50 protein-coding genes and 1 tRNA gene (2 of these 51 running past the window's edge) are annotated in these 57005 nt (G+C 70.6%); 26 read left to right on the top strand and 25 right to left on the bottom strand.

The window, feature by feature from the left end; translation table 11 throughout:
• The 3 genes from AB0G15_RS17695 to AB0G15_RS17685 form a co-directional block, all read left to right on the top strand.
• A protein-coding gene (locus AB0G15_RS17695; RefSeq protein ID WP_362840551.1) for a helix-turn-helix domain-containing protein crosses the window boundary here: on the top strand, nt 1-91 show its 3' end. Its footprint begins 305 nt before the window's first position; 91 of the gene's 396 nt are visible here — the last part of the coding sequence; its start codon lies beyond the left edge, outside the window; it ends in the stop codon at nt 89-91.
• A gap of 111 nt (nt 92-202) precedes the next feature.
• Nucleotides 203-616, top strand: a complete 414-nt coding sequence (locus AB0G15_RS17690) for a Fur family transcriptional regulator (RefSeq protein ID WP_350969247.1) — start codon at nt 203-205, stop codon at nt 614-616.
• 217 nt (nt 617-833) lie between these two features.
• Nucleotides 834-1817 (top strand): glycine cleavage T C-terminal barrel domain-containing protein, encoded by a 984-nt coding sequence (locus AB0G15_RS17685; RefSeq protein WP_362840549.1) that lies wholly within the window; start codon nt 834-836, stop codon nt 1815-1817.
• A gap of 240 nt (nt 1818-2057) precedes the next feature.
• Here the strand turns inward: AB0G15_RS17685 and dtd are convergent, their stop codons facing one another.
• Nucleotides 2058-2483 carry a D-aminoacyl-tRNA deacylase gene (dtd, locus tag AB0G15_RS17680; RefSeq protein ID WP_362840547.1) on the bottom strand — a complete coding sequence of 142 codons (426 nt, stop codon included), beginning with the start codon at nt 2481-2483 and terminating at the stop codon, nt 2058-2060.
• A 57-nt stretch (nt 2484-2540) separates the two neighbouring features.
• Here dtd and AB0G15_RS17675 point away from each other — a divergent pair, with 57 nt between their 5' ends.
• Nucleotides 2541-3482, top strand: a complete 942-nt coding sequence (locus AB0G15_RS17675) for an asparaginase (protein WP_362840544.1) — start codon at nt 2541-2543, stop codon at nt 3480-3482.
• Between the two features lie 27 nt (nt 3483-3509).
• Here the strand turns inward: AB0G15_RS17675 and AB0G15_RS17670 are convergent, their stop codons facing one another.
• Nucleotides 3510-5270 carry a DUF2207 domain-containing protein gene (locus AB0G15_RS17670; RefSeq protein WP_362840541.1) on the bottom strand — a complete coding sequence of 587 codons (1761 nt, stop codon included), beginning with the start codon at nt 5268-5270 and terminating at the stop codon, nt 3510-3512.
• A 185-nt stretch (nt 5271-5455) separates the two neighbouring features.
• Here AB0G15_RS17670 and AB0G15_RS17665 point away from each other — a divergent pair, with 185 nt between their 5' ends.
• The 4 genes from AB0G15_RS17665 (at nt 5456) to AB0G15_RS17650 (ending at nt 8647) form a co-directional block, all read left to right on the top strand.
• Nucleotides 5456-6484 (top strand): neutral zinc metallopeptidase, encoded by a 1029-nt coding sequence (locus AB0G15_RS17665; RefSeq protein WP_362840538.1) that lies wholly within the window; start codon nt 5456-5458, stop codon nt 6482-6484.
• Between the two features lie 468 nt (nt 6485-6952).
• The gene (locus AB0G15_RS17660) at nt 6953-7525 is read left to right on the top strand and encodes an SGNH/GDSL hydrolase family protein (protein WP_362840535.1); all 573 of its coding nucleotides are present in this window, start codon (nt 6953-6955) and stop codon (nt 7523-7525) included.
• A 271-nt stretch (nt 7526-7796) separates the two neighbouring features.
• Entirely contained in the window at nt 7797-8105 is a 309-nt protein-coding gene (locus AB0G15_RS17655) for a hypothetical protein (protein WP_362840532.1), read from the top strand.
• Between the two features lie 311 nt (nt 8106-8416).
• The gene (locus tag AB0G15_RS17650) at nt 8417-8647 is read left to right on the top strand and encodes a hypothetical protein (protein WP_362840529.1); all 231 of its coding nucleotides are present in this window, start codon (nt 8417-8419) and stop codon (nt 8645-8647) included.
• Between the two features lie 189 nt (nt 8648-8836).
• Here AB0G15_RS17650 and AB0G15_RS17645 read toward each other — a convergent pair whose 3' ends face one another.
• From AB0G15_RS17645 to AB0G15_RS17635, 3 genes are all read right to left on the bottom strand, one after another.
• Complete coding sequence (locus AB0G15_RS17645) at nt 8837-10402, bottom strand: cellulase family glycosylhydrolase (RefSeq protein ID WP_362840526.1); 1566 nt, start codon at nt 10400-10402, stop codon at nt 8837-8839.
• Between the two features lie 209 nt (nt 10403-10611).
• Nucleotides 10612-13413: a glycoside hydrolase family 9 protein gene (locus AB0G15_RS17640; RefSeq protein WP_362840523.1), complete on the bottom strand. Its 2802-nt coding sequence runs from the start codon at nt 13411-13413 to the stop codon at nt 10612-10614.
• A 161-nt stretch (nt 13414-13574) separates the two neighbouring features.
• The gene (locus AB0G15_RS17635; RefSeq protein ID WP_362840521.1) at nt 13575-16511 is read right to left on the bottom strand and encodes a glycoside hydrolase family 48 protein; all 2937 of its coding nucleotides are present in this window, start codon (nt 16509-16511) and stop codon (nt 13575-13577) included.
• 502 nt (nt 16512-17013) lie between these two features.
• Between AB0G15_RS17635 and AB0G15_RS17630 the strand changes: the two genes are divergently transcribed.
• The gene (locus AB0G15_RS17630; RefSeq protein ID WP_362840518.1) at nt 17014-17913 is read left to right on the top strand and encodes a manganese catalase family protein; all 900 of its coding nucleotides are present in this window, start codon (nt 17014-17016) and stop codon (nt 17911-17913) included.
• Nucleotides 17914-17994: 81 nt separating this feature from the next.
• Here AB0G15_RS17630 and AB0G15_RS17625 read toward each other — a convergent pair whose 3' ends face one another.
• From AB0G15_RS17625 to AB0G15_RS17560, 14 genes are all read right to left on the bottom strand, one after another.
• On the bottom strand, nt 17995-19257 hold the full coding sequence (locus AB0G15_RS17625) for an ice-binding family protein (protein ID WP_362840515.1): 1263 nt from the start codon (nt 19255-19257) through the stop codon (nt 17995-17997).
• Nucleotides 19258-19624: 367 nt separating this feature from the next.
• The gene (locus AB0G15_RS17620; RefSeq protein ID WP_362840512.1) at nt 19625-20845 is read right to left on the bottom strand and encodes an ice-binding family protein; all 1221 of its coding nucleotides are present in this window, start codon (nt 20843-20845) and stop codon (nt 19625-19627) included.
• A gap of 351 nt (nt 20846-21196) precedes the next feature.
• Nucleotides 21197-22771, bottom strand: coding sequence for a cellulase family glycosylhydrolase (locus tag AB0G15_RS17615; RefSeq protein WP_362840509.1), 1575 nt, complete (start codon nt 22769-22771; stop codon nt 21197-21199).
• Nucleotides 22772-23193: 422 nt separating this feature from the next.
• Nucleotides 23194-24609 carry a serine/threonine-protein kinase gene (locus tag AB0G15_RS17610; protein ID WP_362840506.1) on the bottom strand — a complete coding sequence of 472 codons (1416 nt, stop codon included), beginning with the start codon at nt 24607-24609 and terminating at the stop codon, nt 23194-23196.
• Nucleotides 24596-25600 carry a LacI family DNA-binding transcriptional regulator gene (locus AB0G15_RS17605; protein WP_362840503.1) on the bottom strand — a complete coding sequence of 335 codons (1005 nt, stop codon included), beginning with the start codon at nt 25598-25600 and terminating at the stop codon, nt 24596-24598. Before AB0G15_RS17605 ends, AB0G15_RS17610 begins: the two co-directional genes overlap by 14 nt.
• A 105-nt stretch (nt 25601-25705) precedes the next feature.
• Nucleotides 25706-26260 (bottom strand): GNAT family protein, encoded by a 555-nt coding sequence (locus AB0G15_RS17600; protein ID WP_362678241.1) that lies wholly within the window; start codon nt 26258-26260, stop codon nt 25706-25708.
• A 90-nt stretch (nt 26261-26350) separates the two neighbouring features.
• Nucleotides 26351-26680, bottom strand: a complete 330-nt coding sequence (locus AB0G15_RS17595) for a DUF2516 family protein (RefSeq protein WP_362678243.1) — start codon at nt 26678-26680, stop codon at nt 26351-26353.
• Nucleotides 26681-26907: 227 nt separating this feature from the next.
• Nucleotides 26908-27378, bottom strand: coding sequence for a hypothetical protein (locus AB0G15_RS17590; protein ID WP_362840500.1), 471 nt, complete (start codon nt 27376-27378; stop codon nt 26908-26910).
• A gap of 3 nt (nt 27379-27381) precedes the next feature.
• Nucleotides 27382-27912: a helix-turn-helix domain-containing protein gene (locus tag AB0G15_RS17585; protein ID WP_362840497.1), complete on the bottom strand. Its 531-nt coding sequence runs from the start codon at nt 27910-27912 to the stop codon at nt 27382-27384.
• Between the two features lie 261 nt (nt 27913-28173).
• Nucleotides 28174-29097, bottom strand: a complete 924-nt coding sequence (locus AB0G15_RS17580) for a M56 family metallopeptidase (protein ID WP_362840494.1) — start codon at nt 29095-29097, stop codon at nt 28174-28176.
• The gene (locus AB0G15_RS17575; protein ID WP_362678251.1) at nt 29098-29463 is read right to left on the bottom strand and encodes a BlaI/MecI/CopY family transcriptional regulator; all 366 of its coding nucleotides are present in this window, start codon (nt 29461-29463) and stop codon (nt 29098-29100) included.
• Nucleotides 29464-29524: 61 nt separating this feature from the next.
• A complete protein-coding gene (locus AB0G15_RS17570) occupies nt 29525-30055 on the bottom strand; it encodes a GNAT family N-acetyltransferase (protein WP_362840492.1) in 531 nt (176 codons plus the stop codon).
• A 59-nt stretch (nt 30056-30114) separates the two neighbouring features.
• The gene (locus tag AB0G15_RS17565) at nt 30115-30918 is read right to left on the bottom strand and encodes a class I SAM-dependent methyltransferase (protein WP_362840490.1); all 804 of its coding nucleotides are present in this window, start codon (nt 30916-30918) and stop codon (nt 30115-30117) included.
• 2 nt (nt 30919-30920) lie between these two features.
• Nucleotides 30921-31658 (bottom strand): SDR family NAD(P)-dependent oxidoreductase, encoded by a 738-nt coding sequence (locus tag AB0G15_RS17560; RefSeq protein WP_362678257.1) that lies wholly within the window; start codon nt 31656-31658, stop codon nt 30921-30923.
• 107 nt (nt 31659-31765) lie between these two features.
• Between AB0G15_RS17560 and mshA the strand changes: the two genes are divergently transcribed.
• The 3 genes from mshA to AB0G15_RS17545 all read left to right on the top strand — a co-directional run bounded on the left by mshA (nt 31766) and on the right by AB0G15_RS17545 (nt 34603).
• On the top strand, nt 31766-33049 hold the full coding sequence (mshA, locus tag AB0G15_RS17555) for a D-inositol-3-phosphate glycosyltransferase (RefSeq protein ID WP_362840487.1): 1284 nt from the start codon (nt 31766-31768) through the stop codon (nt 33047-33049).
• Between the two features lie 70 nt (nt 33050-33119).
• Entirely contained in the window at nt 33120-33599 is a 480-nt protein-coding gene (locus AB0G15_RS17550) for a YbjN domain-containing protein (protein WP_362678261.1), read from the top strand.
• Nucleotides 33600-33859: 260 nt separating this feature from the next.
• On the top strand, nt 33860-34603 hold the full coding sequence (locus AB0G15_RS17545; protein ID WP_362678263.1) for a phosphoglyceromutase: 744 nt from the start codon (nt 33860-33862) through the stop codon (nt 34601-34603).
• Nucleotides 34604-34775: 172 nt separating this feature from the next.
• Here AB0G15_RS17545 and phoU read toward each other — a convergent pair whose 3' ends face one another.
• Complete coding sequence (gene phoU / locus AB0G15_RS17540) at nt 34776-35435, bottom strand: phosphate signaling complex protein PhoU (protein ID WP_362840485.1); 660 nt, start codon at nt 35433-35435, stop codon at nt 34776-34778.
• 158 nt (nt 35436-35593) lie between these two features.
• On the opposite strand from phoU, the gene AB0G15_RS17535 reads away from it, so the two are divergent.
• Nucleotides 35594-36775, top strand: coding sequence for an ATP-binding protein (locus AB0G15_RS17535; RefSeq protein WP_362840636.1), 1182 nt, complete (start codon nt 35594-35596; stop codon nt 36773-36775).
• Nucleotides 36772-37461, top strand: a complete 690-nt coding sequence (locus AB0G15_RS17530; protein ID WP_362678267.1) for a response regulator transcription factor — start codon at nt 36772-36774, stop codon at nt 37459-37461. Before AB0G15_RS17535 ends, AB0G15_RS17530 begins: the two co-directional genes overlap by 4 nt.
• Nucleotides 37462-37672: 211 nt before the next feature.
• On the opposite strand, the gene AB0G15_RS17525 is transcribed toward AB0G15_RS17530, so the two are convergent.
• The gene (locus AB0G15_RS17525) at nt 37673-38251 is read right to left on the bottom strand and encodes a copper chaperone PCu(A)C (RefSeq protein WP_362840483.1); all 579 of its coding nucleotides are present in this window, start codon (nt 38249-38251) and stop codon (nt 37673-37675) included.
• A 261-nt stretch (nt 38252-38512) separates the two neighbouring features.
• Here AB0G15_RS17525 and AB0G15_RS17520 point away from each other — a divergent pair, with 261 nt between their 5' ends.
• The 4 genes from AB0G15_RS17520 (at nt 38513) to AB0G15_RS17505 (ending at nt 40287) form a co-directional block, all read left to right on the top strand.
• Complete coding sequence (locus tag AB0G15_RS17520) at nt 38513-38995, top strand: CarD family transcriptional regulator (RefSeq protein WP_030924410.1); 483 nt, start codon at nt 38513-38515, stop codon at nt 38993-38995.
• Between the two features lie 17 nt (nt 38996-39012).
• Nucleotides 39013-39471: a 2-C-methyl-D-erythritol 2,4-cyclodiphosphate synthase gene (gene ispF / locus AB0G15_RS17515; RefSeq protein WP_362678271.1), complete on the top strand. Its 459-nt coding sequence runs from the start codon at nt 39013-39015 to the stop codon at nt 39469-39471.
• A 189-nt stretch (nt 39472-39660) separates the two neighbouring features.
• A complete protein-coding gene (locus AB0G15_RS17510; protein ID WP_362678273.1) occupies nt 39661-39927 on the top strand; it encodes a GlsB/YeaQ/YmgE family stress response membrane protein in 267 nt (88 codons plus the stop codon).
• Between the two features lie 93 nt (nt 39928-40020).
• The gene (locus AB0G15_RS17505; RefSeq protein ID WP_362678275.1) at nt 40021-40287 is read left to right on the top strand and encodes a GlsB/YeaQ/YmgE family stress response membrane protein; all 267 of its coding nucleotides are present in this window, start codon (nt 40021-40023) and stop codon (nt 40285-40287) included.
• 1102 nt (nt 40288-41389) lie between these two features.
• On the opposite strand, the gene AB0G15_RS17500 is transcribed toward AB0G15_RS17505, so the two are convergent.
• Nucleotides 41390-42832: a DUF2637 domain-containing protein gene (locus AB0G15_RS17500; protein ID WP_362840481.1), complete on the bottom strand. Its 1443-nt coding sequence runs from the start codon at nt 42830-42832 to the stop codon at nt 41390-41392.
• A gap of 441 nt (nt 42833-43273) precedes the next feature.
• On the opposite strand from AB0G15_RS17500, the gene cysS reads away from it, so the two are divergent.
• The 3 genes from cysS (at nt 43274) to AB0G15_RS17485 (ending at nt 45808) form a co-directional block, all read left to right on the top strand.
• A complete protein-coding gene (gene cysS / locus AB0G15_RS17495) occupies nt 43274-44671 on the top strand; it encodes a cysteine--tRNA ligase (protein WP_362840478.1) in 1398 nt (465 codons plus the stop codon).
• Between the two features lie 23 nt (nt 44672-44694).
• Nucleotides 44695-45663 (top strand): 23S rRNA (guanosine(2251)-2'-O)-methyltransferase RlmB, encoded by a 969-nt coding sequence (rlmB, locus tag AB0G15_RS17490; RefSeq protein WP_362840475.1) that lies wholly within the window; start codon nt 44695-44697, stop codon nt 45661-45663.
• Nucleotides 45664-45735: 72 nt separating this feature from the next.
• A tRNA-Thr gene (locus AB0G15_RS17485) sits at nt 45736-45808 on the top strand.
• A gap of 444 nt (nt 45809-46252) precedes the next feature.
• On the opposite strand, the gene AB0G15_RS17480 is transcribed toward AB0G15_RS17485, so the two are convergent.
• The 3 genes from AB0G15_RS17480 to AB0G15_RS17470 form a co-directional block, all read right to left on the bottom strand.
• Nucleotides 46253-48337, bottom strand: coding sequence for a multicopper oxidase family protein (locus AB0G15_RS17480; protein WP_362840472.1), 2085 nt, complete (start codon nt 48335-48337; stop codon nt 46253-46255).
• 214 nt (nt 48338-48551) lie between these two features.
• Complete coding sequence (locus tag AB0G15_RS17475) at nt 48552-49214, bottom strand: response regulator transcription factor (protein WP_362840470.1); 663 nt, start codon at nt 49212-49214, stop codon at nt 48552-48554.
• Nucleotides 49211-50398, bottom strand: coding sequence for a histidine kinase (locus AB0G15_RS17470; protein ID WP_362840467.1), 1188 nt, complete (start codon nt 50396-50398; stop codon nt 49211-49213). The genes AB0G15_RS17475 and AB0G15_RS17470 overlap by 4 nt, the downstream gene beginning before the upstream one ends.
• 400 nt (nt 50399-50798) lie before the next feature.
• Here AB0G15_RS17470 and AB0G15_RS17465 point away from each other — a divergent pair, with 400 nt between their 5' ends.
• The 5 genes from AB0G15_RS17465 to AB0G15_RS17445 all read left to right on the top strand — a co-directional run.
• On the top strand, nt 50799-51260 hold the full coding sequence (locus AB0G15_RS17465) for a hypothetical protein (RefSeq protein ID WP_362840465.1): 462 nt from the start codon (nt 50799-50801) through the stop codon (nt 51258-51260).
• Between the two features lie 716 nt (nt 51261-51976).
• Nucleotides 51977-52564: a hypothetical protein gene (locus AB0G15_RS17460; protein WP_362840462.1), complete on the top strand. Its 588-nt coding sequence runs from the start codon at nt 51977-51979 to the stop codon at nt 52562-52564.
• A gap of 511 nt (nt 52565-53075) precedes the next feature.
• Complete coding sequence (locus tag AB0G15_RS17455; RefSeq protein WP_362840460.1) at nt 53076-53999, top strand: hypothetical protein; 924 nt, start codon at nt 53076-53078, stop codon at nt 53997-53999.
• A gap of 189 nt (nt 54000-54188) precedes the next feature.
• Nucleotides 54189-56123: a glycosyltransferase family 2 protein gene (locus AB0G15_RS17450; RefSeq protein ID WP_362840458.1), complete on the top strand. Its 1935-nt coding sequence runs from the start codon at nt 54189-54191 to the stop codon at nt 56121-56123.
• 69 nt (nt 56124-56192) lie between these two features.
• On the top strand, nt 56193-57005 hold the 5' portion of the coding sequence (locus AB0G15_RS17445) for an energy-coupling factor ABC transporter permease (protein WP_362840456.1). The gene runs 261 nt beyond the window's last position; 813 of the gene's 1074 nt are visible here — the first part of the coding sequence; it begins with the start codon at nt 56193-56195; the stop codon falls past the right edge of the window.

Below are 57005 nucleotides of genomic sequence, written 5' to 3'. Positions count from 1 at the left end.
GGGCCTCTGGGCCGTCGACCACCAGCCCAGCCTCGAAGCCGCCCGTACCCGCGCCCGCCATGATCGCGCCATGCGGGTCACGGCCCGCTGAGGGCGTGTTCCGCAGGCCATCGAAGCGGGCCGCGGAGCCGGCCGGCGCCGCCTCCGGTTATCTCGGACCGTAGGACGACGGGGAGAGCCCCGGTGCTCATAGACTCTCGGTATGACCGAGACGTCGTGGCATGAGGAACTGCGGGCGCGCGGTTACCGGGTCACTCCGCAACGCCAGCTGGTGCTTGAGGCGGTCAAGGCCTGCGAGCACGCCACCCCCGAGGAGATCTGCACCCGGGTGCGGGAGACCGCGCGCGGGGTGAACATATCGACCGTCTACCGTACCCTTGAGCTCCTTGAGGAGCTCGGCATGGTCACCCACTCCCATCTCGGGCACGGCGCCCCCACCTACCACCTGACGGCCGAGGCCGATCATGTGCATCTGGTCTGCCGTGGCTGCGGGGAGATCAGCGAGGTCAGCCCCGACCTGGTGGAGAACTTCGTCGCCAACCTCGACCAGAAGCTCGGGTTCCTCACCGACGTGCACCACCTGACGGTCTTCGGCCGCTGCCGCAACTGCCGCTGAGCCGCAGGGGAGGCCGTCGCCGGAGTACGTTCGCCGGGTTGCCGGGGAAGCGGGCCGCAGGGCCGTCGGGGAACCGGTGCCGGGGTACGTCACCGAGCCGCCGGGGGACAGCCTCGGCCTCTGTCCCGCCGAGCCGCCAAGGTGCGTCGTACGGCCCGGACCCGCCGGGGGAAGAGCCGCCGCCGCTCTCTTCGGCGAGGCCTCGTAGGCTGTGTGCATGCGAAGCCCTCTGCTGGACACTCCCGGCGCGGTCGCGGCTGAGACCCCCGACGCCGACGTCGCCGGACACTACGGCGATCCGTTCGCCGAGCAGCGCGCGCTGCTCGCCGGGGAGGCGATGGTCGACCGGAGCAACCGCGAGGTCGTCCGGATCTCCGGTCCCGACCGTCTGAGCTGGCTCAACAGCCTCAGCTCGCAGAAACTCGACGACCTGCAACCCGGCCGGCCCACCGAGACGCTGCTGCTGGACGCCCAGGGCAGGGTGGAGCACCACCTCGTCCTCGTCGACGACGGCGAGGCGGTGTGGGCCCACGTCGAGCCGGGCACCGGCGCGGAGGTGGCCGCGTTCCTCGACAAGATGCGGTTCATGCTGAGGGTCGAGGTCGCCGACGTGACGGATCGCTACGCCGTGGTCTCCGTGGCGGGGGAGGCGCGCCCCGACCTGCCCGAGGGCGCCGTCGCCGTCGGGCGGGACATCCTGCTCCCGCGTGACCTGCTGGCCGGGCATCTCGGGCTGAGGCTCGCCGGGCTCTGGGCGTACGAGGCGCTGCGGATCGAGGAGCACCGCCCCCGCCTGGGCTTCGAGACCGACCACAAGACGATTCCGCACGAGGTGGGCTGGATCGGCACGGCCCTCCACCTCAGCAAGGGCTGCTACAAGGGCCAGGAGACCGTGGCCCGCGTGCACAACCTGGGCCACCCGCCCCGCCGGCTGGTCTTCCTGCACCTGGACGGCAGCGTCGACACCCTGCCCAAGCACGGCGCCCCGGTGACCCTCGACGGTGCGGAGATCGGTTTCGTGGGAAGCTCGGCGCGCCATCACGAGCTTGGTCCGGTCGCGCTGGCCGTGGTCAAGCGGACCGTGCCGGTGGACACCACGCTGGAGGCCGCGGGAGTGGCCGCGTCCCAGGAGGTCATCGTGCCGCCGGACGCCGGGCGCAACGTCCAGATCGACCCGAGCCTGCGCCGCCGCATCCGCTGACGTCTGACGGCTCACGCCTGACGCCTGACGCCTGACGGCGTCGCGTCCCGGGCGTGCCGCTTCCGGCCTGCCCGGATGCCGCCGTCATCGTTCCCGGCTGTCCGGTCCGCCCGGATGCCGCCGTCACGGTCCCGGGCCGCTCAGCCCTCTCAGGGCGCGCGTGCGGTCCCGGGCGGTCAGACGTCCCAGGGCGTGCGGTCCCGGGCGTTCAGACGTCCCAGGGCGCGCGGTCCCGGGCGTTCAGATGTCCACGACCAGGGTGATCGGGCCGTCGTTGGTCAGCCCGACCTTCATGTCGGCACCGAACACCCCTGTCTCCACGCGGGCGCCCAGCCCGCGCAGCTCGGCGCAGACCGCCTCCACCAGCGGTTCGGCGACCGGACCCGGGGCGGCGGCCTGCCAGGTGGGACGGCGTCCCTTGCGGGTGTCGCCGTACAGGGTGAACTGGCTGACCACCAGCAGGGGCGCGCCGACGTCGGAGCAGGACTTCTCGCCGGAGAGGATCCGCAGGCCCCAGAGCTTGGCGGCGAGCCTGGCCGCCTCGGCGCGCGTGTCGGTGTGGGTCACGCCGACCAGGACCAGCAGTCCCGGCTCGTCGATCGCCCCGACCGTCACGCCGTCCACCACCACCGACGCGGAACTCACCCGCTGTACGACCGCACGCATGCCCCCATCATCCCGTGCTCCCGGGCATCTCTAGACTTCGGGCGAAAGGAGACAAAGGTGTCTGCTGAGTCATTGTTGGTCGAAGTCGTCCGCTCGGGGTTCGTGGAGTCCACTCATCGGGCGCGGATGCTCGCGGTGGCCGCCGACGGGTCGCTGGTGCGGGTCCACGGGGAGGTGGACGCGCTGGTCTCACCGCGCTCGTCCATGAAGCCCCTGCAGGCGCTCGCCATGGTCCGCGCCGGCCTCCCCCTGGAGGGGGAGCTGCTCGCGCTGGCGTGCGCGAGTCACGCGGGGGAGCCGTTCCACGTGGACGGGGTACGGAGGATCCTGGCCGGGGCCGGGCTGGACGAGAGCGCGCTCGGCTGCCCGGAGGACCTGCCGGAGGACGTCGCCTCCCGCGACGAGGTGCTGCGCTCCGGAGGGAGCCGGGCCAGGGTCTACATGAACTGCTCGGGCAAGCACGCGGCGATGCTCGCCACCTGCGCGGTCAACGGCTGGCCGCTGGAGACCTACCTCGATCCGGCGCATCCGCTGCAGCGGGCCGTGCGCGCCACGGTCGAGGAGCTGACCGGCGAGCGCGTCGCCGCCAGTGGGGTGGACGGTTGCGGCGCCCCGCTGTTCTTCGTCTCGATGCTGGGCGTGACGCGGGGGTTCCGCGCCCTCGTCCGGGCCGACCCGGACACCCCGGAGCGCCGCGTCGCCGACGCCTTCCGCGCCCACCCCGAGTGGACGTCGGGAACCGCCCGCCCCGAGGCCCGGCTGATGCGGGCGGTCCCCGGGTTGCTGGTCAAGGCCGGAGCCGAGGCGTTCGACGCCTTCGTCTTCACCGACGGCCGCTCGGGAACCGTCAAGATCGAGGACGGCGGCCAGCGCGCCCGGGTCCCGGTCACCGTCGCGGCCCTGACCGCTCTCGGTTTCGAGGCCCCCGGGCTCGACGAACTCGCCGCCGGGGTCCTGCTCGGCGGGGGGCGTCCGGTGGGCGAGATCCGCGTTCGGTAGCCGCCGCGGATTCGCGTACGGCGGTCCTCACAGGGAGCGGAACTGGCGGGTGGTGGAGATCGCCCCCGAGGTGGTCATGGTGAAGGTCCGCATCGAGTCGGCGAACCTGGACAGGTCCCACTCGGCCGGGCCGTGATACCAGTACAGGTGGTCGGCCTGCTGGCCGTTGCCGGTGACCGAGGAGACCACGCGGGCCCAGCGGTCGACGCTGTCGAAGATCACGGCGTAGGGCAGGTAGCGGGAGAACAACTCCACCCGCTGGGCCACCGGGACGTCCCCGCCGATGTCGGCGCCGGCCAGATACTCCCTGAAGCCCAGGGTGTGGGCGAGGGCACCCGCGCCCTTCGCGGTCTTGGCGGGCATGTACTGGCCGCCCACGGCCAGGGCGGCACCGGCGATGATCAGAGCCAGGCCGAGCACCCCGTACGTGGTGAACCAGGCCAGCGCGACGGTGGCGAGGACGCCGAGCCCGGTGAGGACCACGCCGATGGTCGTCCAGCGGGTGCGGACGGTGTCGGGGCGGCGGGCGAACCAGCCCTGCGTGACCACGTCGCGGTAGAGCGCCTCGCGGACCTTGCCCAGCTTGGTCCCGAACGATCCCTTGAGCTCCGACAGCAGCACCGCGTCGTGGCCGTCGAAGATGGCGTCGTAGAGCTCCCGCTCGTAGGGCATCAGCGAGGCGACCTGGGCGGCGGGCATCCGTACCAGCCTCCAGTCGGGGGTCTCGTACGTCTGCCGGGGCTGCTCGTCGATCCTGAGGTAGCCTCGGACGGCCAGGTCGACGATCGTGGCGGTCACGTCGATCACGTCGGCCTGCTCGTCCATGAGGGTGCCGATCTGGCCGGGGCGGACGCCGTCCGGCGGGGCGAAGTGACCGTTCTCGACGCCGCTGAGCGAGCCCGACTCGTGGCCGACCACGCGGGCGTCGCGGCCCCGGGTCCAGTAGAGGAGGCCGAGGCCGCCGAGCAGCAGGAGCAGCAGACCGGCCAGCGCGCCGCCGGTGACGGCGTTCAGGGTGAAGGCGTTGGACAGCTCGAAGCGGCGCTCCAGGATCGGCGCGCCCTTGGTCGCACCGGTGGGGTAGCCGACGACCACGGTGAGGACCTCGCCGGCGCCGAGGTCCTGCTGCCCGAACTCGGCGGTGACGCCCGTGTGGTCCATGGAGGCCTCGGTACAGGCGATCGCCGAGCTCAGGGGGCCGGCGAAGCACGACAGGTTCTGCATCGTGGCCGGCCCGCTCACGCTGACCTTGGCCTGCTCGACGGGGACGGACCAGGCGCCCACCGCGTACCACCGCAGCTCCTGGGCGTCGGCCAGTGGCGTGACGGCGCCCTGGACGTCGTACTCCAGGGTTGCGCTTCCGGTGCCCTTCAGGGTGATGGTCTCACCGGTCAGCGTGGCGTCGCCCTTGAGACCGGTGACCCGGTAGAGCCGGTCGCTGCCGTCGTCGTAGCGGGTCCGGTCGACGAGGTCGCGTGACGGCGCGTCACCCTCGAAGGCGACCTCCTCCTTGACGTGGAGTACGCCGTCCTGCCGGAGCTGCAGTTGGACCGTCGTGCTCGTCACCTTGCCGGCCTGCGCGTGCCGCGCGGCCTGCGCGAGCCGGGAGGACTCCGCGCCCGGGCCGCTCGCCGGTGCCGAGGACGCGAGGGCCGAGGACGCGAGGGCAGGGGACGCGCTGAGGGTCAGCGCGAGGATGGCCGTCGCGGCCAGGCTCCCGGCTGCTCGGCGGAAGAAAGCCGTCCTGCGCGGGAAAGCCGTCCTGCGCGAGGAAGCCGTCCTGCGCAAGGCAGTCGCTCGGCGCGAGGAAGCCGCTCGGTGCGAGAAAGATGCCGCCATGTGTCGGGAGCTTAGCGAGATCCACCGGTCCGTGATGACCCACCGCGTATTCATTTTTTCTCGCCCATAAACCCATATGTGTATATATCCGCTAGATTGCCGCCCGGAGATCCACTCTTTGGAGAGGCGGTCGCATGCGCCCACGGGGGTCGAACCCGCTGGCCTTCGGCGTACTCGGTGTTCTCGCGCTGGCGTTCGCCACGGTCGTGGTGATCGCCGGTCTGGCCGGTGAGGAGAAGGCGGAGGTTCCCGCCGGTCCCGGGACCGCACCGGTGGCGACGGGAAACGCACCCCCTCGGCAGACGGGGGACACCGAGATCACCACGCCGGACTTCACCCCGCCGGAGAAGCTGGACCTCGGCTCGCTGGGCGGCGCCGAGATCGCGCCGGTCGCAGCGGCGCGGAACATGGCCGTCGACCTCCGCTACATGCGGCGCTCGGACACCACGGCCCGGCTCAAGCGCAACCCGCTGTACGGCACGGGCCTGATGCGCCCGACCACCTGCCGCGCCCCGCGGCCCTCGACCCAGCCCCGCGACATGCTGTCCTACCTCAACGCCGTCACCGGCTGCCTGGAACGGGCGTGGTCGGCGAAGTTCTCCCAGGCCGGCGCGGTCTTCCTTCCGGCGCGCAAGGTCTACTGGTCCCGTCCGGGCCGGGGCCCCTGCGGGACCTACCCCGACGACTCCGCCTCCGCCTACTACTGCCCGTCCAACCGGGGCATGTACATCGGCCTGAGCCATGTGATCGAGCAGAGCGGTGACCGCGACCCCGCCAGGAACCACGTGCCCTACATGGCCGTGCTCGCCCACGAGTACGCGCACCACGTGCAGAACATGGCCGGTATCGGCGGAGCCTGGTGGTGGGAGGTCTCCAACAAGTCCCGCGCCGCCCAGGACTCCCACTCCCGCCGTCACGAGCTCCAGGCGCAGTGCCTCTCCGGGGCTTTCATCCGCACCGTACGGGAGCCGATGGGCGTCACCGCCGCCCGCTGGCAGGAGGTCCTGCAGACGGAGTTCGGGCGCGGCGACGACCAGAGCGGCAACCCCCGGCGCGACCACGGCAGCGGCGAGCACTACGCCGCCTGGCTCCACCAGGGATGGAAGTACGCCAGGATCGCCTACTGCAACACCTGGGCCGTCGGCCCCTCCGAGGTGAGCTGACCCACCCTCGTCCCCGCGCCCCGCCCTCGTCCCCGCCCCGCCCCGCCCCGCGCCCCGCCCTCGTCCCCGCCCCGCGCCTCGCCTCGGCCCGGTGGGACGGAGCCCGGACCGTCACGGCCCGGCGGTGCCGCCCCGACGCCGCCGGGCCGTGACGGTCCGGGCGATGCCGTCGCGGCCGATGAGCCGCCCTGATCCGGGGCGGCCGGGCCGGAACCGTGGGTCCGATCGTTTTCATGAGGCCGAGTCGCCGCGACCGGCGGCGGACATCTGCAATCATGTCGGGAGTCCGACGTTTCCCGAGGTGGCATGCGCGCGCCCGTACGTAGACGACCGTGGACACCCGCGGTCGCGTTTCTTGTGGCGATTTCCTGCCTTATTTCGGGATGCAGCCTTGGTGGTGGCGCGACCACGCCGCCGGCCGCCGGCACGGGCCTTCCACCCACCTCATCGCTCCCGGCCCCGCTCGTCATGATCGTCGGAGACAGTTTCACGGTCGGATCGGGTCCCGTACGGGCATGGGACGGCTACGCGGCCAGGGTCGCGCGGGAGCTGGGCTGGCAGCTGATCACCGCGGGCGCCGCGGGAACGGGCTTCGTCAATCCCGGCCGGGTGGGCCGGACCTTTCAGGACTCCTTCGTCAAGGAGCTCTCCTGGCGCCCCGAGCCCAACATGCTGATCATCTCCGGCGGGCGCAACGACCGCCGGATCGGAGCCGCGAGGATCGAGAACGCGGCCGTCCACCTGCTGGAGCTGGTCAGGCGGCGATGGCCGCACACCAGGATCGTGCTGGTCGGCCCGATCTGGATGACCAAGGCTCCCCGGTGGGCCTACGACGTGCGGGAGGCCGTCCTGCTCGCCGCCGACCGGCAGGAGGTGCCCTTCCTCGACCCGTTCGAACCCCTCGGCCCGCACGGCCGGGGCTGGGGCCGCGGAGCGGTCCTGCCCGACGGCGTCCACCCGACCCTCACCGGCCACGTACGCCTCTCGCGCTGGATGGTCTCAACGTTGCAGAAGCACGGCATCGAGGCGCGCCCTTCCTGAGGGCGCGGGCCCGTTCGTCTGCGTGATCTTCGCGGACCACACTCCTCGATAGCACATAAGGGACATTTCGCCATAAAGCTACCCTTAAGTGTTCTGCGATCCTCATAAGCCGACAATCGTAGTGCAAAAGGATCGAATTATCGTTTATGGGGACAGACGGCAGGAAAGTATGACAAGCGGGGATGGGTCATATCTATCCATCGCTAATGATTTCCGACTGATCCAGAAATGTCGGCAATCGGGGTAATTGAACCTTTCGAGGGGAAAAGCAATGCCCAAGTTCAAGAGTGTTATCGCAGGGCTCGCGTTCAGTGTGGCGCTGACCGGCGGGGTTGTCGGAGTGGGCGCGGCGACCACCGTCGCGAGCGCCGCCGCGACGACCACCGCCGTCACCGCCGCGGCCTTCCCGACCTGGGGCGGGGGCGGCTGCCGCCGCGGCTGCGGCGGCGGCTGGGGCGGCTGGGGACGGCACGGCGGGGGCGGCCGCCACCGCGTCAAGGTACGGATCAACAACCACAACAACAACCACAACTATCTGTCGAACAGAAACAGCAGCGGCGGCTTCGGGTTCGACGACTGACCGGATCTCCCTGTCGCCGGAGCACGCTCGCGACCTGATCCGGGCGCGGCGCGGGGAACCCCGTGGCCGGTGTGAACCGGCCACGGGGCCGCGGCGAGACCACCGGTGACGGCGGCCTCGCCGTCGGCGTGCGCCCTGGGAGCGACCGGCGTGCGCCCGGGGAGCGACCGGCGTGCGCCCGGGGAGCGACCGGTGTGCGCCCGGGGAGCGACGGGGGAGCGGCCGGAGGGACGGCTCGGCCGAGCACCCTGGCGGTCACGTCCCGGGGCCGGCAGTGGCGCGCCCTCGAACGCCCGCGACTCTCCCCCGCGATGGTCGAGGCGCATGTGGACAAGGCCCAGGAGCTCGCGACGAGTCACGATGCCGGGCTCGAGGTGGCCACGGACGTGATGATGCTGACCCTCGCGCTGGCGCAGGCCTGGAACGCGACTCCGGTGCCCGTCCGCACGCCGAAGGGGCCGGAGAGCGCCGCGCCGCTGAAGCGCCACCGGGCGTCGGTGGTTCGGGCCGCGACCGTGATCGCCCGTGAACTGCTCGGTTGAACTTCCCCGGCCCCTGCCGGGACGGGCATCCGCGGGCGCGGTGTCCGTACGGTCGTTCAGGGCGGACCGGCAGAGCGGCCGGCCGCGTGAGGGGAGGTCACGCGGCCGGCCGCCCGTCCGCCACGACGGTGTTCCGAACCCCGGGGTTCTGGGGGTTCGAACGTCGGGCGAGCCCGGGGAGCAGCTGGGTCACGTCCAGGAGACGGTGGGAGCGGGCGGGGCGCCGGTGCCCGACCAGGTGCCGATGAAGCCGAAGGTGGTGGATCCTCCGGCGGGGACGGATCCGTTCCAGGCGGCGTTGGCGAAGGTGAAGACCGGAGGGGTCGCGGAGAGGATGGAGCTCCACGCCTGGCTGATGTTCACGCCCGAGGGATAGGTGAGGACCGTTCTCCAGTTGGTGACGGCCGCGGTGCAGCTGACGGTGACCTCGCCCTGGAAGCCGCCCTGCCAGTGGTTGGTCGTGCGGTACGTCGAGGTGCAGCCGTCCGGCGGGGTCGAGGTGGTCGTGAAGGTCGTCGCCGCCGAGGCGGCCGAGGTGTTCCCCGCGGCGTCGCGGGCGACGACGGTGACGGTGTAGGCGGTCTGCGCGGTGAGGCCGGTCAGGGCGATCGAGTTGGTCGCGGACGAACCGAGCTTGGCGGTCCCCCGGAAGACGTCGTAGCCGGTGACCGCGCGGTCGTCGGTGGAGGCGGTCCAGGACAGCCGGGCGCCGGTCGAGGTGATGTCCGAGGCGGCGGGGGTGCCGGGGCGGGTCGGCGCCTCGGTGTCGGGGGTGCCGGTGCCGCCGTAGATCGTGGCCTCGACGGAGGTCTGCGCGATGCCGTTCGCCCCGTTGAACAGGCGCTGCCCCCAGGTGGTGAGGTTCGCGACGTTGAAGTTGGTCACCTGGTCGAGATACTCGACGCCGCCGCCGTTGCCGCTCCACGACCAGCCGAGGTAGCCGACCCCCCTGGCCTGCGCCTGGGCCATGATCGTGTCCTCGTCGGGGTTGCCGTCGGAGTGGTTGAAACCGAACTCGCCAATCACCAGCGGCAGCCCCGCCGTCTGGAACGCCTGCAGGTAGGAGGTGATCTCGGCGGCCGTGTCGAACACCCCGTACATGTGGACGGAGAAGACCGTGTTGCGCTGCGGGTCGGCGGCGGCGACCGTGGCCGCGTTGTCGCGCATGGTGAAGTTCCAGTCCTGGCCCCAGTTGGGCGCGTCCACCATGATCAGATGCTGGAACCCGTTGCTCCGCAGCCGGGTGATCGCGGCCGAGGTGGCCTGAGTCCAGCCGGGGGTGGTCGCGTTGTTGCCGAAGGGCTCGTTGCCGATGTTGAGGACGACGTAGTCCTCCTGGCCGACGATCGCGCTCTTGACGCCGATCCAGTAGTCCACGGCCTGGTCGAGGGTGTACGCGCCGCTCTGCTCGCCGTACCCGGTGGTGTCATGATTTTCCAGGACACAGATGAGCTTGTTCTGCTTGCAGAGCGAGACGACGTTCGCCACGTCGGCCGCGCCGTTGGCGGTCCACCGGCCGCCGCTGAGCACCACCCTGACGGTGTTCGCGCCCAGCGACTTGATGTCCGCGAACGAGCCGGTCTGGGTCGCGTACCAGGTGTGCGCGTGGCTGGTGCCCCGCATGACGAACGCGTTGCCGTTCGCCTCGAGGATCCGCGTACCGCTCACGTGGAGGCCGGTGGCGGCGTGGGCGGGCGGCATGGAGAGGAGGAACGGGAAAAGGAGCGCCGCGAGCAGCGCAAGTCTGACGCGCATGACCTACCTCGGTGGGGGAGTGCCCGGCCGGGCGGAGGGGTCGTCGCGCCCGGCCGGGGCGAGGAGGCGTCCGGGGATCCAGAGGATCCGGGGGAGGAGCGGACGCCTGGACAACGTGGAACGAGGTGCCGGTTCGCGGTGCGGACCGGCGGGGTGAGGGGGTCGGAGCGCCCCGCCGGCCCGCGGCGCGGGCCGGCGGGACCGGGAGGTCAGCCGGTGGTGCAGGCCACCGGGGTGGGGACGCCGTTGGTGCCGTTCTGGGTCCCGGTGAAGCCGAAGGACGTCGAGGCGTTCGGGGCGAGTGTGCCGTTCCAGTTCAGGTTCTTGACCGACACGTCCGCTCCCGTCTGGGTGTGCGCGCCGCTCCAGAGCTGGCTGATCGTCTGGCCGTTGGGGAACCTCCAGGTCACCGTCCAGCCGGTGATCGTCGAGGTGCCCTCGTTCTTGACGGTGACCTCGCTCTGGAAGGCGCCCTGCCAGTCTCTGACGACCGTGTACGTGGCCGTGCAGCCGCCCGCCGGGGCCGTCGTCGTGGTGAACGCGGTGCTCTCGGAGGCGGTGGAGGAGTTGCCGGCCGCGTCCCTGGCCACCACGGAGACGGTGTACGCCGTCGAGGGGGTCAGCCCGGTGAGGGTGTGGGAGGTGCCGGTGGCGGTGGCGACCTTCGTCGTTCCCCGGTAGACGTCGTAGCCGCTGACGCCCACGTTGTCGGTCGAGGCCGTCCAGGTCAGGGTGGCGCCGGTGGCGGTGATCGCCGAGACGGCGGGCTTGCCCGGCCGCGACGGGGCCTCGGTGTCGTCCTCCGGGGGCGCCGTCGTGGTGAACGCGGTGCTCTCGGAGGCGGTGGAGGAGTTGCCGGCCGCGTCCCTGGCCACCACGGAGACGGTGTACGCCGTCGAGGGGGTCAGCCCGGTGAGGGTGTGGGAGGTGCCGGTGGCGGTGGCGACCTTCGTCGTCCCCTGGTAGACGTCGTAGCCGCTGACGCCCACGTTGTCGGTCGAGGCCGTCCAGGTCAGGGTGGCGCCGGTGGCGGTGATCGCCGAGACGGCGGGCTTGCCCGGCCGCGACGGCGCCGCGGTGTCCACCGGCTCGTCGCCGGGCGGGTTGCCCCACACCTTCGTCGTGCCCGCGTAGACCGTCATGTTCTGCGCCCGCACCGGGGTCGCGCCCGGCGTGGTGGCGATGCCGGTGTACGACCAGTCGTTGGACGGGTCCCACGTCCCGGTGCTGGCGATGCGGAACTGCACCTCGCGCCGGTGCTGCGACTGCCCCGCCGGGGCGATCGAGGTGTTCGAGCAGTCGACGGTGACGTAGTAGGTCTTCCCGGACAGCAGGGTCGGCCCGGTCGGGGCCTTGCACTGGTTGTAGGCGGACGACACGGAGACCTGGCTCGCGGTCGTGGTGCCGTCGAGGGTGAAGTAGTAGCGGAACGAGCCGTTGGTCAGCGGGCGGGCCGGCCAGGCCGACTGGTTCCGCACGATGGCCTTGATCTCGGTGAACGCCGAGCCGGAGGCGTTCACCCCGGCCTCCACGAAGATCTCGGGGCCGTCGGGGGTCTCCGCCACGGGGAAGTTCGCGGCGGGGGCACCGCCGTACTCGCGGTAGAGGCGGGCCAGGGCGCTGGTGAAGCCCGCGTTGTAGTCGGTGGCGACCTCGTTCATCACGTAGTCTTCGCGCTTGTCGGTGTACTTGTCGTCCGGGTCGGGCGGGCCGCCGACGAGGGCGCCGTACAGGGTGTGGCGGGTCTCGACCGGGTTGGTCATCTGGTCGGTCCACGAGCCGTGCGCGGTGCGGTGGTGCGGGTTCTTCGGCGGGTTCGTGCCGAACCCGATCATGTACGAGGAGTTGCGCGGGTTGTCGCCGAGCGCGTAGTTGATCTGCCTGACCGCGAAGTCGTGGTATCTCGCCTTACGCGTCGCGTCGGTGATCGTGTCCGAGTGGACCAGCGCCGCGAACGAGGTGTTGGCCGCGTAGCGCAGCGACCCCCACCGGTCGAGAACGGCCTGGCCGCCGGGCGAGTACCTGATCCGCTGCCCGTTGACCCCGACCGTCCAGAAGTCCAGCCATCGGTTGGCGTCGTCGAGATACTTCTGCTTGCCGGTCAGCTTGTTCAGCAGCACGTAGGCACCGTAGGACTTGTCGTCCCAGGCGATCGTCCACTTGTAGGACTTCGTGGTGGACTGCGGCTCGGTGCCGAGGTTGTCGTAGTACGACTCCGCCTTGGCGAGGTAGGAGGCGTCCTGGGTGGCCCGGTGCAGCCAGATCGCGCCCCAGACGAGCTCGTCGTTGTAGCCGCTCCACGACTGGTAGTACCCGGACGCGTCGGTGATGCAGTCGCTGTACTTCTTCCGCACGGTGTCGGCGAAGGTGTAGAGCTGCTTGGCGTGCGTCACCAGCGTGTCAGCATAAGTCGGATTTGTCGGGCGGAAGACGATCGACGAGGCCGCCATCGCCGCCGCCGTCTCCCCGGCCAGGTCCGACCCCCCGCACGAAGCGTCGATCTTGTACGCGGGCCGCTCCATCTGCATCGCCTCGGCCGGCCCCCACCAGGCGTGGTCCTTGCCGCCGTTGCCGACCTGCCCGTACAGCACGTTCGCCGACGGGTGGGCCTTGATGAAGTAGTCGTTGACGAACTTGAGGTTGTTCAGCAGGTGGGTGAGCTGCCCGGAGGAGGCGTACGCGTCGCGGTACTCCACCGCGCCCCAGGCCAGCATCGTCGCGCTCGCCGCCATCGGCAGGCCGAACTTGACGTGGTCGCCCGCGTCGTACCAGCCGCCGGTCAGGTCGAGCCCGACGTCCTGGCCGTCGCCGAGCCCGGAGGGGCCGCGCCAGCTGACACGGTTCCAGCTCGGCAGCGTCCCCGACTGCTGGGCCTCGTAGAACCAGATGGACTTCTGCAGCGCCTCGCCGTACGCGAAGGCGGGCGCCGCGGCCTGGGCGCCGGTGGCGGGCACCGTCACCGGCACGGCCGCCAGCGCCAGCAGCGCGAGCGCCGCCAGACTTCTCTTCATGGGGGGTGTGCCTCTCGGAGGTGGTGCTCGGGGCGTGGCAGCAGGTCAGGGGTGCCACCACGCCCCGAGGTCTCAGGGGGTGGAGCCCGGGTCAGGTTCGGCCCGGGCTCGGGTCGGGCCCGGGTCCGGCCCGGGGGAGAGCCGGACCCGGGGGCGGGGGGTCAGGGGAAGAGGCGGCCGTACTCGGCGAGGGCGACGGCCACGTCCACCTGCGCCCAGAACCGGTGGTAGTTGAAGGACGGCGCGGGGCCGGTGCCCTTCAGGTAGGCGTCCACCTTCGGCCAGTCCGGGTCGTTCTTGTAGAAGGACCGGATCGACATGAAGGTCGAGCTGGAGTTGATCGTGTCGCCGTTGGGCATCTTGCCGGTCCAGCCCGGGGGCACGTAGACCGGGTCGTTGAGGCGGCTGTAGTCGGCCTTGGTCTCGGTGACCGACACGCCCTTGGCGTCCTGGTTGTTCTTCCACAGACCGTCGAGCAGGCCCTTGGCGACGGCCTTGGCGGTGGCGTTGCCGGACTTGGCCGCGTAGTACATCAGCACCTTGGCGTACGAGCCGGCCACGCCCACGTCGGTCGTGTAGTCCCTGATGCTCACGTGCAGCCCGGAGTTGGTGCCGGGGTTGCTCGGGTTCCAGGTGTCGGGCTGACCGGTCCACACCAGCGTCGAGGGGATCTGGTAGGTCCCGTCGGCGTTGATCGTGGTGTTGTCGGTGGCCCACTTGACCCACTTGTCCAGCACGATCTTGGCGTCGGCGTTGCCGGTCGCGTAGTACAGCTCCGCGACCCGCTCCATCGACCACGCCTGGAAGCCGAACCACTGGTTGGACGGCGGGTCGTGGTAGACCGGCTGCCAGTCGTAGGCCATCCCGTAGAAGGTGGGCAGCGTCGACGGCGGGGCCGCGTAGTGGCCCTGCCAGCTGTTGGTGGCGCCACCGGCGATCGCGCCCTCGGACGACTGCAGCCAGCGGTAGAACTCCATCTGCCGCTTGGTGCTGGTGGTCCAGTCCTGGACGGCGGTCGCGCCCTTGGGCTTGAGCGCGTCCACGCTGGACAGCACCCACGCGGCCATCGGGTTCTGGTAGCCGGAGTGGTTGTGGCTGGAGCCGATCCGCCAGGCCCAGCCGGCGGAGGTGTCGTAGGCGCCGCCCCAGGCGTAGTACCAGCTCAGCAGGTAGGCCGAGCTGTCCTTGCCGGTTCCGGCCGGGCACGAGGTGCTGGTGCAGCCCTGCTTCTTGAAGTACTTGTCGTACATCGCGTAGCGCAGGTAGTCGCCCATCTTCGCGGCCTTGGAGATCGTGGACGAGACCTGGGCCTCCTTGCCCTGCTCCTTGGCCCAGGTGTGCGCCCAGTAGGCGACCTGGACGGCGCGGGCGTCGGCGTCGGGGGCGTTGGTGTACTTCCACTGCTTGGCGTAGGAGCTGTCACCGGTGAACAGGTCCAGGAACCCGTTCGGGCCGCCGTGCTTGAAGGTGTCGCAGGACGGCTGCGGGATGGTCTCGAAGACCGACTCCTCCGGGCCGCGCTGGTAGGTGTTGATGTACGCGGGCTTGGTGGTCCCGTCGCCGCAGCGGCCGAAGCCGTAGGTGTTGTCCACGTCCAGCAGCCAGTGCATGCCGTAGACGTCGCTGGTGCCGTAGGCGGTCTTCAGCTCGTTCGCGATCGGGTCGACGCCGACGCTCACGCCGCCGTCCAGCTTGGACGGGTACTGCTTGATGTCGTCCCACTCACCGGCGTACGTGGCGGGCTTGGACGGGTTGTAGTTGGCGTTGGTCGGCTGGTCGGCGGTGGCCGGGATGATGTACTTCTCCATCGAGGCCCAGGCCTCGTTGAACTTGGTCCAGTCGCCGGTCACCTTGCCGTACGCCGCCTCCAGCCACAGGTAGTAGCTGTAGGCCTCGGAGGTGGTCTCGTGCCCGTGGTCCGGCGCCTCGACCAGGAAGGTCTCGACGGAGTGGTAGGGCACGCCCTGCGGCGAGAAGTAGCCGTTCGCCGGGTCCTTGATCTTGTTGTACATCGCGGTGAAGCGCTCGATGTACTCGTTGTCGCCGCCGGTCGAGTCGTTGTCGACCTCGGTGGCGGTCGCCTTGGCCGCGGTGTGGCCGGTGGCGGTCGAGGTGAACTCGGCACTGCCGGAGGCCTCGTCGGCGTCCTCCGCCGCCTCGACCCGTACCGTCTGGGCCGTGTTCCAGTTGGCGGTGGTGAAGGTCAGCGACGCGCCGGAGGCGACGGTCAGGTCGGTGTCGCCGCTCGTCCTCGCGGTCGCCACGGTGACGCTCGCGGACGGGGCCTTGGAGAGCTTGACCGAGAGGTTGGCCGAACCGCCCTCGGGGACGGCGACCGTGGCCGGGGTGACGACCACGGCGGGGGGCAGGTCAGCGGTGGAGGTGATCCCCACGGGGGCGGAGGTGGTGGCCTCACCCTTGTCGTCGGTGGCCCTCGCCGTGATGGAGTAGCTCCCGGCGGCGACGCCCGTCCAGTTGTAGGCGTACGGCGCGGTGGTGTCGGTGCCCAGCAGCGTGGTGCCGTTGAAGAATTCGACCTTGGCGACGGTGCCGTCACTGTCGGCCGCGGTGGCGGTGATCGGCACCGTCGCGGGCGCGGCGAAGGTGGCCCCGGCCGCCGGACTGGTGATGCTCACCGTGGGCGGCAGGTTGACGGGGGTGCCGCCGCAGGTGGTGCCGTTGATCGTGAAGGCGGTCGGCTTGGGGTTGGAGCCGGACCAGGTGCCGTTGAAGCCGATGCTGGTCGAGGCGCCGGTGGCCAGGTTGCCGTTCCAGGCGAGGTTCCGGGCGGTGACGGCCTGGCCGCTCTGCGCCCAGGTGGCGCTCCAGCCCTGGGAGACCCGCTGGGTGGTCGTCGGGAAGTTGAACCCGAGGGTCCAGCCGGTGAGCGGGTCGCCCAGGTTCTTGATGGACACGTTGGCGGTGAAGCCGCCCTGCCAGTCGGTGGTGTTGTACGTCACGTCGCAGGAGACGGCGGCGAGGGCTGGGGAGGCTGCCAGGGCGGTGGTCGTCCCGGCCGCCAGGCTGATCAGCGCCAGCGCGGCGACCCGTCTCCGGAAGCGTGGGAGCGCTCCCGCTTTGCTGGGGAACAAATGCATGAAATGGGCCTCCGTGAGTGGGGATCGATGCGAAGTCGCTGGTGGTGGCGCCGCATCGGATCAAGCAAGGGAGAGAGGGGGTGGGAGCGCTCCCATAAGGGATTCTGGAGACGGTGAACGGGATGTCAATGGCATGCGCCCCCGGTTACGCCGATGTTTCGTGGCCCATGCCGTCAGGCTGCTGCGATCCGGAGGGCCTTTTTCGCGGACCGTGAAAGTTTCATGACTTTCGATCTTGCTGCCCGAGTGCTTGCTTGTGGACACGCGTTCGGGCCCTCACGGCCCCGCGGCCCGTACCCGGCGCGGCCGATAACGATCTGACGGAAATTTTGGATCGCGACTGATGTGCACGGGTGTGTCGCTCCTGTGGGTCCATCGGTGCGTCTGGTGGGATCTGTAAGTGACCCCCGTCTGTGTCCACCAGCGGGGTCGCGCCCTTTCGCCGGCAGGCGGCGTGCGGTCCCGGACGGCTCCACCCGGGGCCCGAGCCGAGGAGCGGTTGATGTTCCTGCACACCAAGCATTTGCAGTTCGAGGCCAAGCCGGAGAAGCCCGACCCGGTCTATGCCCACAAGCTCCAGGAATTGCTCGGCGGCGCCTACGGCGAGATGACCGTGACCATGCAGTACCTGATGCAGGGCTGGAACTGCCGGATGCCCGGCAAGTACAAGGATCTGATCATGGACATCGCGACCGAGGAGATCGGTCACGTCGAGATGATCGCCACCATGATCGCCCGCCTCCTGGAGGGCGCGCCCGCCACCGCGACCACGAAGATGGCCGCCGCCGACCCCGTGGTCGGTGCCGTGATGGGCGGCATGGACCTCCAGCAGGTCATCGTCTCCGGCGGCGGCCCGCTGCTGGCCGACAGCAACGGCTATCCGTGGAACGGCCGCTACATCGTGGCGAGCGGCAACCTGCTTGCCGACTTCCGCGCCAACGTCGCCGCCGAGGCGCAGGGCCGCCTGCAGACCGCGCGGCTCTACCACATGACCGACGACCCGGGCGTGCGCGACATGCTCAAGTTCAACCTGGCCCGCGACACCCTGCACCAGAACATGTGGCTGAAGGCCATCGAGGAGCTCCAGACCGACGGCCTGGAGGACGTCGTCGTCCCGGACGACCTGTTCGACGAGGAGTACGCCGAGCACGCCTCGGCGATCTGGGACCTGTCGGAGGGAACCGAGGGAACGCAGGGGGGCTGGGCGTCCGGCCCGCAACCGGACGGCCGCCACGAGTTCTCCTACCTCCTCGACCCCCGGCCGCTCGGCGGCCTCGCCACCGCGCCACCGCCCGACCCCAAGCTGTACGCCACCTACGACGGCAGCATGGGCGATCCGGCGGGCCCGGCCCTCGGCACCGAGGCCGGCCCCCTGGGCAAGCTCAAGGACAAGCTCACCTGACCCGCACGCGACGCCCGCCGGCGGCCCGCCCCACCGGCCGTCGGCCGGTGGGGCGGATTCACAGTTCTCCGTCCCGTCCTGTCAGCGTGCGTGGCGATGCTGCCGGAATCGTGGGTGGTGGTGACGCTTGCGTTCGCGGTTCTTCGGCCCGAACAGGGTGTAGCTGCGCGGACGCTTCACGGCGCCCCGGCCCTTCGCGCCGTCGCCGGCGGTGGCGGCGGGAGCGGGAGCCGCCGGACTCGCCGGTGGCGCCGGGCAGATGCCCTCGGGGCCGACGGGCACGGTCAGCACCGATGAGGCGCTGGGCTCCAGCCGGTTCGTGCCCGTGAAGGCCGCCATGAACTCATGGGTGCGCGGCGGGATCTTGTTCACGATCAGTTTCGCGTGGCCCGCGGCGTCCGACGGGGACTGGTCCTGGCGCACCCCGTTGGCGAAGAAGTCGACCGGCCCGGCCGCGGGGGCCGCCCCCGAGGTCGTGACGGTCGCGATGAGGGTGAGGTGACCCGGCGCCCCCGGGTCGCAGAACGCGGCCAGCTTGGTGGCGGTCCTCCGCTGCGGCACGGTCGCGCAGGCGGATCGTGTGACGGTGGCGCCGTCCAGATTGACGGTGCCCAGGCGGGCCAGAAGGCGGCCGTTCACGGTCGTGCCACCGGCCGCGGTGATCGAGGTCAGCGCGAGGACGCTCCCGGCGAAGCGGGAGCCGGACCCCAGCGAGGCCGAACCGCCGACCTGCCAGATGACGTTGCACGCCTGTGCGCCGTTGACGAGCCGTACGGTGCTGGCGGGCGCGGTGACCAGGGCGGGAGCCCTGAAGACGAAGACGGCGTTCGGATCCCCCCGCCCGTCGAGGGTCAGTTCCCCGCCGATCTGGAAGGCGCCCGAGATGGAGTTGTAGACGCCCGGCGCCACCGTGGTCCCGCCGAGCTGCGCCGGGAGGGAGGCGGTGCCGGGTCGCCTCGCCGCGTTGACGTAGGCGACGGCCAGGTCTTCCTGGGCCTGTTCGGCGACGGAGTCGTCCAGGTAGACGGCGCCGACCACGACGCCCGGCGGGAATCCGGCGGTCGTCGAGCCCGGGCTCACCCCGACCTCGCCGGTGACGACGGTGGCTCCGGTGCCGGCGACCGTCGTGCCCGCCAGGACCGCGAATTCCGCGGCCGCGCCGAGCGCCACCGGTACCGGTACCGGCGCGCTCGCCGTGCCCGCGGCGCCTGTCGTGCGCGCCGCGCTCGCCGTACGCGGTGTCGCGGCGACGCAGCCCAGCGCGACCGCGACCGTCACGGCCCCTGCCAGCCAGGAACGGACGGTATTTCGCGAAACGATATGGGAGTGACCAATGACTGTCACGGTTTCATCCTTTTCTTTTGGTATTTCTCCGTCCAGGCGCATTGCCGATGATGCGCCGTTTTTCCGAGACTACTGATCGGCGGCGTCGTGGTCGTCGTACGACATGCGGGTTGTTTTGTCGCGTTACTTATTCGTGGACAAATGAAAATGCAGTCATGTTGTTGTTTGTAGCGATATTCAGTGGGATGTCGTCCCGCCGGCCACGGTCCGGCGGCATTCGCGGGTCCGTTTCCACGAAGAGAGGGCGTGCCGCTCTGCGGCACGCCCTCGATGGTCTCGAAGCGCGGGAAGGCCGGACACGGACGGGCCCGGGGACGGCACGCGAACCGGCGCGCGGATGTGCCGGGTGAGTTCCCGGCACGGGGCCCTAGCGCCGGTGGCGGCAGCACCTGGCCCACGAGTGGTGGCGGTGATGCTTGCGCTTGCGGTCCCTTATCTTGATCGCGTTGCCGCTGCTCTGGTTGTTCCTGATGCTCTGACGGTCCTTGTCCTTCCGGTTCACCGCCGCCGCCGGTGGTGCCGGTGGCGGTGCCGGGCAGAGGCCGCGCGGGCCGATGACCAGGGGCAGCGGTGTCGAGGCACTGGCATCCAGATCCGCGTTGCGGAAGAAGGCGGCCACGAGGTAGGTCCCCGGTCCGAGGTCGGTCACGGCCAGGGTGGCGCGGCCGTTCGCGTCGATCTGGGCCGTGCCCAGGCGCACCCCGTTGGAGAAGAACTCGGCCGGTCCCGTGGGCGGTGTCGGCCCGGAGGCCGTGACGGTCGCGGTGAGGATGAGCCTGCCCGCCACCCTCTGCGAGCACACCGCGCTCAGCGTGGTGGCGGTTGTCCTGTCTTCCCTCGGCGGCGGACCCTCGCACTCGGCCAGCGTGACGAAGTTGGTGTCCATGGTGACGGCGCCGTTGCGGGCCAGCAGGCGGCCGTCGACGTTCACGCCGGTGGTCGCGGTGATCGAGGTGAGCGCGAGGATGTTCCCGGCGAAACTGGAGCCGGTGCCCAGCGTGGCCGAGCTTCCGACCTGCCAGAAGACGTTGCACGCCTGGGCGCCGTTGATGAGGTTCACCGTGCTGGCGGACGCGGTGACCAGGGTGGAGGCGGTCTTGAAGATGAAGACGGCGTTCGGGTCACCCTGCCCGTCGAGCGTCAGCTCCCCGGTGATCTCGAAGGTGCCCGAGGCGGAGTCGTAGGCGCCCGGTGTCACGGTGGTCCCGCCGAGTTCCGTCGGGAGGGAAGTGGCGAGCTGCCCCGCCGCGTCGTCATAGGCGGCGGTCAGGTCGACCTGGGCCTGCGCCGAGCCGGTGTCGGCGGAGTGGATGGTGCCGACCACGACGCCGGGCGGGAAGCCGGTGACCGCCGTTCCCGGGCTCACCCCGAGATTCCCGGTGACCACGGTGGGGCCGGTGCTGGTGACCGTCGTCCCCGCCAGGACCGCGTAGTCCGCGGCCGTCAGAAGGTCCGGTGCCGTCGCCGCGCTCGCCACCCGCGGTGTCGCGGCGACGCAGCCCAGCGCGACCGCGACGGTCAGGACCCCGGCCAGCCAGGAACGGGCGGTATTTCGCGAAACGATACGCGAGTGACCAACTCTTGTCACAGTGCTGTCCTTTTCTTTTGGTATTTCTCCGTCCAGGCGCATTGCCGATGATGCGCCATTTTTTCTGACCCTACTGATCGGCGGTGTCGTATCTGTTATACGACATGCGGGATGCTTTATTGCGTAGTTATCGAGGCATATAAGAGAGATATGGCTATGTTTCTTTTTGTGAGGGTGACCGGGATATTCCGGCGGGGACGGATCCGGCGGCGGAGACGGCGTCCGCACGGCGAAAAGCCGCGTCCGCACGACGAGGGGCCGCGTCCTTGTTTCCGGCCACGGTTCACACCACGAGAGGGCGTGCCGCTCGGCGGCACGCCCTCGACGGTTCCGTGAACGAAGAGTCGAAAATCAGGTGCAGGTGATTCCGGATGCGCCCGGGGTGGAGGGCCCGTTGGCGGTGAAGCCGACGACGACGGACTGACCCGCCGCGAGGTTGGCGGCGTGGCTCGGGGCCTTCGCGGTGAAGGTGGTCCCGCTCTGCGTGACGGTGGCGTTCCAGCCGCTGCCGAGCGTCACCCCGGATGGCAGGGTCCAGCTCACCGACCAGTTGTTCCAGGCCGAGGTGCCGGTGTTCTTCACGGTCAGCGCGGCCTGGAAGCCTCCCTGCCAGGAGTTCGTGAGCGCGTACGACGTCTCGCAGGCCGTGGTCCCCGGGGTCGGCGTCGGTGTCGGGGTGGGTGTCACGCCGCCCCCGCCGACCGGCGGGATCAGGTACGGCTGGAGGATGTCCTGCTTGTCCTGGTTGATGGAGGTCCAGTCGTCCTTGGCGATGCCCCCGGTGTCACCCGAGTTGGGATTCCACGACCAGTAGGTGAACGACATCCCATTCACCCCGGTGCCCAGATATTTCATCAGCTCCTGGAGCCAGACCTTGTCCACGGCGGCCTGCATGGTGGTCCCGAACTCGCCGAGCATGATGGGGGCGATGTTCTGCTTGTAGAGGTAGCCCCAGTACTTGTCCCAGATCGCGGGCATGTTCGCCGGATAGTTCGGCGCGTCGAACCACGTCTGGCGGTAGACCGAGGTGGCGTAGTCGTGCGGCGAGTAGACCAGCCGGTTGGCCACGTTCAGCCGCACCGGGAACTCCCCGGCCTTCGACAGGTTGCCGCCCCACCAGCCGCAGTCCTCGTCGTTGCTCGGGTCGTTGTCCCAGACGTTCGACAGGCCCCCGCTCGGGCAGCTCACGCCCTCGACGAAGATCAGCCAGTTGGGGTTGACCGACAGCACCGCGTTGCCCGCCCGCTCGGCGGCCAGCCGCCAGTCGCGCGCGGTGTCCCCGCAGCCCCAGCACGCCCCGGTGGCGGCCGGATTGGTGCCCTCGGCGTGCGGCTCGTTGTGCAGGTCGGCGCCGATGACGGTGGTGTTGCCCGCGTACCGCTGGGCGAGCGCCTTCCAGTCGTTGATCCAGGTGCTCTCCGGCGTCGCGGCGACGTACCACAGCGGCGACTGCCCGGCCGCGGTCGGCCGGTGCCGGTCGAGGATGATCCGCATGCCCTTGCTTCCGGCGTACGCGATGACCTTGTCGAGGATCTGCAGCGGGCTGTTGCCGACCAGGTCCGGGTTGACGAAGTCGTTCACGCCGCTGGCCACCGCGCCGGGCTTGAGGGCGTCGTTGGAGAACGGCACGCGGAGGGTGTTGTAACCGAGCGAGGCCATCTTGTCGATCTGGCCTCTCCACGGGTTGTTCGACCACAACCCGTGGAAGGTCTTGTTGTCGGTCTCCATGCCGAACCAGTTGATGCCGGTCAACCGGACGGTCGCGCCCGTGCTGTCAACGATCTTGTTACCGGAGGTGCGCAGGTAGCCGGTGCCGGTTCCGCCCGCGGCACCGGCCGGGGAGGAACCGAGCGCGACCGCCAGCGCCGAGGTGACCACGAGCGCCGCGAGCGCCGCCGGCCACCTGCGAACACGCAGGACTTTCATCAAGAGCCCTTCGAGGACGGGAGCTGTACGCGGGGGGAGGGCCCCGCGATCGAGAGGTGCGGCCGGTCGCGCTCGCCATGGTTCGGCGCCCACCTCGTTCCCGTCAACCGCCGCCGGCGCCGGCGGCACCCTTCCACGGCGGCCGCGACCCCTCCCATCTCGCCCTGTACGACGATCGCCGCGGCGGGCAGAGGTGAAAGTTTCACCGGCCGGTGTCGCGGGTGGCGGGAGGGACGGGCACGTCCGCGCGAGGCTCGCCGGCGTTCGGAGGCCGGCGGGAGTCGCGCACCGCGGCCCGGCCGGCGGCTCCGAAATCGCGAACCCCCGGCGGCCGGAACCCGGGCCCCCTCCACCGGAGGATTCGAGGGGGCCCGGCCGTGTGTTCCGGCTTTCCAGCCGGTCAACGAATTCCCAGCCACTTCCTAGCCGGTCAACGCGAGCGACATGAGCAGGAGCTGAGCCTCCAGCGCGTGGCGGAAGTCGTCGGGCAGCGAACCCTCCCGGTGACGATCGGCGATCTTTCCCCGGATCGGGGCGAGGTCGCGGGAGCCCCAGACGCTGTTGGCCAGCACCTGCCGCAGGTCCAGGGCCACGTCCGGACGGATCCTGCCCTCGTCCTCCCCCCTCGCCAGCACCGCGTTGAAGCGCCGCACGCTCTGGTTGAGATTCGGGGCGTGGGAGGGGATCGCCTCCACGCCCGGTACGGGCTCCGCCACTCCCGGTACGGGTTCCGCCACCTGCCCGCCCCGCCTCGGGGAGGCGCCGGACGGAGAGGGACTGGGGCGTGGCGTCGTACCCGGTTCGGGATAGGCGGTGGTGGGGTCGAGAACCGTGGGCGGCACCGTCCCGCGACCCGGTGGAGCGGCCACCTGTTCCTCGTAGGAACCGGAGATCCGGCTCCACACCAGGAGACCCGCGAGCAGCGCCGCCGCCGCCGCGACCACCGTCCAGCGCACCAGCCCGCTCCCGCGGGCCCAGTGGACCGGGGTCGCGGCCGGGGGCCTGAGGACCGCGGCCAGGTCGTCGGCCACCTCCTGCGCCCTGGGCCTGGCCTCGGGCCGGTGCGACAGGCAGACCTGGCAGAGCGCGCCGATCCGGGCGGGCATGCCCGGCACCTCCGCCACCGGCGGCGGTCCCTCCCGGCGGACGTTCTCGATCTCCTCCCAGGTCCGTTCCGGGTACGGGGGATCGCCGGTGAGCATCTCGAACAGCAGCACGCCCAGCGCGTAGACGTCACTCGCCGGGTCCGCGACCGTGCCGGTGAGCCGCTCGGGCGCCACGTAGGGCGGGGTCCCGTAGTCGGAGGCCCGGTCGTCGGCGTCCTCCCCGATGAACGCCGCGATGCCGAAGTCGAGCAGCTTGGCGCCCGAGGAGGTCAGCAGCACGTTCTCGGCGGTGACGTCCCGGTGCACGATGCCCCGCTCGTGGGCGGCGGCCAGCACAGTGGCCAGCCTGGCGGCGATCGTCGCCGCCTCCGCCCACGGCAGCGGGCCCTCGTTGATCCGGTCCGCCAGCGGGCGCCCCTCCAGCAGGCGCATGACGACGTACGCGGCCAGGCGACCGTGCGAGGTCACGCTCTCCCCGTAGTCGTAGACCTCGATCGCGTCGGGGTGGATGAGGCGCGCGGTGGCACGCGCCTCCCTGCGGATCAGCTCGCGCTCCCCCTGGTCGACACCCAGCTCGCCGTCGAGCAGCTTGACGGCGACCATCCGCTGGAGTGACTGGTCGAAGGCGCGCCAGATGACGCTCATGCCACCCCACGCGATCCGCTCCAGCAGCAGGTACCTGCGGGTGAGCAGGTCTCCCGCGCGAAGCCCGACCTGGTCAGGCGGACTCACGGACCACCAGCTCAGTGGGGAGGACGGGATTGTCACGGGGAGTACCGGCCGAGCCCATCGAGAGCAGCAGCAGCCGGGTGGCGAGCGCGGCGAAGTCCTCCACCGGCTGGCGGACGGTGGTGAGCGTGGGGGAGGTCCGCCGGGCGGCGGGTGCGTCGTCGAACCCGATGACCGCCACGTCCTCCGGCACCCGGCGACCGGCACGGCGCAGGGTCTGCAGCGCGGCGGCCGCCATCACGTCGGAGGCGGCGAAGACCGCGTCGACGTGCGGCATCCTGCGCAGCAGCCACTGCATGCCGTGCACCCCCGACGTGTGGCTGAAGTCGCCGTACGCGACCGGCACACCGGTCATCCCGGCCAGGGCGAGGGTCTGCATGAACCCGTCGAGCCGGTCGCGGGCGGCCGGAAGGGCGGGTGGGCCCGCGATGACACCGATGGACCTCCGGCCGCCGAGCAGCAGGTGTTCCGCCGCCTGCCGGCCGCCGTCGCGGTTGTCCATGTCGACGTGGGGGAGGTCGATGCCGTCCGGGGGACGGCCCGCACTCCGTACGGGAATGCCCGAGGCGGCCAGGGTCACCACGAGCGGATGCCTGTCACGTGCGCCGATCAGCAGGACGCCGTCGATGCCTCCGGCGACGAGCGGCGGTGTGGCGATGGTGGAGGTGGCCGCCGTGGCGGTCATCACGGCGAGTGGCACGCCGTGCCCGGTGAGGACCTCCTCCGCGGCCGTGATCATCCGTGCGTAGAATGGCTCGGTGAAGAGCCGGTGCGCGGGTTCGCAGACCACGATGGCCACGACCTGGTCGGACCGGCGGCCGGAGCCGCCACGGGGAGCGCGATGCCTTACGTAACCGAGACGCGATATTGCGTCATGCACCTGCCTACGAGTCGACGTGCTGACTCTGACTGAACCGGTGAGTACCCGAGACGCCGTGGCGGGGGAGACCCCTGCCTCTGCGGCGACTTGGGCAAGTGTGGGTAGATCGGTCATAACTTCCTCCACACCAAGATCCTGCACAGGTGGGAGCGCTCCCAGTGAACCTAGCATTGTTTCGGAAGTGTCAAAAGATGTTTCCGAAAAATCACCATGTGTATGTCAAATTTCCCTGACAACCCAGTCAGGGGCAAGTATCGCCATGATTACGGAGTCATACCATTCCCCGTTTAGACGCAGGGCGTCGCGGCAGACGCCCTCCTGGACGAATCCGATCTTGCGGTATACGTGCGCTGCCCGCTCGTTGAAGGCGTAAACCTCCAGGGCCACCCGGTGCAGCGGCGTGGTGCGGAAGACGTGGTCGAGGGTGAGCCGGATCGCCTCGGTGCCGTATCCCCTGCCGTACGCCCGGGGGCCGATCAGCGCGATGCGCAGGTTGCAGGAGAGGTTGTCGGCGTCGAGCTCGTTGAGCACGATCTCGCCCACGTAGGCGTCGTCCCCGGCGGCGCAGATCGCCAGGTCCAGCCGGTCGCCGTGCTCGCCCCGCGAGCCGTACCAGGCCTTGAGCCCCTCGTAGTCGGGTTTGCCGTGCGAACCGGTCAGCCGGACGGTCTCGGGGTCGTTGACCAGCTCCCAGAGGCCGTCCACGTGCTCGGGGCCGACCGGCCGGAGCGTCACGTGCTCTCCGGGGAGCGTGGGCTTGCGCGCGAACATCATCCGGTGTGTCTACCGGCCGGAACCTCGCCGGGCAACCCGGTTTTCCGGAGCCGTCCAGGGCCCGCGCGAAACGGCGGGCCCGGGACCGGTTCACCAGGGTCCGTACGGCCCCTGGTTGCCGCCGCCCTTGCCGATCTCCCGCACGGCGGGACGCACGTCGGCCAGGTAGATGCCCGAGGCGATGACGGACGCGATCGTGAAGATGCTCAGCACGGGGAGGTACTGCACCGCGGCGGCGAAGCCGAACAGGGCCGCCAGCCCGAGGATGACCAGCCACAGGTTCTTGGTCTGCTTGCCGGTGACCGCGAACGCCCGTGCCGGGGTCTTCACCGCGTGCACGAGCGCCCAGCCCGACAGTGCGAACACTCCGACGGCCAGGATCCAGAAGACCAGGTCCAGGGCACCGTGGATTTCGATCATCGTCTCTCCAGAACGTTCGCCTCGCCGGTCTCCCTCAGCCTAATGCCGAAAGCCCCGTTCGGGTCGTCCTCGGCTCGTACCGGCCGGGCTTGGCGGCCCGTTCTCGCGCCCGCTCGTTCCGGCCCGCTTTCCCGCCCTCGCCGGGCGCGGGCCCTCGGACGCCGAAGGCCCGCACCGGAGACGATGCCGGGGCGGGCCGTGGAACCGGAGTCCGTGAGGGGACTCGCTCAGCCCCTGGGCGGGGTGGACCGGCCGGTCGTGGTCGACCTGCCGGTCGTGGTCGGCTTCGAGGTGCGGGTGCCCTTCTTGGGCGTCCGGGCGGAGGCGATCGCGGGCTCGGCGGCCTCGGAGACCTCCTCCAGCTCCAGGGCGATCTCGCCGCTGGTCTTGGAGACGACCTTGCGGCCGCGGTTGGCGAACTCCTCGTAGAGCTCGTTGGCCCTGCCCGCGATCTGGTCGGCGTAGTCGCGCGCCTTCACGGGGAAGTCCTTGGCGTATCCCTCGGCCTTGCCGGCGAGCTGCCTGGCCCTCTCCGGGAGGTCCTTCGCGGCCTCGCGGATCTCCTCGCGGCGGCCCTGCAGCCTCTGGATCTGCTCGGGAAGCTCGAGGAGCTTCTCGACGGCGAAGTCGCCGGCCCCGGCGACGGCGTAGAACGGCTTGGACTCGGCCAGCTTCTTGACTTCGGCGGTGATGGGCATGGGTTAACCTTCCTTGGTTTCCTCGGTGATGTGGCCGTTGCTCGGGGGGACCGCGTAGGGCTTCAACGCGGTGAGGTATTCCCCGGGGAGCGGCGCCTCGTCGTCAGGCGAGGAGTCCGCGTCACCCCGCCGGGGCTCCGGTGCGAGACGTGCTTTCTGGGAGGTCTGCACGTCGTCGTCCGGGGCCTCGGCCTGCTGGTTCTCCTTGCGGAACGACTCGTAGATGTCGATCAGCACCTGGCGCTGGCGCTCGGTGATGAGGTGGTCGGCCCTGATCGCGGTCAGCACGTCGCTGTCCGGCTCGCGCTCCTCGATGAGGCCCGCCTGGACGTAGAGCGCCTGCGACGAGATGTGCAGACCCTTGGCGATCTGGTTCAGGATCTCGGCGCTGGGCTTGCGCAGCCCGCGCTCGATCTGGCTCAGGTAGGGGTTGGAGACCCCCGCCGCCGCGGCGAGCTGTCGCAGGGAGATCTTCGCGTGCGTGCGCTGCTCGCGGATGTACTCACCGATCGAGCCGACCTTGGGTAGTGCCATGGCTCGAGTCTGCCGCATCGTGCTTGCTATTGCAAACGGGTTGGCTAACACTTGCAAGCACTTTGGGGTGAGCTTGGCTATAGACGGACGAATCCGGCCGGAACTCCAGGGGGAGACCTGGGCTCGGTATGCGAGCCGGCCGTATTTTCAAGGCGGGTCGACGTTTTCGAGGCGGGTCGGCGCGAGGCCGGCCCCGGCGGGTCCCGCCACGGGTCGCGGGACCGGCCCCGGAAGGGCCCGCCACGGGTCCTGGCGCGGCTCTCAGTACGGAACCAGCCACAGCAGCGGTGCCGACGACGTCAGGGCGACGGAGAAGGCGACGATGGCGTAGCGGATCCCGCGCGGCAGGACCGGGATCGGGTTCACCAGGCGCTCGACCCTCGCCATCACGGCGGCGGTGGAGTTCGCGGCGCCCAGCGCGCCGTGCGGGGCCGGGACGGCGCCCGCCGTGCCGAAGCGCAGCAGGGCGGTCGCCAGGCGGCGCGCGGAGCAGCAGCGGCGGGCGACGTCGTCGGCGGCCATCTCCACGAGCAGGCCGACCTCGCTCTGCGCGTCCCTGACCACGCGCGACCAGGGCAGCGCCCGGCGCAGCGCGGCGAAGGGCAGCAGCACCAGGTCGTGCCGCTCGCGCACGTGTGCGGCCTCGTGGGCGAGCACCGCGCTCAGCTCGTCGGCGGAGAGCAGCTTGAGCGCCCCCTCGCTGACCACCACCTGGGAGCGCAGGCCGGGCACGCAGTAGGCGGTGGCGCCCGGGTGGTCGAGCACCCGCACGCCGGGGACCACCGGGTCCTCCCTGGCGATCAGGGCGAGCAGGGTGCGGTGGCGGTGGCGGGCGCGGAACGTCTGCGCGCCCGCGGCGAGAAGCACCAGGATCAGCACGGCCAGCGCGGTGAGCCCGGCGGCGAGCGCGACGATCCTCGGCAGCTCGTACGGCCGGGGGAGCCCGCGTCCGCCGGTGAGCGAGGAGGCCGCGAACTCGTGCAGGCCGTGCAGCACGCCCTCGCCGTAGGGCTCCAGCGCGTAACCGAGCAGGGCGCCCGTCCCGGCCAGGCCCCAGGTGACCCCCAGCGCCTGCCACAGGACGATGGCCACGTGCGGAGCGCGGTAGGTCCACCGCGCCCGGGTGAACCGCCAGGCACCGACCGCGCAGACCAGGGCGAGCGTCGCCAGGGCTGCCGCGGTCATCTACTCGTCCTCCAGCTCCTCCAGGTCCGTCAGGGCCCTGCGCAGGATGTCGGCTTCGGTGCCGGTGACGGCCTGGGCGAACCGGGTGAGGGCCGCCGACCGGTCACCGGTCATATCCAGCGCTTCCAGCATAAGCTCCGCGACGTAGGCGTCGCGGCTCTCCGCCGGTGCGTACCGCCACGCGCGCCCGTCCCGGGTGCGGAGCAGAAACCCCTTGCGGGTGAGCCGGTCGAGCACGGTCATCACGGTGGTGGGCGCCAGATCGCGGTCGGCGATCAGACGCCCGACCTCCCGCGCCGTCACGGGAGATGGCTGTGCCCAGATGATGTCCATGATGCTGCGTTCAAGCTCGCCGAGACCCTTCACGCATCCAAGCCTAACTCCCGCACCACGAGGGGTAGTACTACGGGTTGTCGAGTGACCTGTGTCACAGCTGTTTGACCATGTAGATCTCGTCCCGGTCGTCGCCCGGAGCGAGGCGGATCGCCCGCGGGATCCGGCCGACCTCCACGTATCCCAGCCGGCCGTAGAAGCCCTCGATCCCGGTGCCGCCGCGGACCGTCAGGTGCAGCGCCTCCACCCCCAGGTCGCGGGCGGCGTCGTCGGCGGCCCGCATGAGCAGCGTCCCGTAGCCCCTGCCCTGGTGCTTGGGATCGACCATCACGCGCCACACCCAGCGCCAGTGCGCCCGCAGCCACGACTTCCCGTCGCCCAGGACCAGCCAGCACGCCACCCGGTCGTCCGCGTCGAACCCGACGAGCAGATGGTCGGGGTCGTCGCGGGTGACGTCGCAGGCGGCGAAGGTGGCGGTCGCCGTCTCCAGGATGTCGTCGGAGGTGACCGGGGGGACGAAGCCGACCGACCCTCCGGCGTTGACCACCTCGGTCCAGCACTCGACGAGCTCGCCGGTGAGAGCCGGGGTGAGTTCGGGGTCCACCACGAACCGCAGTTCTGCCATATGCGGACTTTACCAAATATATGCGGACAACTTAGGGTTGCCTTACCAAAGTTTCGACGTCACCTCGGGGCGACCGCGGCCCAGGGAAGGGTGATCTCGCCGAGCCGCCAGCGCCCCCGGCCGCCCAGCGGCGGGTGCCCGGCCAGCGGCCAGGTCCCGGCGAGCGTCTCGGCCGCGGCGATCCAGCGCTGCCGGGAGCCGTACGAGCTCAGGGGGGCGTTGACGGCCCAGGCCCGGTCGAAGTCGCGCAGGAAGGCGTGGACGGGCTCGCCGGGGACGTTGCGGTGGATGAGCGTCTTGGGCAGCCGGTCGGCCAGGTCCGAGGGGCGCTCGAAGGCGTCGAAGCGGGCCGAGAGGGTGAGCGTCCGGGGCCCCGAGCGGTCGAGCCCGGCCCAGACCGCGCGGTGGCCCATCTCCGAGCAGGTGCCCTCGACGATCACCCCGCCCGGCGCGAGCCGTTCGGAGAGCATCGCCCAGTACTCCCACGCCTGCGCCTCCCCGTACTGCCGCAGCACGTTGAACGCCCTGACCAGCAGGGGCGGCCGCGACACCGGCAGCTCGAAGCCGCCCAGCGTGAACGACAGTCCCGGACGCTCGTACGGCTTGGCCGCCGCCACCCTGGCCGGGTCGATCTCGACGCCGACGACCTCGACCGAGGGGCAGATCACGCGCAACCGCAGGAACATCTCCAGGGTCGTGGTGTGCGAGGCCCCGTACCCCAGGTCGACCACCAGCGGGCGGACGGCGGAGCGCAGCAGGCGGCCGTGCGCGGCGACGATCCAGCGGTCGGCCCGCCGCAGGCGGTTGTGCCCGGTCGTCCCCCTGGTGATCGCTCCTACCGGCTTCTCCGTTGGCCTCCGCACGATCAGACGCGGTGGACCTTGTGCTGGGCGGCCTGGGCCCGGGGGCGGATGACGAGGCGGTCGATGTTCACGTGGGCCGGGCGGGTCACGCACCAGGCGATGGCGTCGGCCACGTCGTCGGCGGAGAGCGGGTCGGGCACACCCTCGTAGACCCGTCCGGCGGCGGCCGAGTCGCCGCGGAAGCGGTTCAGCGAGAACTCCTCGGTGTGGACCATCCCGGGGGCGACCTCGACGATCCTGACCGGCCGGCCGACCAGCTCCAGCCTGAGCACCTCGGTCATCGAGGTCTGCGCGTGCTTGGCCGCGTTGTAGCCGCCGCCGCCCTCGTACGAGACGAGCCCGGCCACCGAGGTCAGCATCAGCAGCACGCCGTCGCCCGACTCGATCAGCCTGGGCAGCAGCGCCTGGGTCATGCGGAGCGTGCCGATCACGTTGACGTCGTACATCCGCTGCCAGTCGGCGACCTTCCCGCTCGCCACGGGCTCCAGGCCGATCGCGCCCCCGGCGTTGTTCACCAGCACGTCGCAGCGCTCCAGCGAGGCGGCCAGCTCGTCCACCGACTCCTGTGAGGTCACGTCCAGGGTGACCGGGCGGATGCCGGGCACCTCGGCGGCCAGCTCGTCGAGCCGCTCCCTGCGCCGCGCCGCGGCCACCACCTCGAAGCCCTCGGCGGCGAGCCTGCGGGCCGTCGCCTCGCCGATCCCACTGCTGGCCCCTGTCACAACGGCTGTCCTCTTCATGGATACCCATCCTGCCAGGAACCGCCGGGGCCGCCCTGCCCGGACCTGGCGCGGCTATGTGTCGGGAATGTTGCGGATTTTTCCATGGTTGAGCCCTCTCGGAGGTGGTGTCGGTGAGGCGACGGCGGGTCAACCGGGTCGCGACGATCAGCATGCACACGTCCCCCCTGGACCAGCCGGGGACCGGGGACGCGGGCGGGATGAACGTCTATATCGTCGAAGTGGCGAAACGCCTGGCCGAACTCGGGGTGGAGGTGGAGATCTTCACCCGGCAGACGTCCCGGGACCTGCCACCGGTCGCGGAGATCGTCCCGGGCGTCTCGGTCCGCCACGTCACCGCCGGTCCGTACGAGGAGCTCGACAAGGGCGACCTGCCCGGCCAGCTCTGCGCCTTCCTGTCGGGGGTGCTGCGCACCGAGGCCATGTACGAGCCGGGCCGCTACGACGTCATCCACTCCCACTACTGGCTCTCCGGCCAGGTGGGCTGGCTGGCCAAGGAGCGCTGGGGCCTGCCGCTGGTCCACACCATGCACACCATGGCGAAGGTGAAGAACCTCCTGCTCGCCGCCGACGACAGGCCGGAGCCGGCCGCCCGGGTGCTGGGCGAGCAGCAGGTCGTGGACGTCGCCGACCGCCTGGTGGCCAACACCCCGACCGAGGCCAGGGAGCTCGTCGAGCTGTACGGAGCCGCCCCGGCCCGCGTCGAGGTCGTCAACCCCGGCGTGAGCCTCAGGGTCTTCCAGCCCGCCTCCCAGGGCGCGGCCCGCCACAGGCTCGGGCTGCCGCAGGACGCCCACGTGCTGCTGTTCGTGGGCCGCGTACAGCCGCTGAAGGCCCCGGACGTGCTGCTGCGCGCGGCGGCCAGGATGCTCATCGACGACCCCTCGCTCAGGTCGAGGCTGGTCGTCGCCTGCGTCGGCGGCCCCAGCGGCAACGGTTTGGCCAGGCCCTCCTACCTCACCGACGTGGCCGCCTCGCTGGGGATCTCCGACGTGGTCAGGATCGTTCCCCCCGCGCCCCAGCACGAGCTGGTCGACTGGTACCGCGCGTCCGACGTGACCGTCGTCCCCTCCCACAACGAGTCGTTCGGCCTCGTGGCCCTGGAGTCCCAGGCCTGCGGCACCCCGGTCGCCGCCGCTTCCGTGGGCGGGCTGCGCACCGCCGTACGCGACGGTGTGTCCGGGGTGCTCGTCGAGGGGCACGACGCCCATGACTGGGCGCGGGTGCTCCGCCGGTTCATCTACGAGCCCGCATGGCGGGAGACGCTGTCGGCGGGCGCGGTGGCCCACGCGGCGGCCTTCGGCTGGTCGGCCACCGCGGCCCGGCTGGCGGACGTCTACGCCGGGGCGATGACGAACCTGCACCGCCTCCCGATCGCGGTCAACTCCTGAAGACCCGCGCGCGGGGCGCTCGCGGAGCGGACGGCGCGCTGTTCGTGAGGCCCGCTCGTAAGCTGGGCCCATGCGTGAAGTGATCGAGGCGGCGCTGAAGAGCGCGGACGCCTCCTACGAGCAGCCCCGGCCGGGGGCCTTCCTGGTGAAGCTCCCCGGCCAGCACAAGCTCGCCACCATGACCTGGCTGATCGTCGGCGACCAGGCACTGCACGTGGAGGCGTTCTTCTGCCGTCAGCCCGACGAGAACCACGCCGAGTTCTACCGCTGGCTCCTCACCAAGAACGGCTCCATGTACGGGGTGCACTTCGCCCTCGACCCCATCGGCGACGTCTATCTCGTGGGCCGCGTCCCGCTGGGGGCGGTCACCGACGAGGAGGTCGACCGCCTTCTCGGATGCGTGCTCACCTACTCCGACGAGGGCTTCGACCGCGCCCTGGAGCTGGGCTTCGCCTCCTCGATCCGGCGCGAGTGGGAGTGGCGCGCCAAGCGCGGCGAGTCGCTCGCCAACCTCCAGGCCTTCGCCCGCTTCGCCGACCCCGAGCGCTGAGAGCGACCTTTCCGCCGCCCCGGGGGCGGGGAGACCCCGGGAGCGCGATTCCGAGGGCCGGGCTATCGCGAGGGCCGGGCCTGGGCCGCCAGGCCGCGTCGACGGGCCATGCCCAGGGCAGCCCAGGTCGGGCCAGGGCAGCCCAGAGCAGGCTGAGGGCAGTTCAGGGCAGGCTGGGGGCGGGCTCGGCAGGTTGAGGGCGGGCTCGGGGCGGGTGGAGTGCCGGAAGCGCCAAGCAAGCGCCCACTAAGCTTGTCGGCATGTCGACTTTGGTGCTGCTTCGGCACGGTGAGAGTGAGTGGAACGCAAAGGGTCTGTTCACCGGATGGGTGGACGCGGGGCTCTCGGCCAAGGGCGAGGAGGAGGCACGCCGCGGCGGGCGGCTGCTGCTCGACGCGGGGGTGCGTCCCGATGTGGTGCACACCTCCCTGCTGACCAGGGCGATCCAGACGGCCAACCTCGCGCTGGGCGCCGCGGACCTGCTCTGGCTGCCGGTCTCCCGGTCCTGGCGGCTCAACGAGCGCCACTACGGCGCCCTGCAGGGCAAGGACAAGGCGCAGACGCGGGCCGAGTTCGGTGACGAGCAGTTCATGCTCTGGCGCCGCTCCTACGACGTCCCGCCGCCCCCGATCGCCGACGACGACGAGTTCTCCCAGGCCGGTGACGCCCGCTACGCGCTCCTGCCGGGCGAGCTGATGCCGAGGACCGAGTGCCTCAAGGACGTCGTCGAGCGCATGCTGCCGTACTGGTACGACCAGATCGTGCCCGACCTCGCGCAGGGGAGGAACGTGCTGGTCGTCGCGCACGGCAACTCGCTCCGGGCGCTGGTCAAGCACCTGGACGGGATCGGCGACGACGAGATCGCCGGGCTCAACATCCCCACCGGCATCCCGCTCCGGTACGAGCTGGACGACGCCTTCCACCCGGTCACCAAGGGCGGGCAGTACCTCGACCCCACCGCCGCCGAGGCCGCCATCGAGGCCGTGGCCAACCAGGGCAAGTAGCCCCGGCGTCCCGAAACGGACGAGGGTCATCGGGAACGGAAGAAAAGTCACCCGGAACGGAAAAGCCATCCTGAACGGACGAAAGGAGGGAGGGCCCGCCGGATCCGGCGGGCCCTCCCTCCTTTTCCTTTCAAGAAGATGTCCGTGGGGACCGGCGAAGGGCCGGCGGGCGTCAGAAAGCGGAGGTGTCCTGGGGGCGGGAGCCCGTCACCAGGTAGACCACGTCGTGCGCGACGCGGACCGCGTGGTCGGCGTAGCGCTCGTAGTAGCGGCCGATCAGCGTCACGTCGATGGCCGGTTCGACGCCGTACTTCCAGTCGGGGGCCATCAGGACCTTGAACAGCCTCCGGTGCAGCTTGTCCATGGCGTCGTCGTCGGACTCCAGCTCCAGGGCCGACTCCACGTCGCGCGAGGCGATGCAGCTGCCGGTCTTGGTGACGAGGCGCTCGGCGATCTGCCCCATCTCCAGGATGGTGGAGCGGACCTCCGGCGGGATGGCGGAGTCGGGATGGCGCAGCCGGGCGATCTTGGCCACATGCTCGGCGAGGTCGCCCATGCGCTCCAGGTCGGTACCCATCCGCAGTGCCGCGATGATCATTCTTAGGTCCACGGCCACGGGCTGCTGCCTGGCCATCAGGTCGAAGATCGAGGCCTCGATCTCCGCGAAGATCCGGTTGACCTCCTCGTCCTGGGAGATGACGCTCTCGGCGAGGTGGATGTCGGCGTCCAGGAGGGCGGTGGTGGCCCGCGATATCGCCGACCTCACGAGCCGGGTCATCTCGACCAGCCGCTCGGTGAGGGCGTCGAGTTCTTCGTGATAGGCGTCGCGCATGGGACTCACCGTAGGGCGGTGACGGTGAACGAACCTCGACCGTAAAGTGAACTTTATGGGAAAGGCCGTGGTCATGCCCCCTTAGCAGTCCTCAATGGGAAAAGCCCGACCTACCATCGAGGGCGTGAAGCCTACGGGAGGACCACGTGAGTGAGCTGATGGCGAGCCTGGCCGCACTGGCCGGTTTCGTCGTGGGAGCGCTGGCCGTGATGGTCGTCCGCCATACCCATGGACAGCGGAGTGCGATGACACCGGTTGACGGCGTCGAGCCCGGCGCGCTGCCACAGGGGGTCGCCTCGGTGCTGGCCGTGCTGCCGTCCTCGGCGGTCGTGCTCGACAAGGAGGACCGCGTGCTGCGGGCCAGCTCGGCGGCACGCGCGTTCGGCCTGGTCAAGGGAGATCACCTGATGGCGGCCGAGTTGCTCGCCCTGGCCAGGAAGGTACGCAGGGACGGCGAGATCCGCGAGAGCGAGATCGAGGTGGCCGGCCACAAGTTCGGCCAGGAGTCGACCAACTTCGCGGTGCGGGTCGCCCCGCTCGGCTCGTACGGCCAGGTGCTCGTCCTCGCCGAGGACCAGACCGAGCACCGCCGCGTCGAGGCGGTGCGCCGCGACTTCGTGGCCAACGTGAGCCACGAGCTCAAGACGCCGGTGGGCGCGCTGTCGCTGCTGGCCGAGACCATCCAGGACGCCGCCGACGACCCCGAGGCGGTCACCCGCTTCGCCGGGCGCATGCAGCACGAGGCGGCCCGGCTCACCTACCTCGTCCAGGACCTCATCACCCTCTCCCGTATCCAGGGCGCCGAGCCCATCCCCACCCCGGGCCCGGTCCTGATCGACGAGGCGGTGCACGAGGCCATCGACCGCTGCAACACCACCGCGGCGGCCAAGGACATCACCCTCGTCGCCGGCGGGGTCGAGGGCCTGCGGATATGGGGCGACGACGAGCTCCTCGTCACCGCCCTGCGCAACCTCATCGACAACGCGGTCGCCTACAGCCCCGAGCACACCCGGGTCGTGGTCAGCGCCCGCGCGGCGGGCCCCAACACCGAATCCGTCGAGATCAGCGTGAGCGACCAGGGGATCGGCATCCCCGAGAGCGCCCAGGAGCGGATCTTCGAACGGTTCTTCCGCGTCGACGCGGCACGTTCGCGGGCGACCGGTGGCACGGGCCTCGGCCTGGCCATCGTCAAGCACGTGGCCGCCTCCCACAACGGGGCGGTCACGGTGTGGAGCAAGGAAGGTTCCGGTTCCACCTTCACCCTCCGCCTGCCCGCCTTCGGCGGCATGGCGGTCACGGAACCAGCAACAGTCACGATTCCCCTGGAGGCCGCGCAGTGACTCGCGTGCTCGTTGTCGAGGACGAGGAATCGTTCTCCGACGCCCTGTCATACATGCTGCGCAAGGAAGGCTTCGAGGTGGCCGTGGCCACCACCGGGCCGGAGGCGCTGGAAACCTTCGACCGCAACGGCGCCGACCTGGTGCTGCTCGACCTGATGCTCCCCGGCCTGCCGGGCACCGAGGTCTGCCGCTCCCTCCGGCAGCGCTCCAACGTGCCCGTCATCATGCTCACCGCCAAGGACAGCGAGATCGACAAGGTCGTCGGGCTGGAGCTCGGCGCCGACGACTACGTCACCAAGCCCTTCTCCTCGAGAGAGCTGGTGGCCCGCATCCGCGCGGTGCTGCGCCGCCAGGGCGACGTGGAGGAGCTGGAGTCGGCGGTGCTGGCCGCCGGTCCGGTCCGGATGGACGTCGACCGCCACATCGTCGCCGTACGCGGTGAGCCGGTGCAGCTGCCCCTGAAGGAGTTCGAGCTGCTGGAGGTGCTGCTGCGCAACGCCGGGCGGGTGCTCACCCGGGGCCAGCTCATCGACCGGGTCTGGGGCGCCGACTACGTGGGCGACACCAAGACCCTGGACGTGCACGTCAAGCGGCTGCGGGCCAAGGTCGAGTCCGACCCCTCCAACCCGCGCTGCATCCTCACCGTGCGGGGACTGGGCTACAAGTTCGACCCCGCCGAGGTCTGACCTGCCGAGGTCTGACCTGCTGAGGTCTGAGCCGCGGAGGTCTGAGTCACCCCGCCCGCGCCCGGACGGTCGCCCCCTTCCGGGGCGCCGCCCGGCCGGGCGGGCCCGCCCCGGGCGACCGCTCGCCTCCGGACGATCCGAGGGGCCGTACGGCGTGCCCGCGCCGTACGGCCCCTCGGCGTGTCCGGAGGCCGTCACCGGCCCCGGAGGGTCAGTGGCCCGAGTGCTCGTCCCCGGTGGCGGAGGGGGTGGGCGACGGCGTGGGGGCCGCGGAGGCGCCTGGAGCCTGCGGGTAGGCGGTGAACTCGCGGCTGCGGGTGATGACGGGGATCGTGAGCTGCACGATGCCGGCGTTGGCGAACTGCAGCTGCACCTTGAGGCCCTCGCCGCCCTTGAGCGGCTTCTTCAGCCCTTCGATGAGGATCGTGGGGGTCGGCTTGCCGACGTTCACCCGCTGGTCCTGAGGGAGCGTCACGGGCGCGCTCACCTTCGCCGTACCGAGGGCGGGGTCGATGCCGAGACCGACGAGCTGGTCGGAACCCGCGTTGGTGTTGACCACCGACAGGTAGAGCGGCGTGGCCGCCCCGGCCGGCAGCGTCGCGCCGGAGTCCGGACCCAGGAAGAAGGCCTGGGAGATGTCGATGCCCTTCGTCTTGACCGAGAGCGCCTCGGTCGGCGAGTAGGGCTTGTTGGTGATCGCGTCGGATCCGGCACCGCAGCCGGCCAGGGCCGGAGCGGCTGCGAGGAACGCCGCGGCGACGATCGCCCGGTGGCGGATGTTGCGGGTCACGGTGCGAGTTCTCCTTGTCACGCGTGAGATAGGGCAAGGGCAACCCTATCGGCGACGTTTACCGGGTTTCCCGCCGACCCGCCTCATCATCCGAAGCCGCTGAACGCAGGTCATAAGTGCTTTTTGCCCCTCTGATTCACACACTTGAGCACTTGTCAAGTCATAAGATGCGGCTTTGACCTGCAGTTATGGTGATTTCACTGTTCCGGGAGGCTGTGGATACGTGGTACTCTTGAGTACAGCGGAAGGGGTACTTGTCACATGACTTTCCAGGTCGGCGACACTGTCGTCTACCCCCACCACGGGGCTGCTCGGATCGAGGCGATCACGACCCGAACCATCAAGGGTGAGGAAAGGACCTACCTGGTTCTTAAGGTCGACAAGGGCGACCTTACCGTCCAGGTGCCGGCTGACAACGCAGAACTCGTCGGTGTTCGCGATGTCGTCGGACAAGAGGGCCTTGAGCGCGTCTTCGACGTGCTTCGAATGCCTCACACCGAAGAGCCCACGAACTGGTCCCGACGCTACAAGGCGAACCTTGAGAAGCTGGCGTCCGGTGACGTCAACAAGGTTGCCGAGGTCGTTCGCGACCTGTGGCGGCGAGACAGGGAGCGCGGACTCTCCGCAGGAGAGAAGCGAATGCTGGCGAAGGCCAGGCAGATCCTCGTCAGCGAGCTCGCGCTCGCGGAGAAGACGAACGAGGACAAGGCCGAGGCCCTGCTGGACGAGGTTCTCAACTCCTGAACAAGACATTTCCACGGGTGGGCGTCGGGGTCGACGTCCACCCGTTCGCTTCTGGCCGCGAGCTTCACCTCGCCGGTCTGCACTGGCCCGGCGAGACCGGCCTGGCCGGTCACTCCGACGGTGACGCCGCGGCCCACGCCGCCTGTGACGCCCTGCTGTCCGCGGCGGGTCTCGGCGATCTCGGCGGCCTGTTCGGCACGTCCGATCCCCGGTGGGCCGGCGCCTCGGGTGCCGCCCTGCTGGAGGAGACCGCGCGCAAGGTGCGTGCCGCGGGCTTCGAGATCGGCAACGTGGCCGTCCAGGTGATCGGTAACCGTCCCAAGCTCGCCCCCCGCCGCGTCGAGGCCGAGAAGGCCCTCAGCGCCGCCGTGGGGGCCCCCGTGAGCGTCAGCGCCACCACGACGGACGGGCTCGGCCTCACCGGGCGCGGCGAAGGCGTGGCGGCCGTCGCGACCGCGATCGTGGTGAACCTGTAGCGGGTGTCAGGCGTCTTCCATACGGAACGTGGAAAACGTTCCGGCGGGCGGCGCGGAATGCTCGTCGATCCATATCGAGGCGGTGGCCCGTTTCCTGGCGCGGTACGGGCCACCCCTTCTTTTAGCGTGATCAATGAATGCGCTGGGTAACCCCTTGGTGACCGTGTCTCGTAACAGGGGGAGCCGGACATGATCGTCTCGATTGTCTCCGCAATCATCATCGGCGCCATCATCGGTGCCCTGGCGCGTCTCATCCTTCCCGGGCGTCAGAACATCAGCATCGGCCTGACGCTCATCGTGGGCATCGTCGCCGCGCTCATCGGCTCGCTCATCGCCGGAGCGCTCGGTCTGGCCAACACGCGAGGGATCGACTGGTGGGAGCACATCATCCAGCTGGCACTCGCGGTGCTCGCGGTGCTCCTCGTCGTCCAGATGCAGGCGAGAAAGACGCACTGAAGGATTTTTTGCCGCCGGTAGGAATAACCGTGACTCAGGGGGTAGCCACCTCCCTGTGAGAGTGAAGGTCTCACGATCACTGGGAGGTTGAACATGACTATCGCGTCCATTCTCGGGGCAATCGTTATCGGCGCGGTCGTTGGCGCCCTTGGTCGTCTCCTGCTTCCCGGTAGGCAGGCGATCGGAGTGATCCTGACCGTCGTCGTCGGCATCGTCGCCGCGCTTATCGGTACCGCCCTCGCCCAGGTCCTCGGCGTCGCCACCACGGACGGTATCGACTGGATCGAACTCGTCATGCAGGTGGGCCTCGCCATCGTCGGTGTCGGCCTGGTCGCGGGTCTCAAGCGCTCCAGGGTCTAGCGAACACCCGGGTGAACCATTCCGGTGACCTCGCCGAGACTCGACTGGACCCCCTCCGGTCCGGAGGCAATCGCGGTGACGCGCACGATGTCACCGCGCTCCGGGAGAAGACCCGCTCGGTTCCATCTGGCCTGCCGAGCGGGTCTCGGTCGTTCAAGGCCGGTTCGAGCAGCCTGCCGAACCGGCTTCCGGCCGACCCTGACCCGGGCCCGGAGGTGAGCAAATCGCCGGTCCGCAGCGGGGCGCCGTTCACACATGTGTGAGCGAATAGCTGCGGGCCGGTCCAGCACCCGATGGTGAACGGCGGTTCCGGCAGGAGACCGCTGCTCGGTTCCATCGCGGCGTGCGGCCCCGGCCCCGCCGCCGCCCGGCCGGCCTGTCCGGCGGACGGGCGGCGGCGGGGCCTGACGCCGGGCGGCGGCGGGGCCTGACGGGGCCTGACGGGGCCTGAACGGGCCGTACCCGCCCCGGCCGACTCCAGCTGCCCCGGCGGGACCCACCACGAGTCACCTCGAGCGGAACCGCCCGCGGAGCGACGGACGGCCCGGGGAACCGCCCGCGGAGCGACGGACGGCCCGGGGAACGGCCCGCAGGCGTGGCCGCCCGGGCCCCGGGCGATGAAGGCCCGGGATCACAGGCCTTCTCGCACGGAGAACGTGGTGTTCGAACGCCTGGACCACCCAACCAGCGCGTGCGGCGGGGCCGAAAGGACGCCGACCACGTAGCCGATCTCAGCGGTCTCGGCCAACCCGGCCGAGAGCCCCTGCTGAGCGACGGCCCGAGGACCGGGTCAGCTCCTCCCAGGCCCCGGAGCTGACCCGACGGGCCTACGACCGCAGCACCGGGGCACCGGACGCGGTCACGCCCTACCGCCTTGCCGCCCCCGCCCGACGGGCGTCCGCGGCCGGTCGCGCGGCACCGGACCAACGGACCGACGGGCCGTCGGACCGACGGGTCCCGGGGGAGCCGGGTCGCCGGAACGTCAGGTTCGGGGTTCGTGTCGTGCTCGACGGCCACCTGGAAGCGGATCGGATCCGCCTCCTCCTCCCGCGATCAGGTCCGTTCCCCGGCTCGCCCTCGTCTTCGACGCACCCTCGATCTCTCACTCACCCGGGGGTACGGGCGTGCTGCGCATCCGCCCGGAGGGCGGTGCCGCGGCGCCGGCCTCGTCGTGCGACCGCGCTTCGGCGTCCTCCCCGGCCTCGGCGGCCTCGGCGCCGTGCGCCGGGTCAGGTGACTTTCCGGTCTTCCGGCCCGTGCGCCTCTCCCCCGCCACATGCGCCTTCGCGGCGCTCCCCGAGGCCGTCTCCGCGGGCGTCGTCGCCGCCTGCTCCGCGGTCGTCCCGCCCGGCGGGACACTCGCCGGGCGGTCCTTCACGGCGAGGATCGGCTGGGTGTCGGCGTCGCGCTCGCTCACCTCGGCCGCCTGCTCCCGGGGAAGGTCGGTGTCGCTGTCCCACGTCTCCACCCGCTCGCCGACCCTGCCGCCGCTCTCGGGCTCGGGTGCCCGTACGGCCGGGCGGGGCGGGTGGACGAGCAGGTCGCCCTGGCGCGGCCGGACCAGGTCGCCCCAGCGCATCGGCTTGCCCGGCCGGGGAGCCGCGGGTTCCCGCGAAGGTGGCGGGTCCTGCGGGATGTCGGTGACCTCGGGCGTCTCCGGTGCCGCGGTAGGACCAACCACCGGCTCTCCCACCGGGAGGTCGTGGTGCGGGGCGGCCTCCAGGGGAGGCGCGGAATGCGGGTCGAGCATGATCTCCGCCGCGGAGTGGTGCACCAGATGCCCCGGATGCACTGGGTGGCCCGGACGGTCCCCGTGACCGGGGTGGTCCCCATGACCCGGACGTTTCCCGTGACCCGGATGGTCTTCATGGCCCGGACGGGCTTCGTGGCCGGGGTGCTCGGGGTGGGCCGGCGGGTCCTGCCACCGCTCCTCCGGGTCGGGCGCGCCGGGGCGGTTCGGGGCCGCCCGGCTCGCCTCGGGGAACGGCACGATGTCGCGCTCGGACGAGGGCAGGCCGTACGGGGCCGCGTCGCTCGCGGCCCTCCGGGCGGCGGCGTGTTTGATCAGCAGGAGCCAGAGCCACAGGGCCAGGATCAGCATCACCCAGGGGGCGACGGCGACCACGACGGCCGCGCGCCCCTCGTCCACCGCCATCCGCATGGCGGTGGACACCTCGGCGGCGGCCGCGCCGGCGAACAGCAGCGTCAGGATCACGCCCGCCTGCAGCCGTACCGGCCACCGGCCGCCGCGCAGCAGCAGCACGCCGATCATCGCGATGACGAGCAGGGCGTCGAAGGCGGCGGGATACAGATACGCGAGACCGACGGGCGCCCTGCCCGCCACGGCGAGGGCGCGCAGATCCTCGAAGGAGAGCACGCAGGCCGCGGCGGTGAGCGCGGCCACGCCGACTCCGGTGACGGCGATCCCGGCGCGGCGCAGGGCGACGGACACCCGGCTCGGCTCGGCGGCGGCCGCGGTGGGCAGGGGCGGGGGCGGGGACGGGCGGGAGATCGAGCCTGCCGCCCTGGGGGATTTGACGTCCATGGCCCTTTGAGCCTACAGAATCGGCATCTAGCATGATCGGAGAAGTTTTCGAGGGCGGTCGAGGCAGAGGGACGGCTCCCTGCCAGGCCTTACCGCCACCTCATCCACCTCATCCATCTCAGCCACGTCATCGCTGCGTCATCGTCGCGCGGAGGTGAGAGGGACGGCCACCTCGACAAGGTGATCCCGACGGGGCGCTCGTCCAGGAAATGACGCGCGAACACCGGGGGCGGGATGGGGCGGCGGGATGGGGCGAGCGGAATCTCCAGGTGAAGAGGGTGATCGCCAGGATCACTATCGGCCGCGCCCTCTGTCGCGATGCCGTTCTGCCAGATCAACTGAGCGACATTCGCCGCCAACGGTCATAAAACACTCTGCTGAGTGTCTTCAACGTCCCGCAACTCGGTTTGTGAGGGGAGGTGAGGCATTAGCCTTGCCTTCGTGAGCCTGCAGCTATACGACACCAGCGTACGCACTGTCCGCGAATTCGTCCCGGTCGAACCCGGCCGGGCCTCGATCTACCTGTGTGGTGCCACCGTGCAGGCTCCCCCGCACATCGGGCACATCCGCTCGGGCGTCAACTTCGACGTGCTCCGCCGCTGGATGATCAGGTCCGGCTACGAGGTGACCTTCTGCCGCAACGTCACCGACATCGACGACAAGATCATCAGAGTCGCCGCCGCGGAGAACGTGCCGTGGTTCGTCGTCGCCGAGCGCAACCAGAGGGCCTTCACCTGGGCCTACGAGGTGCTGGGCTGCCTGCCCCCCACCGTCGAGCCCCGCGCCACCGGTCACGTGCCCGAGATGATCGAGCTGATGGACCGGCTGATCGCCGCCGGACACGCCTACGCCGCCGAGGGCGACGTCTACTTCGACGTCATGTCCTATGCCGACCGGTACGGCTCGCTGTCCAACCAGAAGCTCCAGAACATGCGGGCCGCGGGTGACACCGACACCGACTCCTGCAAGCGCGACCCGCGCGACTTCGCGCTCTGGAAGGGCGAGAAGCCCGGTGAGCCGACCTGGCCGACCCCGTGGGGCCGGGGCCGCCCCGGCTGGCACCTGGAGTGCTCGGCCATGGCGACCAAGTATCTCGGGCCCACCTTCGACATCCACGGCGGCGGCGTCGACCTGATCTTCCCGCACCACGAGAACGAGCTGACCCAGTCCCAGGCGGCCGGCGACGGCTTCGCCCGTTACTGGATGCACAACGGCATGCTCAAGATCGGCGCGGAGAAGATGAGCAAGTCGCTCGGCAACTCCCTGCTGATCCCCGAGGTCACCAAGAAGGTCCGCCCGGTCGAGCTCCGCTACTACCTGGCGGCCCCGCACTACCGTTCCTCGATCGACTACTCGGAGGAGGCGCTGTTCGAGGCCGCCTCGGCCTACCAGCGCATCGAGGGCTTCGTCACCCGCGCGGCCGAGGTCATCCACGACGTCGACGCCCACGCGCCGCTTCCTCAGGCCTTCTCCAACGCCCTCGACGACGACCTGGGCACCCCCCAGGCGCTCGCCGTGGTGCACGAGGTGGTCCGCGAGGGCAACGTCGCGCTGGCCCAGGGCAACAAGGAGCAGGTGGCCAGGCTGCTCGCCGAGACGCAGAACATGCTCGACGTCCTCGGTCTCGACCCGCGTTCGGAGCAGTGGCGCTCCTCGGGCGGCGAGACCGGCATGCGGGCGACCGTCGACGCGCTGGTCGCCGTCGCGCTGGAACAGCGGCAGGCGGCGCGGGCGCGCAAGGACTTCTCGGCGGCCGACAGCATCCGTGACCAGCTTTCCCACGCGGGCATCCACGTCGAGGACACCCCCCAGGGGCCACGCTGGGAACTCTCGCGGTGAAACCAGGCCGTACGCTATAGACCATGGCTGGTGGGGGTAAAGGGTCCGGGCGACCCGCGAAGAAGAAGAGTCCGACCAAGGGCACGGGCGGCAACGTCCGTCGTGGCCTGGAGGGCAGGGGAGCCACCCCGCCGGCGCATCTGCGGCACTGGCACAAGGACAAGGCGCGCACCGAGCGGATCGAGCGCGAGGAGAAGACCGGCAGGTCTCCCTCTCCGCGTACCCCGGTCCGCACCCGGCGGAGCGACGACGCGCCCGAGCACATCGGCGGGCGCAACCCCGTCGTCGAGGCGCTGCGGGCCGGGGTTCCGGCCAGCACGCTCTACGTGGCTCTACGGATCGACAACGACGACCGCGTCAAGGAGTCGGTCCGCATCGCCGCCGACCGGGGCATCGCGATGCTGGAGGTCGGCAGGGAGAAGCTCGACCGCCTCACCGAGGGCGGGATCCACCAGGGCATCGCCCTGCAGATCCCGGCGTACGACTACGCCCACCCCGACGACCTGGTCCGCGTGGCCCAGGAGGCCGCGGAGGTCCCGCTGATCGTCGCTCTCGACAGCGTCACCGACCCCCGCAACCTGGGTGCCATCGCCCGCTCGGCGACCGCGTTCGGCGCCCACGGCCTGGTCATCCCCTCCCGCCGCTCGGCAGGGGTCACCGGCGGCGCCTGGAAGACCTCCGCGGGCACGCTGGCCAACCTGCCGGTCGCCCGCGCCGCCAACCTCACCGCCACCCTGCGGGAGTACCGCGATGCGGGCCTGTTCGTGATCGGCCTGGACGGCGAGGGTACGGTCGACATCGGTGAGGCCAACCTCCTCGACGGCCCGCTGGTCGTCGTCGTGGGATCCGAGGGCAAGGGCCTGTCCCGCCTGGTCCGCGAGTCGTGTGACCTGGTCGTCCGCATCCCGATGCACGCCGCCGCCGAGTCCCTCAACGCCGGGGTCGCCGCCGGCATCGCCCTCTACGAGGTCGCCCGCCACCGCCGTTCCTAACGGTTCGCGATCGGCAGGGCATACCTCGGTGACGTAGGGGGAGTAAGCCGACTACACTCGTCTGGCGACCGTGCCGACGTAGCTCAATCGGCAGAGCAACAGTCTTGTAAACTGTAGGTCAGGGGTTCGATTCCCCTCGTCGGCTCGCAACAAAGGGCCAGGTCACCGGCATACGGTGACCTGGCCCTTTGATCGTTGAGCGGACTTCTCGCCCTTCGGTGCCACCCGCGTGCCACCTTGAGAGCCTTGCCCAGAGCCTCCGCGATGGCCTTGTCAGGTCCTGACCGGCGTGCCGGTAGATCAGCGCCGCCCGCGTGGAGGAGCGCCCCCAGCTCTTTGAGGCTCGCCCCGCTGGAAGCGGCCAGGGCGTTGCCGACGTGGCGGAGATCATGAAAATGGAGATCGGGAAGCCCTGCGGCCGCGCGGACACCGCTTCTCGGCGATGCCCGGACCGCAGACGCCCTGCTCGAGAAAGAGGGCCTTCGCGGCCGGATCGTCCTCACTCCGTGAACCGGCCACAGGGACGAGCGGAATTCGGTTCCCGCGAGTTGGGCCCGCGACATCCCCGCGAGTCGGGCCCGCGACCCGATCACTCCGGCTGGTTGGGGGTTCCGTGTCCGATCTCGTAGGGAGTGGAGACCCCCTCGTAGGCCAGGTGCGTCACCATGCCGTCGGCCGCGTGGCCGAGGTCGTGACAGTGGTCCATCCAGACGCCGGGATTGTCCGCGCGGAATCCGATCTCGTAGGTTTCACCAGGTTGGACGGCCAGGGTGTCGATCCACCAGGGGCTCCCGGTGGTCGGGCGGCCGTTTCGGGAAAGCACGAGGGCGTGGTGCCCGTGCAGGTGCATCGGGTGGACCTGGTGGCTGCGGTTCACGAACGTCATACGGACGACTTCACCCTGCCGGACCATGTGGACGGGGGTGTGGGGAAAGCCGCGCCCGTTGACGGTGGGCAGGAAATGGAGGGTGCCGTCGTGGAAGCCGATCCTGTCGTCGATGATGACCGTGAAATCGCGGTCGAAGCGGGTGAAGGGGGCCGGAGCCGGCGTGCCGTACGTCGCGGGGTCGAAGAGCGGCGCGTCAGACGGAATCGAGGGCGCGGTCGCCGGGCCGTCGGAGCCGGGACTCAGGAGCAGTCCGGCCCGGGGGTTGGCGAGGTCGGCCAGGAGGACCGGCCGGTCCGGCATGACGAAGGTCAGGTCGTACCGGCCGCCCTCGGCCACGGAGAGCCGCACCCCGTCGAGTTCGGAGGGGCCGTCGAGGTCGACTCCGTCGATGGCGGCCACCCGGAAGCGCGTGCCCAGCAGTACGAGGTTCCTGGACTCGACGTCCGACCAGGCGTTCCTGTCGGTGTTGACCACGCGTAGCCGTACCGGGGTGCCGGGTCTCACCGGTCGGCGGTCGAGCGTGTCCGACGTGCCGAACGCCGCGACCAGCCCGTCGGGACGCTCCCAGTTGTGGGCCATCACGGTGATGTCCTCGCCCGCGGTGCCTTCCGGGGGGAGTACCACGAGCGAGCCGAACAGCCCGCGCCGCACGCCGACGAGGGGGCGCTGGTGGGTGTGATACCAGAATGTGCCCACCTGGTCGGCGCGGAACCGGTAGACGTGGCTCTCACCCGGCTGTACGGCGTCCTGGGTCACGCCCGCGACGCCGTCCTCTGCGTTGGGCACGTCCAGGCCGTGCCAGTGGATGGTGACCCCCTCGCGGGGAAGCCTGTTGACGAGCGTCACCTGGACGAGGTCGCCCTCGCGTACGGTCAGCGCGGGCCCGGGTACCTGGCCGTTGTAGGTCCAGGCGTCGAGGACGGCGCCGGAGCCGAGCCGGATGCTCGTCTCCTGGGCCGTCAGGGTGAATACGCGGTCGGGGGTGCCCGTGCCCGTGCGCGGGCCGGTGAGGTCGGCGGCGTTGACGGCCTTGACGGCCGGGACGCCCGATGCCCGGCTCCCGTGGTGGGAACCGCCGGGACCTCCTCCGTAGTCCACGTCGCCGTGGCCCATCATGGACATCCGGTCGGGCAGAAGGCTCGTCCGCATCCCGTAGACGCCCGCACCGGTGATGGCCGTCGCCACCAGGGCGGTGACGGCCACGGCCCGCCTGGTCCCGGCCCGGCGGGGGCGGGGGTTTCGCCCCCGGGACGCCGCCGCGGCCACGAGGAGGACGCCCGCGTAGATCGCCATGTCCGCGCCGTACGGCGGGAGCGGACGGGAGAGGTACTCCATGAAGGCGCCGAGCAGGGCTGCCGCCGCGGTCGTCCGCACGGAGACCCGGACGGAAACCGGGAAGGGCGCCGGCGGTGCTCCCGCCGTCTCCGGTGTCCTCTCCGTCCTTGCCGTCTCCGCCGTCTCCGCCGTTCCGTTCGTCGCTCGACGTCGACCGGCGATCCGCCGCAGCGCTGGGACGGCCAGCGCGAACATCGCCACCATCGGGACGGCGAGCAGGGGGAGCGCCACCAGCACCCGGTCGGCGACGAAGACCCAGCCGTTCGACCACAGCAGGCCGGTGCCGATGCCCCGGGCCACCGTGACGACCGTCCCCACGCCGATCAGCACGAGGAGGAGCCGGGCCCGGCGGCGCGTTGGGAGACCTCCCGCGAGGAGGCCCGCGGCGCTCCAGACGACGAGGAGCAGGATCACCAAAATGCTGTCGACATTCACCGCGAACTCGTACATGGGCGCCGACGCTAGGTTCCCGGCGGGGGCGCTCGCATCCGCCCGATGCCGACACCGGCTACGCGAATCACCGTATGGACGGCCGGGCGGGAGCCGTACGGTGCCGGGTGTGTCCTGACCGCCGGGCCGTTGCCGCCGGGTGTTCCCTCGGGTGTGTCCCGGCCGTCGAGTGCGTTCTGGCGGGATATTTGGATTGTCTGGCGTGTTCTGGTTGTCAGGCGTGTCCGGGGCGGACCAGGCCGGTTTCGTAGGCGATCACTACGAGTTGGGCCCGGTCGCGCGCGCCGAGTTTCACCATCGTCCGGTGAACGTGGGTGCGTGCGGTCGCCGGGCTCATGGACAGGCGCTCACCGATCTGCTCGTTGCTCAGCCCGGCCGCCACGAGCGCCATGACCTCGCGCTCCCTGCCCGTGAGCCTGCCGAGCGCGTCCGTGTCCCGAGGGGCCGGCTCTTGGGCGAGGAACCGGGCGATCAACCGGCGGGTCGCGGCCGGGGACAGCAGAGCCTCTCCCCGGGAGACCACGCGCACCGCCTGCCGGAGGTCGGCGGGTTCGACGTCCTTGGTGAGGAAGCCGCTCGCGCCCGCGCGAAGGCCGTCCATGACGTACTCGTCGAGATCGAAAGTCGTGAGCACGATCACGCGAACCGCGGACAGCGTGTCGTCCCCGGCGATCCGCCTGGTGGCCTCCAGCCCGTCCATGATCGGCATCCTGATGTCCATGAGCACCACGTCGGGACGCGACTCGCGTACGAGCCGGACCACGTCCTCCCCTGTCGTGGCCTCCGCGACGACCCTGATGTCGTCGCAGTTCTCCAGGAGCCCGCGCAGGCCCACCCGGACCATCGTCTGGTCGTCGGCGACCAGTACCCGGATCACGCGGGGTCTCCGATCGGCAACCTGACGAGGACGGAGAATCCGCCGCCGGGAAGGGGCGCCGCCGTGAGCGTTCCGCCGAGGGACGACGCGCGCTCCCTCATTCCGCTGAGCCCGTATCCCGAGGTCGCCCCGGCTTCCGGGTGTTCGTCTCTCCGGTCACGCCCCTCGCGGGGACGTCCGTCGTCGACGACCTCGACCTCGAGCGCGTCCGGCTCGTAGGCCAGGGTGATCTGTACCGTGCCGGCGTTCGCGTGCCGGATCGTGTTCGTCACCGATTCCTGCACGACACGGAACGCGGCGAGGTCCACGGCGGGGGGCAGCCGCCGTGCCTCACCTTTCACGATGACCGTCGCCTCCAGACCGGCGCTCCGCGCCCGTCCGGTCAGCTCGCCGACCTGGCCCAGGCCCGGAGCCGGTACGCGCGGCGGGGTCTCGCCGTCGTCCGTCCTGAGGAGTCCCAGGGCCGACCTGAGCTCGATCGTGGCCTCCCTGGCGGCCGTGCGGATGGCGCGCAGAGCCGTCCGCGCGTCGGTCGGCCGATTGTCGAGCATCTCGTCGGCCAGCGCCGCCTGGATGGTTATCCCGGTGATCGTGTGGCTCAGCACGTCGTGTATCTCCCCGGCGACCCGCAGCCGCTCCTCCGCCGCCCGCCGGGCCGCCTCGCGCTCCCGTCCGGCCTCCACCAGGGCCAGCCGTTCCCCGGCCTCCGCGAGCCGTACCCTCCGGCTGCGCATGGTCTCGCCCAGCAGGACGACGGCGAGGAGCAGCCCTGCCTGGGCCGTCATGTCCGTGAGCACAGGCAGGATCGGTTCGCCGAGATGCAGGGGGCGGATCGTCAGCCCCAGCACGACGAAGAGCGCGGCGACACCGAGCGACCACACCAGCAGTCCTCCCGATGCCGTGGTGTAGAGCGCGAGGGCCAGGGGAACGGCTGGGGTGATTCCTGGATATTCCAGCCCGTAGTACAGCAGGAGGCACGCGGCCGTGACGAGGAGCACGCCCAGCGGCGAACGTCTGCGGAACAGGAGAACCCCTCCGACGACCGCGGCGAGACCGTAGGCGATCGCGTCGGGAGGCCGTGATCCGAGGACGGGCTCGGTCGCCACGCTCATCGCGATGCCCACCAGGATCCCGACGAGCATCGCCAGGCCGGTGTCGGCGGCGGCGCGCGTCCATCGACTCATGGCCACACCCTAAACGCGCCCTGAAACGTGACGGGCGAGAGGCCGGGGAGCCCGACGTCGCCGAGCCGTTCCTTGCGCCGGCGCCGCACGTCGGCTTCATTGACGCTCGTCTGCTCGGATCGTCACAGCTACACGAGTGACCGGCCGAATCGTTCTTACGGGTTATCAAGGGGCGGCGCCGCGCGCCGCCGCACGGCCCGCCGCCCGCCCGCCGGGCATGCGGCGTGGGCGCCGGTCCCGGCCGGTGGCGGGACTCAGGGCCGCGCGCCGCACCTCGCACCCGCCATACCCGTCCCGTCCGCCGTAGATGGGCCACACCGCCGCCACCCGTGCAAATCTCGGCCGCCATGCGACGTTCGACATCCCACGCAGCCAAGACTGTGCCGTCATAATCCGACCCGTGAGACTCGAAACAGACCCAGAACGCAAGGTCCACACAGGAACCTGCGACTGCTGCGGAACTCCCTTCGAACGCGTGACAGGGTTCGTCAACGGCGACGACGGCGCCTACGCCATCTACTACGCCTCCTGCTACCACCACGATGGCGTTCACGAGGCATGGATCGATGTCGTCTTCGACGACGCATGGGACCCGGACGACCCCGTGACCCCCACCGGCTCCAACCGCGTCACCTTCGGATGCCGTGTCGGCCCCGTCGCAAACAACCCCGACCCCGCATGCACCCTCGTTCCGGCCGCCTCCCTCGTACCCGACAAACCTCTCTACGGCCACAAGCTCAATCGCGACGAAGCCCTCCGACACCCCTGGCTCTCCGCCTACTGGCACACCGTCGACCACATCCTCGAACACGACACCACCGTCCGTCAGCACCTCTACGGGGTCCCCGCAGACGAGCATTGACAAGACCAAGAAGCCTCCGGCAGGGATCTCAGACTCAGGGATGATCCAGGTTCTCAAAGCAAGGTCCGTAGGTGGAGAGGGCCGGATCTTCCCGCCACCGATCCCGACCAGGGCGCCGGCGACCCGAAACACTCCCTCATCAAGGCGGCGGCTGCGCCACCGTCGCTCGCACGGTCCTTCCCGCGCGAGCTGCGGCCTGGGGGCCGGTCTCGCACGGGCTGCAGCCACGGCGTCGAGTGACCCAACGGCAGGCGCCCTTGAATTTCATTAGCGTGACCAGGTGCTCAGCTACAACGACCTTGTCGAACAAGACATGCACGCATCCCCGCACGGATGGACTTCAGCCGGCCACGCGACCGAACGAGTGGCGGGAGCCCGTCATGGCGATACACCGAGCGGGCCTCGGTGCCTCTCTCGGCGGCAGAAGCAACACTGCCTGACATCTGACGGCCAAGCGTCCCGCATTCCGAACGGCGACCCGCAACGGTCACGCCTCCGGCGGGGGCCTCGGTTCCGGGACGGCCGGCGTTGCATCGCGAGAACCGCAAGTGGTTGAGGCGGAAGCCGGATCTTCCCGTCTTGGGCGCCTTGCCCAGGCCTCCGCGATGGCCTTGTCGCGGTCCTGACCGGCATGCTGGCAGATCACGCCCGTCACGGATGGTCTGCGCGGAAGACATTCCGAGCATCATCCTGTCCACCGGGCTAGGGTCCCTCGCATGGCAGCCACCCCCTCAGCCGTGGATCTCCGGCATCAGGCACCGGACAGAAGTCGATGGTGGCGATCGGCGCTCGTCTTCGGTCCTGCTGCCGTAGGTGCCGTTTTGACGCTCTTCGCTGCGGCTTATCCCGGCGGCAACCAGTTTCTTGCTCTGTCGGCCCTCCCCGCGTGGCTCCTGTCCGGCCTCATATGGATCTCTCTCCTCATTACCCGGGACAGCGGCTACCGGCGTAGCCCATGGATCATCGCGATGCCCCTCATCGGAGTGCTCGCGTTCGCCCTGGCGAACTCCCGGCTTCCGATGCGGGCGGCTTTCCTGATCTCCGAGCCCGCTCTCACCGGCTATGCGCGGTCGCTCCCCGAACAGGAGGGGTTGTCGCTCGAAGAGGAGCGCGTCGGCCTCTTCACCGTCGACACCGCGCAGCGCTGGAAGGGCGTCACGCGTCTTGATATTGCCGATGCCGGTGGAATGCTCGTCAAGTGCGGGTTCGCCCATGTCCCGGATGGGCGTGTGGAGGATCTCGGCGTGTCCTCGTTCGATCATTTGACCGGCGATTGGTACGCGACGTGCACCGACTATGACTGACACATCGGGTGCGATTCATGTCGCGCCGTACGTCCAGTCCTGATCGGTGCTTCACCACGGCGAGTGGTCGCCTCCCGTCCGGAGTCCTCGCCGCGCCCAACCGCGTGACGGAGATCGGGCCGATCCGGCGCGGGCGAGAGTCGCGAGGCGCCGGCGGCGCGGGCGACACGTCCCCCGGAGCTTGCGCAATCTGTGATCAAATAACTACCATGCGTAAAAAAGATCTTGAGGGGATCTTTGGCCGAGGGGTGTCCGGGATCCCGCCGGCGCTCGCGGGCGCGGTGACGGCGAGTGCGGTGGCGGGCCGAGCGTCCGGCGAGGTGTCCGGCCGGGGCGTGGCGGCCCGGGCGGGCCCCGGCGGCGTTCCACGACGGTAGGGGGATGTGCGGTGGCCGGAGGGCTTCGGCGCGGGATCGTCGCGTTTCTCGTTGTGGGCTGTATGGCGTCGGTGACGGGTTCCGGGGCTTCCGGCGCGTCCGGCCCGGCCCCGGATCCGGACTTCTCCCTGACGGTGAGTCCGGCACGCCTGGTCGTCGGTCCGGAGGAGATCGACCTCCCCCAGTCGTTCCAGGTGGTCAACCGGGGTCGGTCGGCGGTCGACATGGTCGTCGACAAGGCGAGTTTCAGGGTGGGCGGGACCGGCGAGATGGTCTTCGAGCGCGACGCCCCCCGTTCCGCCGCGGGCTGGCTCAGGGTCACGCCGGCGGACTTCCGTCTCGCCCCCGGCGCGGAGCGGCGCGTCACCGTGCGGATCGACCCCCCGCCCCGGCCCGAGCCCGGCGGGTACCAGGTGGCCCTGCTCTTCGCCGTCCCCGCCGGAGCCGGCGGGGGCGACATCAAGCTCGACCGGGTGATCGGGACGCCGATCTACCTCACGGTTCCGGGGCCGATCGACACCTCCGTGAACGTCGGCGACCTCACCACCCCCAGCGGTTTCGCGACGGGCGGTCCCATCGACTTCACCGCCACCGTCGACAACGTCGGGACCGTTCACCGGGACTTCCTCGCCCCGCGGAGCCTGAAGGTGGGGGTGAACGGCTACGACGTGCCGTTCCCCGACTTCACGCTGCCCCGCGGGGCCGGCAGGAGCGTCACCGCCAGGTGGGCGGATCCGCCGTTCATGTGCGTCTGCCGCGCGACGGTGTCGGTTTCCGGCAGCGGCGGGACCTCCCGGCGGAGCGTCACGCTGGTCATCTTCCCGCTCCACTTCCTCGGGGCGCTGATCGCGGTCGCGGCGGCCCTGTACGTCCTCGCCTGGCTGTCGCGCCGCCGGCGCCGGCACGCGCTCGAGGCGGCCCGGGGGCCGCGCGGTCGTGACGACCCCGCTCGCGACGACCTCGACGGTGATGGCCGGGACGGTGACGGTCGGGGCGGCGAGGGTCGGGACGTCGGCGGCCGCGACGTCCCCGCCCGGGCCGGTGACGAAATCCGGTGAGGTTCGGCGAGGCCCGGTGAGGTCCGCGGTACGCCGCAAGTCGTACGAAACGGTCGTTTCACTCCCTATGCGGTCTCCCGCGCCGGCAGATCCGAGGGGGCAACCCTGTGGATTCGCCCCGTACGGACGGCCCTTCGTCACATACTGAGACGCTAGATAAGCGGAAAGTGACCGACGAGGGGCGCGGCGGTGACAGTAACGATCCTCCAGCGAGTCCGCACGGAGCGGGGCGGCTGCGATATCACGAGCACGGAGCGGGGCGGCCGTGACATCACGAGCGAGGAGGCGATCCGGTCCGACGTCGACGTCACCGTGATCGTCCCCCTCCACAACTGCAGGCCCTATCTCGACAGGTGCCTGACCTCGCTGCTGATCCAGCGCGTCGCCCTGGAGGTGGTGGTCGTCGACGACGGTTCCACCGACGGCGGTGACGCGCTGCTCGACCTGTACGCCTCCTGCCACCGCGGGGTGATCCGCGTCGTCAGGCAGGAGGCGTCCGGCGGCGCGGGGCGCCCGCGCAATGTCGGGCTCTCCCACGCGCGCGGCAGGTACGTCTTCTTCTGCGACGCGGACGACTATCTCGGCCCCCAGGCGCTGGAGCGGATGCTCGCGATGGCCGACCGCAACGGCTCGGACATCGTGCTCGGCAAGATCGTCGGGCATGACCGCAAGGTGCCGATCTCGATGTTCAAGGAGAACGCCGAGCGGGTGCCTCTCGGCGACAGCGCGGTCTACAACAGCCTGAGCTGCTTCAAGCTGTTCCGCAGGGAGATGCTGGAGCGGCACGCCATCCGTTTCGACGAGACCCTCCTGGTGGGGGAGGACGTCGTCTTCACCACCCACGCCTACTGTCACGCGAACGTGATCTCGGTGGTCGCCGACTACGACTGCTACCACCTGGTCGCCCGGCCGGACGGCACCAGCATCATGCAGCGGCAGGGGAGCCGCGACCCGGTCTCCTGGCTGCGGATGATCAGACGGCCGATCGAGCTGATGCTCGCCCACGTACGCCCCGGGGATCTCCGCGACCACCTCCTGCGGCGTCATTTCCGGATGGACGCCTTCGGCAACCTCGGCAGGCCCTTTCTGGAGGCCGGGGAGGTCGAGCGCAAGGAGATCGCCGCCGAGGTCGCCGACATGTGCGAGCGGTGGCTGACCGACGGGGTCCGCGAACGGCTCCCCGCGATCGACAGGAGCCGGATCGCCGCGCTGCAGGACATCGACCGCCTGGTGCGGCTGGCGCACATCGAGTCGGCCTCGGTCCGCAGGGAGCTCACCGCGCTTGGCTGGGAGCGCGAACGGGAGGGGCGGCTGGCGATCTCGGGCAAGGTCGCGCTGAGCACGCTGGAGCGCCACGACCGCCCGGAGATCACCGGCGGGGACCTCGCCCTGGTGCTGCGGCGCCGGCACGTGGACCCCGGCCCGTCCGACGAGGTCGTGGTCCCGGTGACCGGCGACTGCGCGGGGTTCACCGGGATCGTCGACGTCACCACCCTGTCCTCCGGCATCTGGGACGTCCACGTGAGCGTCGCCTTCGAGGGCGTTCCCCGGCTCGCGCGCCTGGGCGCGGACGGGGAGGGGCTGATCGCACCGCCCGCGCCGCGCGTGGTCGGCGACGTCGTCGCCCTTCCGTACTTCACCCACCCGTACGGCAACCTCAGCCTCGACATCGGCGGGCACGTGGTCGCGGTGCCGGGCGGCGCCAGGCTGGTGCGCGCCCGCTGGGCGGCCGGGCACCGGCTGGTGCTCGACGGCGAGGTCAGCGTGGGGGCGGCGGCCCCGGCGGCCGACGCGGTGCGCTCCCTGGTCTGGCGGGAGCGCGAGTCGAGCCGGGAGCGGCGCGAGCCGGTGACGGTCGGCGCGGGCGGCACGTTCACGGCCTCACAGGCGATGGGGCGGCTGGGGCCCGGCACCTGGGACGCCTATCTGGAGCTCGACCTGGGCGGGCCGCCCGCGCGCTTCAGGATCGAGGCGGTGCCGGAGGTGATCGAGCAGCCGCGCACGTGGTGGCGCGGCGCGATCCGGTGGAGTGTCAGGCCCTACGCCACGGCGGGGAAGGGCCGGTTCAGCACGGTGGTCCGCACCCTCGGCCCCAGAACTTTCATCAGACGTATCGTTCGTTAATGCCACATTCTTGCAACTACAAGCCCATGGCCTAAAGTTGGGAGCAAATCCGCATCTCGGAGGCTTGTTGTGCACGTACCCGATGGCTTTTTCAACGCCGCCGTCTCGGTGTCGGCGGGAGTGGTGGCCGCCGCCGGCGTGGCCGTCTGCCTACGTGGCGCCCGTCGTGAGCTCGACGACCGCACCGCTCCGATGGCCGGACTGGTCGCCGCCTTCATCTTCGCCGTCCAGATGCTCAACTTCCCGGTCGCCGCGGGTACCAGCGGTCATCTCCTCGGCGGCGCGCTCGCCGCGATACTCGTCGGCCCGTACACGGCGGTGCTGTGCGTGGCCGTGGTCCTCCTGGTGCAGGCGTTCTTCTTCGCCGACGGCGGGCTGACCGCGCTGGGCGTCAACATCACGCTGATGGGCCTCGTCGCCGTGCTGGTCGGATGGGGCGTCTTCCGCCTGATCACCCGGAGCGTGCGGAGCAGGGGCGCCGTGGTGGCGGCCGCTTTCGTCGCGGCGCTGGTCTCGGTGCCGGCCTCGGCGCTGGCGTTCACCCTGCTGTTCTGGGCCGGCGGCACCGCGCCCATCGAGATCGGCACGGTCGCCGCCGCCATGGGCGGCGTGCACCTGCTCATCGGCGTGGGAGAGGGCCTGATCACCGCGGTCACCGTCAGCACCGTGCTGGCGATCCGGCCCGACCTGGTGTACGGCGCCCGCGAGCTCGTCGCGCCACTGGTCCTGCGGGGCGCGGACGGCGACGTGACCGTCACCCCCGGGAGCCCGAGCTCCTCCGCGTCTCCGGCGCCGGTCGCCGCCCGCCGTCCCGGCTGGTTCCTGCCCGCCGGAGTCGCGGTGGCGGCGCTGCTGGCGGGCCTCGTCAGTTTCTACGCCTCC

The sequence above is a fragment of the Streptosporangium sp. NPDC023825 genome, from assembly GCF_040639575.1.
Taxonomy (GTDB): domain Bacteria; phylum Actinomycetota; class Actinomycetes; order Streptosporangiales; family Streptosporangiaceae; genus Streptosporangium.
Note: the sequence above shows the minus strand (reverse complement) of the source record. Positions and strands in the feature narration are given on the sequence as shown.

What these genes read in the sequence shown, in the direction of transcription:
- AB0G15_RS17690 (WP_350969247.1), top strand. Translation starts at nt 203, where the DNA reads ATGACCGAGACGTCGTGGCATGAGGAACTGCGGGCGCGCGGTTACCGG.
- AB0G15_RS17685 (WP_362840549.1), top strand. Translation starts at nt 834, where the DNA reads ATGCGAAGCCCTCTGCTGGACACTCCCGGCGCGGTCGCGGCTGAGACC.
- dtd (WP_362840547.1), bottom strand. Translation starts at nt 2,483, where the DNA reads ATGCGTGCGGTCGTACAGCGGGTGAGTTCCGCGTCGGTGGTGGTGGAC.
- AB0G15_RS17665 (WP_362840538.1), top strand. Translation starts at nt 5,456, where the DNA reads ATGCGCCCACGGGGGTCGAACCCGCTGGCCTTCGGCGTACTCGGTGTT.
- AB0G15_RS17660 (WP_362840535.1), top strand. Translation starts at nt 6,953, where the DNA reads ATGATCGTCGGAGACAGTTTCACGGTCGGATCGGGTCCCGTACGGGCA.
- AB0G15_RS17655 (WP_362840532.1), top strand. Translation starts at nt 7,797, where the DNA reads ATGCCCAAGTTCAAGAGTGTTATCGCAGGGCTCGCGTTCAGTGTGGCG.
- AB0G15_RS17650 (WP_362840529.1), top strand. Translation starts at nt 8,417, where the DNA reads ATGGTCGAGGCGCATGTGGACAAGGCCCAGGAGCTCGCGACGAGTCAC.
- AB0G15_RS17645 (WP_362840526.1), bottom strand. Translation starts at nt 10,402, where the DNA reads ATGCGCGTCAGACTTGCGCTGCTCGCGGCGCTCCTTTTCCCGTTCCTC.
- AB0G15_RS17640 (WP_362840523.1), bottom strand. Translation starts at nt 13,413, where the DNA reads ATGAAGAGAAGTCTGGCGGCGCTCGCGCTGCTGGCGCTGGCGGCCGTG.
- AB0G15_RS17635 (WP_362840521.1), bottom strand. Translation starts at nt 16,511, where the DNA reads ATGCATTTGTTCCCCAGCAAAGCGGGAGCGCTCCCACGCTTCCGGAGA.
- AB0G15_RS17630 (WP_362840518.1), top strand. Translation starts at nt 17,014, where the DNA reads ATGTTCCTGCACACCAAGCATTTGCAGTTCGAGGCCAAGCCGGAGAAG.
- AB0G15_RS17615 (WP_362840509.1), bottom strand. Translation starts at nt 22,771, where the DNA reads ATGAAAGTCCTGCGTGTTCGCAGGTGGCCGGCGGCGCTCGCGGCGCTC.
- AB0G15_RS17605 (WP_362840503.1), bottom strand. Translation starts at nt 25,600, where the DNA reads ATGACCGATCTACCCACACTTGCCCAAGTCGCCGCAGAGGCAGGGGTC.
- AB0G15_RS17600 (WP_362678241.1), bottom strand. Translation starts at nt 26,260, where the DNA reads ATGATGTTCGCGCGCAAGCCCACGCTCCCCGGAGAGCACGTGACGCTC.
- AB0G15_RS17595 (WP_362678243.1), bottom strand. Translation starts at nt 26,680, where the DNA reads ATGATCGAAATCCACGGTGCCCTGGACCTGGTCTTCTGGATCCTGGCC.
- AB0G15_RS17590 (WP_362840500.1), bottom strand. Translation starts at nt 27,378, where the DNA reads ATGCCCATCACCGCCGAAGTCAAGAAGCTGGCCGAGTCCAAGCCGTTC.
- AB0G15_RS17585 (WP_362840497.1), bottom strand. Translation starts at nt 27,912, where the DNA reads ATGGCACTACCCAAGGTCGGCTCGATCGGTGAGTACATCCGCGAGCAG.
- AB0G15_RS17580 (WP_362840494.1), bottom strand. Translation starts at nt 29,097, where the DNA reads ATGACCGCGGCAGCCCTGGCGACGCTCGCCCTGGTCTGCGCGGTCGGT.
- AB0G15_RS17570 (WP_362840492.1), bottom strand. Translation starts at nt 30,055, where the DNA reads ATGGCAGAACTGCGGTTCGTGGTGGACCCCGAACTCACCCCGGCTCTC.
- AB0G15_RS17560 (WP_362678257.1), bottom strand. Translation starts at nt 31,658, where the DNA reads ATGAAGAGGACAGCCGTTGTGACAGGGGCCAGCAGTGGGATCGGCGAG.
- AB0G15_RS17550 (WP_362678261.1), top strand. Translation starts at nt 33,120, where the DNA reads ATGCGTGAAGTGATCGAGGCGGCGCTGAAGAGCGCGGACGCCTCCTAC.
- AB0G15_RS17545 (WP_362678263.1), top strand. Translation starts at nt 33,860, where the DNA reads ATGTCGACTTTGGTGCTGCTTCGGCACGGTGAGAGTGAGTGGAACGCA.
- phoU (WP_362840485.1), bottom strand. Translation starts at nt 35,435, where the DNA reads ATGCGCGACGCCTATCACGAAGAACTCGACGCCCTCACCGAGCGGCTG.
- AB0G15_RS17535 (WP_362840636.1), top strand. Translation starts at nt 35,594, where the DNA reads ATGGCGAGCCTGGCCGCACTGGCCGGTTTCGTCGTGGGAGCGCTGGCC.
- AB0G15_RS17520 (WP_030924410.1), top strand. Translation starts at nt 38,513, where the DNA reads ATGACTTTCCAGGTCGGCGACACTGTCGTCTACCCCCACCACGGGGCT.
- AB0G15_RS17510 (WP_362678273.1), top strand. Translation starts at nt 39,661, where the DNA reads ATGATCGTCTCGATTGTCTCCGCAATCATCATCGGCGCCATCATCGGT.
- AB0G15_RS17505 (WP_362678275.1), top strand. Translation starts at nt 40,021, where the DNA reads ATGACTATCGCGTCCATTCTCGGGGCAATCGTTATCGGCGCGGTCGTT.
- AB0G15_RS17500 (WP_362840481.1), bottom strand. Translation starts at nt 42,832, where the DNA reads ATGGACGTCAAATCCCCCAGGGCGGCAGGCTCGATCTCCCGCCCGTCC.
- rlmB (WP_362840475.1), top strand. Translation starts at nt 44,695, where the DNA reads ATGGCTGGTGGGGGTAAAGGGTCCGGGCGACCCGCGAAGAAGAAGAGT.
- AB0G15_RS17480 (WP_362840472.1), bottom strand. Translation starts at nt 48,337, where the DNA reads ATGTACGAGTTCGCGGTGAATGTCGACAGCATTTTGGTGATCCTGCTC.
- AB0G15_RS17470 (WP_362840467.1), bottom strand. Translation starts at nt 50,398, where the DNA reads ATGAGTCGATGGACGCGCGCCGCCGCCGACACCGGCCTGGCGATGCTC.
- AB0G15_RS17460 (WP_362840462.1), top strand. Translation starts at nt 51,977, where the DNA reads ATGGCAGCCACCCCCTCAGCCGTGGATCTCCGGCATCAGGCACCGGAC.